Consider the following 56,547-nt stretch of genomic DNA (forward strand, 5'->3'; position numbering starts at 1 on the left):
AAAGTTGTGAGCTGGCTCGGTGTCATGGGTTAGTTGGGCGTAGTAAGTTCCAGCAGTTGCCTGTTCAAATCAGCGAAATGAGGTTCAAAGCGCAGACAAAATCAGTGCAGAATGGCAAAGTTGCTTTGTTAATACCGTGCATGTCTCCGGTGATGGCCGTGGGTATGATCTCTGAGATAGTCTGGTACCAGATATCAAAAAATATAGACAAAAATAAAAAATGGATTTGATGAAGATTAGTAAGGAGCGGTTATGTACTACAACAATGAAGTTATCAGTTACTTGCAAGCCAATAAAATTCTTGCGTTAAAACTCGACCACGCTTTAGCAGGTGTAGGAAAAGCTGTATCAAATCAGATTGAAACGATAGGCGCAGGTGCAACACGCGCGTTGTATTATACTTCCTGCTTTACTGATGAATATCAGGATGTGTGCCAGCAACAGAAAAACGAAGACATTCGATTCAAAAATGGCGTTATTTATCTTCTGCGACATGGCGATGTTGCGTATAACATGCTCAGGTTATATTTCGAAGAAACATTTAGGTACAAAACCTTCGATCAACTAAAGCTTATCAAACAAAAGCTTATGGCTGCTAATATCCATATTGCCGTCAGTTCACTCACAAATGCTGGGTTTGCTTTTGCAACAGCATCATTCGTCGCTGCAGGTATGAATCTACGTTTTGAACTTATTTCACTGGCAGGGCGAAGGGCGGGCGGGGTCGTTGCGGCTGCAGGTATATACGGCATTGTCCAGAAAGCAGCAGAGAGTGCGCACCGTCTTCACATTAATTATCCAGCTTACTACTCAGCGCTATACGCTCAAGAACTGGAAATGATGTACTTCCTGATAGAACCATTGTTTGAGCGGGCTGAGGCGTTTAAAGCACAATGGGGCTCAGACAGTGAAATTGCAGACATCATTACCAGGATGGTTCGATAATGATGAATCTCATTAAAAGATTTTTCAGGCGGATGTTCAGGTCATTGATTTCGTATTATGGCCCGGCTGTACTGACAATAATGTTTGCTTTGGTGCAGGGGGTGTTATTTCCAGATAGCCCGATCTGGCTTATCCCAGTATTCTTTGTGTTTGTGATCGTTATTTTTTATCGATATGTGAAATGGTAATTTTCAAACGCTAGCCCTGGCCTACATCTCAACATTGGCATGATCACCAGTGATGAGTGGGGACGTTATGCCAGGTTGGCACGTAAGAGGATGGGATGGCCATGTTCATTGGAAACGCAATCTTGTGGAATTAACAGACAAGGGCTATGAAGTTGGTGAGCATCATAATAGTTCATTTAACATAATATTCATTATGCGTACTAACGTAAAGCCAGGCAGAATCCAGCGCTTTGTGAACCTGATTGCCCTGGTCGATTTTGGTTGTTTTTTGTTCTTTTCACTGCGGCCGTCGTCCCTTCGTTGAAAACTAACTGCAAATCACCCGGTACCTGCATCGAACTCCGTTTTTGCTAAACTCTATCCTTTACACATTCGGATCCGGAGATGCTATGTTTGACCACGTTAAGTTCGGCGTCAGTGATTTTGAAGCCAGCAAGACATTCTACCTCAATGCACTAGAACCTCTTGGCATCAGGCTGGTTTCTGAAGGTACACCTGATTACGGCGTTGAACTTAGCACGGATGACAAATCATCGCTGTGTCTGTTCCAGTCTGATGAAAAACCCGCACACCTGCATATTGCGTTTGTCGCCGACACTCGCCAACAAGTTGATGCGTTTTACCATCAGGCGCTCGAGGCTGGCGGTAGAGATAATGGCGCACCGGGTTTACGCTCGCATTATCACGCGAATTACTACGCCGCCTTCGTTATTGATCCCGATGGACACAATATTGAGGTCGTCTGCCATCATCCGGCGCCCTGACCTTCTCTCAACGAAATGACGCTGTCAGGTAAGCTGATAGTATTTATCCGGCATCATTTTAGCGGGCACTGGCGTGTCACCATTCATCTGTAACAGGTCGATCTCAATTGCGTTGCAGATTGCATCCAGCGATAAATCATTGTTTTCCATACCGAATGGTTCTTCCAGCTCTTCCGCCAGCGCGTCCAGAGAGATAAATGTGTATGAGATGAGTACGGAGATAAACGGCGTCATGTAATGCAGGTCGCTCACCAGCGCAAACGGCAACATGATGCAAAACAGATACACGGTACGGTGCAGAATTAACGTATACGCAAACGGTATCGGCGTACTGGCGATGCGTTCGCAACCTGCCAGCACCACCGACATATCGTTCAGCCGGTTATTCAGGCTGTGAAAAAGGATGTCCGATAACAGCCCGTCGGCACGGCGCGTAGCCAGCCAGTTTCCCATCAGCAACAGAATGCGGTTCGCCGGTGAATGCGACATCACCACCTGCTGCAGATCCGCTTCTGAAAGATAACGTGCCAGCGTGGCCGATTGCGGCTGGCGGCGCAGTGTCATTCGCAGACAATGGGCGAACGCGATTTGCATGCGCACAAAATCGCTCAGTGCCGGGTCATTCGGCAGCGTATTTTTCACTTCCCTTAGCAGCGAGCGCGAGGCAATCATTAGTTGACCCCAGAGCTGACGGGCTTCGACATAGCGCGAATAACAGGCATTATTGCGAAAACCGAGAAAAATCGCGATGGCCACACCGAGAATACTAAACGGTGCGAGCGTGAACCGGATGCCGAGCGTGGAATACCACGGTAACATCAGGATCACAGCGATGGAGAGCAAAAAGTTAAGCAGCAAACGGGTGGAAATCTTGGCTAACACCGAGCCATGCCAGACGAAAATTTGAGCAAGCCAGTGTTGATGCGGGCGAACAATCATGGATATTTTCGGGAAAGTTGACGACATGTAAATTAAACGTGAATGTCGTCACACTTTCAAGGATCTGCGGTGCAATTTTTGTGATCTGCGCCCTGCTCTCTGCCTGCATCAGCCAGCGGAGAAGAGAAATACATTCTCCGCTTAAATAGCAAAACTACCTTAACACAGCGGCTGAACGGCGTTGCGCATGCCTTTTGTCAGGATGGTATCCAGATCACGCGTCACCTGCTCTGCCAGCCCGGAAACGGTGGTGAGATCCTGTTCCCAGTGAGACGTGACTGACAGCACGCTGTCGACCAGCTGGCGAGTGCTGATCTGACGATCGCGATGTTGCGCCCACAGCCGCTGGTAACGCTCAACCCACTCGGCATCGTCCTGCACCGGGTACGTTTCCCCCTGACGTTCCGCACGGTAAAATGCGATCAACGCCGCCAGCGCAAAAGTCAGTCGTGGCGGCAGTTTGCCGCGAGTTTTTTGCCCGGCCAGCAGTTGCGGCAGAATGCGGGTGCGGAATTTGGTCATCCCGTTCAGGGCAATCGATAACAGCTGATGCTTAATATACGGGTTGCGGAACCGTCCGGTGACCGCACTGGCAAAGGATTCCAGCTCATCGCGAGGCAAATCCAGTACCGGAATAATCTCTTCGTGGATCGCTTTCTCAACAAAGGCGCAGATTTCCGCATCATTCATCGCTTCGCCAACGGTATTCAACCCGGCCTGGAACGCTACAGGCACCAGCGCGGTATGCGCGCCATTGAGGATCGCGACTTTTCGTTCTTTATACGGTTTGATGTCGTCAACGATCAGGATATTCAGCGGATACTGGCTGAGATGCAGTTCCTTCGCCAGTGACTTAGGCCCCTGAATAACAAACAGATAAAAATATTCGGCGGTATCGAGGAAGCTGTCTTTATATCCCAGTCCGGCCTCGATACTGGCCGCTTCATCACGTGGATACCCGGTCACAATGCGGTCAACCAGCGTTGAGCAGAAATGGTTAGCGCTGTCGAGCCACGTCACGAACGTTTGCGGCAGCGCCCATTCCCGGGCATAGCGCAATACCAGTTCACGGAGTGCATCACCATTATAATCAATCAGTTCGCAAGGAATAATCACCCAGCCTTTATCCTGTGCGCCGTTGAAGTGGGTGAAGCGCTCGAACAACAGACGGGTCAGTTTCGCCGGGTAACTCACCGCGGGTGCATCATCAAACGAATCTCCTTCGTGATAGCTGATGCCGGCCTCGGTGGTATTGGAAAAGACAAAGCGCATCTCCGGGTTATGCGCCAGTTTCAGGAATTCCTGATAGTGTGAATAAACGCTGATTTCACGATTGACCGAACGGATCAGCCGGGCTTCGCTGACCGCGTCGCCCTTCTCATTCAGGCCGCGAATGATGGTGGTATACAGGCCATCCTGCGTACTGAGCGATGGCGGGAAATCGCTGTTGATCGGACGAACCACCACCACCCCTGAATTCAGACCGGCATGTTCGTTCAGCAGATCGATCTGCCAGTCGATAAAGGCGCGTAAAAAGTTGCCTTCCCCAAACTGGATGATGCGCTCAGGGTACTGCGCGCCCGGAAAATCACGGCGGTTTAATGTTTTCACTCTGGGTTCCCTCGGTTATTGGTAATACAACCTGTATTATTGGTCTAATAACTTATCAGATTTATAAACCAAGGAACCCTGCTTTGAATCAAATATTATTGTTCCACTGATTAATATCACGCTGGATTTTCATCTCATACATGCGCTTATCCGTTGCCCGGAGCCAGCTTTGCAGGTCACCATACTCAACATGGTCAAACTCAGTAACGCCCCAGGAAAAAGCCAGACGCCAGGGTTTACCGGAGGTACTGTTGTATTCTTCGGTCACTTCGGCCATATGCTGCATGGCGATAAATGCGCCGTCTTCATCGGTATCCAGAAACAAAATGGCAAACTCGTCTCCACCGTGCCGCACCAGCAAGTCGGATTCACGGAAGGTTTTACGCATCAGTTCAGCCAGCGCCCGGAGCGCAGCATCGCCCTGATCGTGACCAAAGTTGTCGTTAATTTCCTTAAACTTATCAAGATCGATCCAGCCAAGCGTGAGCGGCTCTGCACGGCGGTCCGACGAGGCAATGGCATAGTTTGCCAGATGCTCAAACCCGCGGCGGTTCAGTAACCCGGTCAGATCATCGGTCGTGGCCACGCTGAATATCGCAAAATCGTCTTCAACGATCGACGCCAGGTCTTTGAGCATCTCCTGTTCGGCAGGCGCGAAGTTGCGGGTATCATGGTCTATCAGGCAGAACGAACCCACGATGGCGCCGTCAGGCAGCCGTAACGGGTATCCGGCATAAAAGCGAATATGCGGGTTCCCCGTCACCAGTGGATTATCGCTAAAGCGCTCATCAACAGTGGCATCGGGAACAATCAACGGACGCTCGCTGAGGATCGCGTGTCCGCAGAATGAGATATTGCGCGGCAGGGATTTCCAGCTCACGCCTTCGGACGATTTGAACACCAGGGTGGTCTCGTCTACCAGCGTCACCAGCGCCATTGGGACATTAAACAGATGTTTCGCCAGCCGCGTGAGCCGGTCAAAGCGGTGTGGATCGCCCGCGTCCAGCAAGCCGGAGTCACGTAATGCGGCCAGACGCTGGGCTTCATTTTTGGGGATTTCTGGCGTTTTCATGACTTCGCCTCCAGAGGAAAGTCATTAAATTTTAGCGCAACATCGCCAAAAGCCCGGAAAATGCAGACATGATTTTTTGCCAATAAGTGACGGCGTCACCTGTTAGTTAAAATAACATCGGTTCATCTCGCCGGATACTGGTGCGGTTACGCCCCAGCTTCTTCGAGCGGTAGAGATATTCATCCGCTTCCACCAGCAACAGGTTGAACGTCTCGGATACCGGCGTGTTTCCCGGGCTGCGGGTGCCGATACCAATACTGACAGTCAGTCGCAGCGTGTCCTGATGCCAGCGGAACGGATATGCTTCAATGGCACTGCGGATCCTCTCCGCCAGCGCATAACCTTCAGCGGCATCAGTGGTGAGTGTGGCGATAGCAAACTCCTCACCGCCCATTCGCGCCACCAGTCCTTTTTCACCGACCAGGCTTTTCACCTGCTGCGCGAACGAGGCCAGTACATAATCGCCGCACTCATGACCATAGCTGTCGTTGATGCTTTTGAAATAGTCGAGATCCAGCAACATCACCGTCAGGTGACTATCGCTGGTGTGCTCTATCTTTTTCAGCGCTTCATAGAGGCCAGAACGGGAATAAACCCGGGTCAGGAAATCGAAATCAGCGCGCAGCGCGACCTGTTTCATCAGCCGGCTAATGGCGTCAACGCTGGCCGCGACCATCACCGGGCTCATCACCAGCGCGGCGATGCCAAGGCGCGTGGAAAACAGTTGCGGTGTCTGCAACGGCGCTACCACAGAGAGATTAATAATATTGTTGGCCACCAGCAGGATTTCAGCACACCCGGCCACCAGCGTCAGCATGCAGGTTAACGGCAGCGGATAGCGCACCGCGCACCAGATAAGCGCCGGCAGTGGAAAAGCCAGGCTCCCGGCTCCGCCCACCAGTATTGACGCGCTAATCGAGAGGATCAGCGCCGCCACCGGAATCAGTGTACGTAAACGAAAACCGGACAGGTTTTCGGGCCACGTCAGCGTCATGATGCAGGGCAAAAACAGCACACCAGTGGAGAATTGCTCGCTGAACCAGTCCGCAAACAACGGAAGAAAGGTTTGCCTGTCGATACCGACGGATCCGATCGCGCCGAGCAAAGACGATAATATGGCGGCAAGCAGACAATAATAAAATAAATGCAAGGTGCTCAACGGGCCAGGCATATAGTTTGTTCGTCTTTTATCGCGTAATACCAGTTGAGCTACGGTAACGATAAAAACCATATTTGACAGATTAATGACCAGCGATGCCATTCCCCATTGTGTGGTTATTGCATCATATATCAGCATCGCGGCATAACAGATGGCGTAATGGATACCGCGATTGAGAAACGCGTAACGGGCGAAAACCCCGGCCATTACGGCGTTCAGCGGCCAGAACAGGGAGAGTTCCTGCACCATTCGCAGCATCGCGCCAAAGAAATAGAACAGGGTGGTTAAAATAAATACTACCAGCGCATCCCGCACGGGTTGTTCTTCACGAAACAATGTGAAAGACGTCAGTGAAAATGAGCGCATGAATATTTATCCGGTAATTACTTTCGTAATTTGTTTACGGTAACAGATGCAGCCATAATATTATCATGAAAAAAAATTACACGATATTTTGCCCGAAAAATTAACTACCGCGAATTCATTTGTATGACCAGCCAGTGGTGGATCACGGCCACAATATATTGCTGCTGTTCTTCGTTGAGTGCAGTTCCCTGAGGGATCTGATGCCATTTTTGCAGGCAGCCGCGGCAACAAGTGGCTGTTGCGTGCTGCGCGATAAACACCGGATGGCCGCGCATCGGCGTCTGTTTACCGTCATTCTTTGGCTGTGCGGGCGCCAGGCGGCTGGCGATGAAATCGGCGGCATGACGGTCAATGACCTCCGGTCCCTTATCGATGCAATACTGCCGCTCTTTCGGGCCGAGACGAAACCGGGCGCGAAACGTCGATCGCGCCAGGCGGGCAAAAAGAGAATCAAGTGGAATCATAAGCTAGTAAACCGAGCGACCCAGTTGTTGGGTCAGTTTTTCAAGAACGGCGATCCCTGCCAGCGAATTTCCCGCATCATCCAGTTCCGGGCTCCATACCGCAATAGCCATTTCCTGCGGCACAATCGCGACAATGCCACCACCGACACCGGATTTAGCCGGTAACCCCACACGCCAGGCAAATTCCCCGGCATTCTGATACATCCCGCTGGTCGCCATCAGGGCATTGACCTGCCGCGTCTGTAACGGCGTGATCACCGGTGAAGTAAGGTGTGGCGCCCTGCCCCTGTCAGCCAGAAACAGAAAAGTGCGCGCCAGTTCGGCGCAGCTCATTTTCAGGGAACAGTAGTGAAAGTAGTTCTGCAATACTGTCGCCACATCATGATGAAAATTGCCAAACGACTTCATCAGCCAGGCGATGGCAGCATTACGGGCGGAGTGATCGAACTCAGAACGGGCCACAACGGCGTCATAGCTGATCGTGGTTTCGCCGCTGAGTTTACGGACGATTTCCAGCATGCGCTGTCTGGGCGCGCTCAGTCGTCCCTGCAACATATCGCACACCACCAGCGCCCCGGCGTTGATGAACGGATTGCGTGGAATACCCTGCTCCATTTCCAGCTGTAACAGGGAGTTGAACGGCTGTCCGGAAGGATCTTTCCCCACCCGCTGCCAGATTTCCTCTTCCTGATAGTGGTTCATGGCGACAATCAGGCTGAGCACTTTAGAAATCGACTGGATGGAAAAACGTTCGTGCGCATCGCCCGCGGAAAAATGCTGACCGTCGACGGTACTGATGGCCATTCCCAGTTTGTTTCCCGCTACACAGGCCAGCGCCGGAATGTAGTCCGCCACCTTGCCGCGCCCAATCAGCGGCCGGACGTCAGCCAGAATGGCGTCCAGCATAGTGTTATTGATGACCGTAGCCACTTACTGCTCCTTGCCCACAGGCCAGATTCGGCTTGCGAGTATACCAGAGCGAAATGTCTGCCGTCAGGCGGGAAGTCGAAAACGGGTGACGGCCTGTTTCAGCAACTGCGAGCTTTCCTGTAACTTGCCCGATGATTTCGTCGCATAGTCGACCAGTTCACCGGTCTGGCGCGCCACCTGGTTCAGTGTATGAAGCTGACGGGTCATCTGATGGATACTGTCTCCCTGGCTGAGGGTGGCCTGTGAGATCTCATTCAGTAAGCCGCTCAAGTGCCCCACCAGTCCGGTGACTTTTTGCAGGTTATCTTCCAGACGGTTCACCGCCCGCGATCCCTGTTCGATACCGTCCAGCGAGTGGTTAATCAGCTCCTGAATAGTCTGTGTGGACTGACTGCTCTTGCGCGCCAGCAAACCAACCTCTTTAGCCACCACCGCAAACCCGCGCCCCTGATTGCCCGCATGCGCGGCCTCAATCGCGGCGTTGAGTGCCAGAATATTGGTCTGGAAAGCGACGCTGTCGATCATCGCCACGATGCCACGCATTTCTGCGGAGCGGTCGACAATCGCCTGCATGGATTCATTCACCGTCACCATCATCCGGTCACCGCCAGCCGCCACCTGGCGCGCTTCGTCCGCCCGCTGACTGGCGAGCTGCGCATAGCCGGTGTTGCCTTCCACGTGCGATTCCATGCGGGCGATATGTGTGGTGACCTCATCCAGCTCCTGCGATTGTTTGACTGATTGCTGGAACAGTTTTTCGTTGCCTTCCACCAGGTGGTCAATCTGCGTCATCATCGAGCCGGTGGCCTGATTCACGCGGGTCACCAGTTGCTGTAACCCGCGCTGCATGTCACCAATGCTGAGACTCAGTTGATCGATTTCGCGGTTAAAGCGGCTGACGGTGGGCAGCGGGCTGGAGAGATCACCTGCCGCCAGCGTGTTGATATGGGTAATCAACCGGCGCAGCGGGGAAATCACCCAGCGCGACATACCGATCCATACCGCCGCCGCAATCACCACCAGTAAAGCCGGGGCCAGCAAAAACAACGTCTGCAGAGTTGACAAATTACTCATCAACGCCTGCCGACCTGCTTCCGCCTGGGTTTCGCTGGCCTGCTGAAAACGGGCGTAGTTGTCGTTAAAGTCAGACTGAAACGCCTGCACCGGCACGGCAAAAAAGGCATCGATTGACTGGGTTTTCGTCAGCCCGTCCGCCTGTTCTTTAATTGCGCCGTAAAACAGTTGATAGCTGTTGATCAATCCCTCGTCTTTCGGCGGATTCAGTGCCAGCCAGGCCTGCCAGGCGGTTTGCGACTGTACCAGTGCTTTTTGCGCCTCATCCATCAGGCTGTTCCAGCTTCCCACCGAACCGGTTTCTTTATCCTGCATAAAATAGACGCCAGCGCGGTTGAGCAGATCGCTCGCCGCCAGTAGCGACACGCGTGCTTCGTCCACCTTGACCTGCTGAAGATGCGCCTGCTGATTGCGCTGTTCGTTACGTTGCGCATCTTTTAAGGAAAAAGTGAGGAGAAATGAGGAGGTAATCTGCAAAGCAGAGAATAAACCAATGATGCAAAAAATCCCTGCCAGCAGGCCGAACTGCCGTGGAAAAAAGCGCTGTGTGAAACGCTGAAAAGTTTGAGTTAAGTTCATGATTTTCATCTGTTACGACTAGACAGGCGCGAGTCTACGAAATGAAAATGACAGAACCATGACGGGAAAATGACAGGACGCCATACGGCGCCCCGGGATGGCCTAGCGGCGGTCTTTCCACACCGTTTGTACGTTGCAGAATTCCCGCAAACCAAAGTGTGACAATTCGCGACCAAAGCCGCTTTTCTTCACCCCACCGAATGCCACGCGGGCATCGCTGGCGCTGTAGCCGTTGATAAAGACGCCGCCGCACTCCAGCTCGCGGGCAAAACGCTGCGCCTGTGCATCGCTGGCAGTGAAGACCGTCGCAGAAAGCCCGAACTCGCTGTCGTTCGCCAGTTCCAGCGCATGGTCAGCGTCGCGGGCGATAATGATCGCCGCGACCGGGCCAAACATCTCCTGACGAAACGCGGTCATGTCGCGGGTGACGTTACCGAGTACGGTCGGCGCGTAATAGTTACCCTGCCCGGCAATTTTCTCGCCACCCAGCAACAGCGTGGCGCCTTCGGCGAGCGTCTTCTGTACCTGCTGATCCAGCTCATCACGGAGATCAAAACGCGCCATTGGTCCGAGGTAATTCTGCTCTTCTTCCGGTGAGCCCATCTTCAGTTTCGCGGTCGCGGCGACAAATTTCTCCGTGAAAGCATCCGCAATACCCGCCTCGACGATAAAGCGCTTCGCAGCGGCACATACCTGCCCGGTGTTCTGGTAGCGTCCAATAACCGCGGCCTGCACGGCGAGATCCAGATCAGCATCATTCAGAACGATAAACGGATCGGAACCACCCAGCTCGAGTACGCATTTTTTCAGCGCCGCGCCGGATTGCGCGCCAATTGCCTTCCCTGCCCGTACGCTTCCGGTGACGGTCACTGCGGCAATACGCACATCATTAATCGCCTGGCTGACGCCATCGTTAGTCGCATTTACCCAGCCGAAAACGCCCTGCGGGATCCCGGCTTTGGTGAAGATCTCGCCGATGAAAGCCGCGCAGCCCATCACATTTGGCGCGTGTTTCAGTAAATAGCTGTTACCGGCCAGCAGAATTGGCACCGCGCCGCGCACCACCTGCCACAACGGGAAGTTCCACGGCATTACCGCCAGAATCGGCCCCATCGGACGGTATTCGATCACCGCCTGCTGGTTCTCAACCATCGTCGGTTCGGTCGACAGCATCGCCGGACCGTGTTCGGCATACCAGTCAAACAGGCTGGCGGATTTCGCAACTTCGCCACGCGCCTGGGCGATCGGTTTCCCCATTTCACGGGTGATCCGTAACGCCATTTCATCGGCATGTTCGCGCAGCGTCTGACCGACCGCGCGTAACGCGTCGGCACGTTCAGCAATGGTTTTCTGCCGCCACTGGCGATAGCCGTTGTCAGCTTGCGCGATGGCGCTGTCAACCTGGTCGGCGGTGGCCCATGGCAACGACGAGAGCACGTCGCCGGTTGCCGGATTGACGGAAATTGCGTGGGTTGCAGGTGAGCTCATGTTTTCTCTCTCAGTCGATTGCGTTGTGTTCTCATCCTGGCGTACTCTTCCATTTATGAAAACTGAATAATATTAACCATTCTGTTCACGAATCGAGAATACTATGGATCTGACTCAGCTTGAGATGTTCAACGCCGTCGCCCACACGGGCAGCATTACCCTCGCTGCGCAAAAAGTTCACCGGGTGCCCTCTAACCTGACGACCCGTATTCGCCAACTGGAAGCCGACCTTGGCGTTGAGCTGTTTATTCGTGAAAACCAGCGGCTGCGCCTCTCCCCGGCCGGGCACAGTTTCCTGCGCTACAGCCAGCAGATCCTCGCGTTAGTGGATGAAGCCCGGATGGTGGTCGCAGGCGATGAGCCGCAGGGCCTGTTTGCGCTGGGGTCGCTGGAAAGTACGGCGGCGGTTCGCATTCCGGAAACGCTGGCGCGCTATAATCAGCGCTATCCGAAAATTCAGTTTGATCTGGCGACCGGCCCTTCCGGCACCATGATTGACGGCGTGACCGAAGGGACGCTGAGCGCGGCGTTTGTCGATGGCCCGGTCATGCATCCCGGGCTGGAAGGCATTCCGGTTTATCGTGAAGAGATGATGATTGTCACCCCGCACGGTCATGCACCGGTCAAACGGGCCAGCGAAGTGAACGGCGCCAGCATTTACGCGTTTCGCGCCAACTGCTCCTATCGCCGTCATTTTGAGAGTTGGTTTCACGCCGACCGCGCCACACCGGGGCGGATCCATGAAATGGAGTCCTATCACGGTATGCTCGCCTGCGTGATTGCCGGTGCCGGGCTGGCGCTCATTCCCCGCAGTATGCTGGAAAGTATGCCCGGTCATCATCAGGTCGATGCCTGGCCGCTGGCAGAAAAATGGCGCTGGCTGACCACCTGGCTTGTCTGGCGGCGCGGGGCGATGACCCGCCAGCTGGAAGCGTTTATCGAACTGCTGAACGAAGATCGAAGCCAACCTCTCTAGCGCAGCGTAATCACGCCGGTTAAATAGGTCACCGCCTGGCCGCTCATCAATACTCTTGCCCCCTTCAGCTCGCAGCGAATATCGCCTCCACGCGCGGAGACCTGCCGCGCCAGCATTTTCGTTTTGCCGAGCCTTTCGCCCCAGTAAGGAATCAGCATGCTGTGGGTCGAACCGGTCACCGGGTCTTCCGCCACCGACTCTCCCGGGCAGAAGAAACGGCTGACAAAGTCGTACTCTTCATCCGCAGCGCTAATACAGACCATTTTCTCCAGGTGCTGAAGTATCTGCATATCCGGGCGTACGGCCTCCACCTGCTGACGGTCGGCTAAAATCACCAGATAATCTCGCGCCACGCGAATTTCCTGCGCGTCGCGCAGTCCGAGCCCGGCCAGAAGTTCCGCAGGCGGCAGCTCAACAACTGTCGTCTCCCAGGCCGGGAAATCCAGCGTCAGCCAGTCGCCGCTACGCGTTACGCGAAGCTCGCCGACAAAACGGGTGCTAAACACGATCGTCGATGACGGATGATCGAAATATTCAAAAATCACGTGCGAGGCTGCCAGCGTCGCGTGACCACAGAGATTGATTTCGTGCAGCGTGGTAAACCAACGTAGTTCATATCCTTCGTCAGTGCGGACGAAAAACGCCGTCTCTGACTGGTTATGCTGCTGAGCCATTTTTAGCAGCGTTTCGTCCGGCAGCCATTCGGTGAGCGGACAAACCGCCGCCGCGTTACCGCCAAAGCTGTGGTTACTGAACGCGTCGACCAGATAAAAATTAATCTCCTGCATCATTCTGTCCCTTCACTTTTTTGCTTATCGATAACATGACATAAACGTGATTAATGCACACGTTTTATAGAAAAATTAACTTGTTAGCGTCGGCCGACACCCTCAGGCAAAAATGAGACTCAGGTCACAAAATGATTGTATTTCAGGCAGTGATCGTTTTAAGATCGCCCCACTTCTTTCCTCTTTGTAACCTGCCCTCAATTTATGATGACAAATACAGTTTCACGCAAGGTCGGGTGGCTTCGGGTGGTCACGCTGGCGATTGCCGCTTTTATCTTTAACACCACCGAGTTTGTGCCGGTTGGGTTGCTGTCGGATATCGCCAGTAGTTTTCAGATGGAGACGGCGCAGGTGGGCATTATGCTGACCATCTACGCCTGGGTAGTGGCGCTGATGTCACTGCCGTTTATGCTGCTGACGCGTCAGGTGGAGCGGCGAAAACTCCTCATTGCATTGTTCATTTTGTTTATCGCCAGCCATGTGCTGTCGTTTCTGGCGTGGAATTTCCCGGTGCTGGTGATTAGCCGTATCGGCATCGCGTTCGCCCATGCGGTGTTCTGGTCAATAACCGCATCACTGGCGATCCGTATGGCACCCGCCGGGAAACGTGCGCAGGCGCTGAGCCTGATCGCCACTGGCACCGCGCTGGCGATGGTGTTAGGCATTCCGGTCGGTCGTGTGGTCGGGCAGCTTTTTGGCTGGCGCATCACCTTCTTTGCCATTGGTGTGGGCGCGTTTATCACTCTGCTGGCGCTGATCAAACTGTTGCCGACGCTGCCAAGCGAGCATTCAGGATCACTGAAAAGTCTGCCGGTGCTGTTCCGCCGCCCGGCGCTGGTCAGTATCTACATTCTGACAGTGGTGGTGGTGACAGCGCACTACACGGCCTACAGCTACATCGAACCGTTTGTGCAGAACGTCGCGGGTCTGAGTGGTCAGTTTGCCACGGTATTGCTGCTTATCCTCGGCGGTGCCGGGATCATCGGCAGTATTCTGTTTGGCCGGCTGGGCAACAACCATTCTTCTGTGCTGATTAGCAGCGCGATTGCCCTGCTGTTGATCTGCCTGTTGCTGCTGTTACCTGCCGCACAGAACGAAACGTATCTGGCAATGCTCAGCATTTTCTGGGGCATTGCGATCATGATTATTGGGCTGGGCATGCAGGTGAAAGTGCTGGCGCTGGCTCCGGACGCCACCGATGTGGCGATGTCGCTGTTTTCCGGCATTTTCAATATCGGGATTGGCGCGGGCGCGCTGGTTGGCAGTCAGGTCAGCCTGTGGCTGTCGATGTCGTCGATAGGTTATGTCGGTGCGGTGCCGGCACTGGCGGCGCTCATCTGGGCGGTTATTATCTTCCGCCGCTGGCCGGTAGCGATGCTGGAACCCCAGCATCATTCCTGATATGAAGGGCGCAATGCGCCCTTTGTTATGCCTGATAGCTGGTAATAATTTCCAGCACGCCGTTAATAATAAACTGCACGCCCATGCAGACCAGCAGGAAGCCCATCAGCCGGGAAATGGCTTCAATGCCGCCTTTCCCGACCATCCGCATGATGGCGCCGGAACTGCGCAAACTGCCCCACAGGATCAGCGCCACCGCGGCAAAAATCAGTGGCGGCGCAACCAGCACTACCCAGGCGGAAAAATTCACCCCCTCTTTCACGGTGGAAGCGGAACTGATGATCATCGCAATAGTTCCTGGCCCGGCGGTACTCGGCATGGCGAGTGGAACAAAGGCGATATTGGCATCTGGTTCATCGCGCAGCTCTTCGGTCTTGCTCTCCGCTTCCGGGGATTCATGCGCTTTCTGCTGCGGGAAAAGCATACGGAAACCAATGAACGCGACGATCAGGCCGCCGGCAATGCGCAGACCGGGAATTGAAATGCCGAAGGTATTCATCACCAGCTGCCCGGCATAATACGCCACCATCATAATCGCAAAGACATAAATCGATGCCATCATCGACTGGCGGTTACGCTCCGCGCTGTTCATGTTTCCGGCAAGACCGAGAAACAGCGCCACGGTGGTAAGTGGGTTTGCCAGCGGCAACAGAACGACCAGCCCAAGGCCGATCGCTTTTAAAAGTTCCATCATAAGTGACCTGATTCCTGAAAATTAATACTGAATTATATCGGCTTAAGGCAATTTTGTGACCTTTAAAAGGTGTAATAAACCTTACAGCTTATGACGGTAAATCTTAGCAAATGCGGCCAGTTGTAAACGATTTAGCAAATTGTGGCATCGGATAATTCATTCGGTTGACTTATGCTTGCCTGGGCAATAATATCCTTCGCAATTAAACTACTTGCCAGGGCAACCATTGTGAAAAGCACAAGTGATCTGTTTAACGAAATCATTCCACTTGGACGCTTAATCCATATGGTCAACCAGAAAAAAGATCGTTTACTCAACGATTATCTGTCGCCGCTGGACATCACCGCCACTCAGTTCAAAGTGCTGTGCTCCATTCGCTGCCAGGTGTGTATCCCCCCTGTTGAGCTGAAAAAAGTGTTGTCCGTTGATTTAGGCGCCCTGACCAGAATGCTCGATCGGCTGATTAGCAAAGGATGGATCGAGCGCCTGCCTAACCCGAATGATAAGCGTGGAGTGCTGGTGCAACTGACACCAGAAGGCGCCGCAATATGCGAGCAATGCCACCAGCGCGTAGGCCAGGACCTGCACCAGGAATTAATTAAAAACCTAACGGCAGACGAGCTTACTCAACTCGAACTGCTGCTCAAAAAAATTCTGTTATAAGCAGAAAGAGGTCAGACGATGTCCAGACGAAATACCGACGCCATTACCATTCATAGCATTTTGGGCTGGATCGAAGACAACCTGGAATCGCCCCTGTCGCTGGAAAAAGTGTCAGAGCGTTCCGGTTATTCGAAATGGCACCTGCAACGGATGTTTAAAAAAGAGACCGGCCATTCACTTGGTCAATATATTCGTAGTCGTAAGCTGACGGAGATCGCGCAGCAGCTCAAGCAGAGCGACGAGCCGATCCTTTATCTCGCTGAACGCTACGGCTTTGAGTCACAGCAGACGCTGACGCGAACGTTCAAAAACTATTTCGACGTGCCGCCGCACAAGTACCGCGTGACCAACATGCCCGGTGAATCGCGTTATCTCTATCCTATTAATAATTGTAACTGTTAATCGCCTGCATCAGACGTATTGAGGAAATCATGAAACTGTTCGCCTCCGCCGCCCTCGCCTTACTGGCGCTGGCTTCCGGCCAGAGTTTTGCGGAGCAATCCACAACCCATGCCAGTCAACCATCGCGTGAGACAATGATAATGCCGACCGCCCAAAACCAGTCGCCATTTGATTTTAACCATATGGCGGCTGGCAGCGACAAATCCGACGAACTGGGTGTGCCTTATTACAATAAGCGCAACCAGTAATTCGTCTTGCCCCGCCATGCGGGGCTTTTTTTTAACCTCGGATCGCCTTCACCCGACGCCGGAACCGCAGCCCGAACACGTTGATAAACAACCCGGCCATAATCAGCACCGCGCCAACCATCTGCAGCCCTGTCAGTCTTTCGTCTAACAGCACAGCCGCGCTCGCCAGCCCGACCACCGGTACCAGCAACGACAGCGGCGCCACGCGCCAGGTTTCATACCGCCCAAGCAGCGAACCCCAGATGCCATATCCCACAATGGTGGCAATAAACGCCAGATAGACCAGCGACAAAATCGTCGTCATGTCGATCTCCACCAGGCTTTGTAGCATCACCGCCGGGCCATCGAGCAGCAAGGAGGCCAGCATAAACGGCACGATCGGGATCAGCGCGCTCCACACCACCAGCGACATCACCGCCGGACGGCTCTCATGTTGCATGATGATTTTATTGAAGATATTACCACTGGCCCAGCACAGCGCCGCCGCCAGGGTCAGGAAAAAGCCCAGCATAGTGACATCCTGCCCGGTCAGACTGCCTTCAATCAGCACCAGTACGCCAAACACAGCCAGGGTGATCCCGGCGAGTTGTTTGCCCTGCAGGCGTTCGCCAAAAACAAAGGCACCGAGAATAATCGAAAAGAAGGCCTGCGCCTGCAACACCAGTGAGGCAAGCCCGGCGGGCATGCCAAACTTAATGGCGCTGAACAGAAAGGCAAACTGGCCGAAGCTTATCGTCAGCCCATAACCCAGCAGCAACCGGAACGGGATCTTCGGTTTCGCGACAAACAGCAACGCCGGAAACGCCACCAGCAGAAAGCGTAACCCTGCCAGCATCAACGGCGGCATATTGTGTAAACCCACTTTGATGACGACAAAATTGAGCCCCCAAACGACCACCACCAGCAACGCCAGTAGCCCATCTTTTCGCGTCATACCTCGCCCCTGTTTGTTCAATTTATGTAAGCAGAATTAAAGTAACGAAAAAATCAATGCGCTGATAGATCATTAAATCCAGGAGGGTCAAAAAGCACGTGTCGACATGTGTTCAGCTATACAACACCCCGCAAGCCGTGTTACTCCTGATATGACACAACCTCATGACAGAAAAAATACTCGGGCAGGAAAATGATCTCTAACACCCGGCGCTCAACCGCAGCGCTGCTGGCGTCGTCGTTGCTGTTAACCATTGGCCGTGGCGCAACATTACCGTTTATGACCATCTATCTGACGCGGCAGTTTGCGCTCGGCGTCGATCAGATTGGTTACGCGATGACCGTCGCGTTAACCATTGGTGTGGTGTTCAGTCTGGCGTTCGGCATTCTCGCCGATAAGTTTGATAAGAAACGCTACATGCTGATTTCCATCGCCGCATTTATTAGCGGCTTTGTCGCTATTCCGCTGGTGAATAACGTCATTCTGGTGGTGCTCTTTTTCGCCGTCATCAACTGCGCCTATTCCGTTTTTGCAACGGTACTGAAGGCCTATTTTGCCGATACGCTGGAGTCTGCCGCTAAAGCGCGCATTTTCTCGCTCAACTATACCTTTCTGAATATGGGCTGGACTGTCGGGCCGCCGCTCGGCACCTGGCTTGTGATGTACAGCATCAATCTGCCATTCTGGCTGGCCGCCATCTGCGCCGCTTTCCCGATGATGTTTATTCAGTTATGGGTACAACGCGTTGCGGTGACTGCGTCAGAAGACAACGCTGGCGCCTGGTCGCCGTCGGTGCTGCTGCGTGATCGCGCGCTGTTCTGGTTCACCCTCTCCGGGCTGCTGGCCTCATTCGTGGGCGGATCATTCGCCTCCTGCCTGTCGCAGTATGTGCTGGCGGTGGCAAACAGTGATTTTGCCGAAAAAGTGATTGCAGTGATCCTGCCGGTGAACGCGGCGGTGGTGGTCACATTGCAGTACGCCATTGGCCGTAAGCTGACGGCCAGTAATATTCGCCCGCTGATGACCGTCGGTACGCTCTTTTTCCTGCTCGGGCTGGTGGGCTTTATGCTGTCCGGATCCAGTCTGATTTTCTGGGGGATCTCCGCCGCTGTCTTTACCATCGGTGAAGTGATTTATGCGCCCGGTGAATATATGTTGATCGACAACATCGCCCCGCCGGGTCTGAAAGCCAGCTATTTTTCCGCTCAGGCGTTAGGCTGGCTTGGCGCGGCGTTTAACCCGATGATCACCGGCGCGATTCTGACCACGCTGCCGCCGTGGTCGCTGTTTGCCATTCTGATGGCCGCGATTGTGGTGGCATGGATGATGATCCTGCGCGGCATGCGTGTCAGTCCGCACGAAGGGTTGTTCAGCACGGTCTGACGGCTGTCGGGTCGCTGTCGCCTTGCTGTCGGGTTAGGATCGTGTTGCTTTCCCATGCCCTCGCGGACACTCAATGCGGGATTATTCATTTGGAGAAGGTGTTATGAACAGCACTAACCAGGTAAAAGCATTACGTCTGAAAAGAGCATGGTCGCAGGAACAACTGGCCGAAATGACCGACGTCAGCGTGCGAACCATTCAACGCATTGAAAATGGCGAACGTCCAAGCCTTGAAACATTGAGCGCCCTGGCGGCGGTATTTGAAGTCAGCGTGGCGGAACTCTCAATGACGCCCGTCGACGGGGAAGAACCGCTCGATCAGCGCATCAGTGACGCCCGACTGCAGGTTGAGCAGGAATCACATTTCTGGCGGGCGGTACTGACGGCCGTGGTGATCTGTGCGCTGCTGTATGTGCTCAATCGCATGACTGAACCCGGCTACCTTTGGTCAGTATGGGTAATGGCCATCTGGGGCGCGCTGTTAGTGATCCGTGGGCTGCGCCTGTTTATGTTTGCCGGTGCCATTGAGCGCTGGAAGAAAACCCGCTTACAGCGCCTGTTAAGGAAGTGACAGGGTCACGTTACTATCGTCCGTGCGCTTCTCTCTCCTGCATATCGATGGGCGAGAACCGCAAATAAAACAGCGTGAGCAGGCAGATTATCGCGCCTGCACAGAAGGTATACTCTGCGCCCCACAGTTCCCAGATCACACCGGCGCAGACACTGGCGAGCAACAGCCCGACGCCACTGACCATGCTGAAAATACCGAATGCCGTGCCCCGCAGATCCTGGGGCGCGGTTTTCGCGATCATCGCAGCCAGTAGCCCTTGCGACATCCCCATATGTACCCCCCACAGCGCCACACCGAAAATAATGCCGATCCAGTGTGTACTGATCGCCAGCACGATGTCGGCGGCAATCAGCACGATCAGACCCAGTTGCAGTAACCGGGTGTGACTCATGGCATCTGAGAGTTTACCGAACGGATAAGCAGAGAAAAAATAGAGCAGATTCATGGCCACCATCACCAGCGGGATCAATGCCAGAGGAATGCCCGCCTGCTGGGCTCGCAACACCAGAAATGCCTCGCTGAAGCGCGCAAGGGTGAATACAGCGCCAAGGCCAATCACCCACCAACAGTTTTTCCCTAACCGACGCAAATTCTCGCCTTTGATGGGGTTGCTGCGCTTATGCGTCACCGGTGTTGCCGGTTCTTTGAGGCCAAAAAAGAGCAATGCCACCGCCAGCACGCCAGGGATCACCGCCACCCAGAAAATAGTGCGGAAATCATTGTTCCACAGCAGCATTAGCGCGACGGCCAGCAACGGTCCCATAAACGCGCCGATGGTGTCCATCGACTGGCGCAAGCCGTAGGCCGCACCACGGATTTCAGGCGGTGTGACATCCGCGACCAGCGCGTCACGCGGCGCGCCACGGATCCCCTTTCCGACGCGGTCAATCAGCCGTGCACTGAGGATCATTCCTGACGTCGAAGCGATGGCAAACAACGGCTTGCTCAACGCCCCCAGCCCGTAACCGAGCAGCGCCAGCCCTTTACGTTTTCCCAGGTAGTCGCTAATCGCCCCTGAAAAGACTTTAATGATAAGTGCCGTGGCTTCTGCCAGTCCCTCGATAAGTCCAATCAGAATAACGCTGGCGCCAAGCGTGGTGGCCATAAACAGCGGTAGCAGACTGTGGATGATTTCTGACGAGATATCCATCAGCATACTGACGCCACCGACAACCCAGACACCTTTTGGGATACGACTTAATGTTGAGAACCGGGAAAACATGTGGCAACTCCAGCAACACGAAAACCCGCATTAAAGCCTGAAAACGGGGGAATTATCAATAAACAGGCAATACGTGAGCGTATAGTGGCTGAAACGAAGCGCGAACGCGCCTGACGCAGGACTGTCGTTAGCTATGGAATTGTTGTTTTTTAAGCTGGTTGCCACCCCGCTCTTACTGCTTGCCGCCACCCTTGCCGGACGTCGCTGGGGTGAAACCGTCGGCGGGCTTGTCGTTGGATTGCCGCTGACCTCCGGCCCGATCTCGCTGTTTCTGGCGCTCGAACAGGGACCGGCGTTCGCCACGAATGCCACTTCCGGATCGCTGTGCGCCACTGCGGCGCAGGCTTGTTTTGCCGTGGCGTATTGCCGCATGGCACAGGCTGGCTGGGGCAAAGCCCTGCTCGCAGCAACCATCGCTTTCGCACTCACCGCGGGGTTGTTGCAGGGAAGCGCGCTTTCACAAACGGCGCTGTTTATTATCGATATTCTGGTGATGGCGCTCGCGCTGGTTTTCATCCCTAAAACCACCTTCAAAAGCCACAAACTCCGGCCCCCGCGCTGGGATCTGCCGGTCAGAATGCTGCTGATTGCGGCGCTGGTTGTTGCTGTCACACTGCTGGCGCCCTTTGTCGGTGCCGGGGTGAGCGGGATCCTGGCAGCGTTCCCGTTGATGGCGACTATTCTGGCGGTCTTCGCCCAGCGTAACCATGGCCCGCTGGCTGCACAGCAGGTGATGCGCGGAATGGTCGGCGGCTCGTTCAGCTTCGCGGTTTTCTTCTGGTCCCTCAGTTTATTACTTCCCCGTTTCAGCCTGTTGATGGCCTACACCATCGCCGTTGTCCTTGCGCTACTGGTGCAGTCCGTCTCGTTAATCCGCATGCAACGACCTACTCCGAACACGCTGACGCATTGAGGAAAGTAAAAAAAAACCGCCATTGACTGGCGGCAAATGCTTGCATGGATAGATTCGTATTTTACTTTTCGCGCAAACCCACATTTCCATGTGGCGTTCACGCTATCAGCACTACGCTATCATGCGTATCTTCAATGGAGTCTAAACGACGACGGTATTACGTCTCGTCGCTTAATCCCCGGTTTTTCAGCATCGGTTCGATAGCCGGATCGTGACCGCGCCAGGTGCGATACAGCGCTTCCAGATCTTCGCTGTTGCCTCTGGAGAGCACAGCTTCGCGAAAGCGCTGGCCGTTTTCCCGGCTGAGACCACCCTGCTCGACAAACCACTGGTAGCCGTCGTCTGCCAGCATCTGCGTCCACAGATAGGCGTAATAACCCGCCGCATAGCCACCGCCGAAAATATGGGCAAAATAACTACTGCGATAGCGCGGCGGCACCGCGTCGAGCAACAATTTTTCCGCCTGCAACGCCGCCGCTTCAAACTGCACCACATCCGTGGGCAGCGCCTGCGTTTTCAGGCTGTGCCAGTGCATATCCAGCAGCGCTGCGCTCAGCAGTTCCGTCATGTCATAACCTTTGTTGAAGGTCGCCGCGCGGAACACGCTGTCGCGCAACGCGTCAGGCATCGGTTCACCTGTCTGGTAGTGACGGGCGTAATGGGCAAACACCTGCGGTTCGCTGGCCCAGTGTTCATTGATTTGCGACGGAAATTCGACAAAATCTCGCGGCGTACGGGTGCCGGACAACCCCGGATAGCGCTGTTCGGCAAACAACCCGTGCAACGCATGGCCAAACTCGTGAAACATCGTGATGACGTCATCCCAGGAGAGCAACGCGGCGCATCCGGCGGCGGGTTTCTGGTAATTGCAGACGTTATAAATCACCGGGCGCGCGTCGAGCAGCGTCGATTGCTGGACAAAGTTATCCATCCACGCGCCACCAGCTTTTGAATCGCGGGCAAAGAAATCGCCATAAAACAGCGCCAGCCCTTCGCCGTCCACGTCGAAAATTTCCCAGACACGGACGTCAGGGTGATACACGGGAATATCCAGCCGCTCAACAAAGCACAGGCCGAACAACTGTGATGCTGCCCAGAATACACCGTCATGCAGCACCCGGTTGAGTTCGAAATAGGGTTTAATCTGGCTTTCATCGAGAGCGTATTTCGCCCGGCGCACTTGTTCGCTGTAAAACAGCCAGTCCCACGCCTGCACCGTAAAACGGCCCTGCTGCTCGTTGATCACTTTCTGAATGTCAGCCTGTTCCGCCAGCGCGCGGTGACGTGCCGCCGGCACGATTTTTCGCATAAAAGCCAGCGCAGCGTGCGGTGTTTTCGCCATCTGATCAGCAATGCTCCAGCTGGCATAGTCGTCAAAGCCGAGCAGTTCCGCCTGACGGGCGCGAACAGCGACGATCTTCAGCACCAGCTCGCGCGTATCGTTGGCATCCCCTTTCAGGTTGCGCATTTTGCCGGCGTTGAACAGGTTTTCCCGCGTCTGTCTGTCGGTCAGCGCTGCCAGCGCCGGTTGTTGCGTGGTGTTGGTCAGCGTCAGCAGCCAGCGATCGTTCAACCCTTTCGCCTGCGCAGCTTCTTTAGCGGCGGTAATGTCATCATCGGACAGCCCGTCAAGTTGATGACGGTAATCCACCACCAGTCCACCCGCTTTGACGGCGGCCAGCAGTCGCTGACTGAACTGACTGCTGAGTGTGGCGATTTGAGTATTGAGCGCTTTCAGCTCACGTTTCTGCTCTGCCGGCAGCGTCGCCCCGGCCAGTAAAAATTGCTGTCTGACCACCTCTGTCAGGCGTAAGGATTCCGCATCCAGCCCGAGCGAGTCCCGCTGCCGCCAGACCGTTTCGACCCGGCTGAACAGTGCGTCATTGAGGTAAATATCGTTCGCGAGCGCAGCAAGCTCCGCCGAAAAGGCTTCATCGAGTTGCTGGAGGGTGTCATTGGTATTGGCAGACGCCATAGCGAAAAACACCTGCGTCACCCTGGACAGCATCTCACCGCTCTTCTCCAGCGCCTCGAAGGTATTGGCAAACGTCGCAGGCTCCGGGTTACTGGCAATTGCCGCAATCTCGGCCCGTTTGCGGCGCACAGCTTCATCAAAGGCCGGACGGTAATGGCTGTCCTCAATACGGTCAAATGGCGGTGCCTGATACGGCAACAGGCTGGTTTCGAAAAAGGGGTTATTGGCAGGCATTATCTTCTCCCGGAATTTCAGTACATTGCCCAGAGTAGGCGTCGCCTGCGAAAACCGCAATGCTTTCGCCGCTGGTATGCTTTTTCAGCAGTGCCAGATCGTGCTATGGTAGTACGACATAAAAAGCGTTGAGGAACAGTGAGATGATTGTACTGGTAACCGGAGCAACTGCAGGTTTTGGTGAATGCATTACTCGTCGTTTTGTCGCTAACGGGCATAAAGTAATTGCCACGGGCCGTCGTCAGGAGCGTTTGCAGGAATTAAAAGAAGCGCTGGGCGACAACGTGCTGACCGTTCAACTGGACGTGCGCAACCGTGCTGCCATCGAAGAGATGATCGCCGGGCTCCCTGCCGACTGGCGCGATATCGACGTACTGGTGAACAACGCCGGGCTGGCGCTGGGTATGGAGCCTGCGCATAAGGCCAGCGTTGAAGACTGGGAAACGATGATCGACACCAACAACAAAGGGCTGGTCTACATGACCCGCGCCGTGCTGCCGGGCATGGTGGCGCGTAACCGCGGTCACATCATAAATATCGGTTCAACCGCCGGTAGCTGGCCGTACGCCGGCGGTAATGTGTATGGCGCGACGAAAGCGTTCGTTCGCCAGTTCAGCCTGAATCTGCGTACCGATCTGCACGGCACAGCGATCCGCGTGACAGACGTTGAGCCGGGTCTCGTGGGTGGGACCGAATTCTCCAACGTTCGTTTTAAAGGCGATGACGCGAAAGCGGACAAAACCTACGAAAACACTACGGCGCTTTCCGCTGAAGATGTCACGGAAACCGTCTGGTGGGTGGCGACACTGCCGAAACATGTCAACATCAACACGGTCGAAATGATGCCTGTCAGCCAGTCCTTTGCTGGTCTGAACGTCCATCGTTCCTGATAAAAACCCCTGCCCGGCGCCTCGCCGGGTATGGGCGTGATGATGAATTAAGCGTAAAATAGCGCTGTTATTTACCAGAAAGTAGAGCCAATGGCCGTCGAAACGCAACTGAACCCAACACAGCCCGTGAATCAGCAAATCTACCGGATTTTGCGTCGGGATATCGTGCATTGCCTGATCCCGCCGGGAACGCCGCTGTCAGAAAAGGACGTCTCCGTGCGCTTTGACGTGTCGCGCCAGCCGGTGCGGGAAGCGTTTATCAAACTGGCTGAAAACGGCCTGATTCAGATCCGCCCCCAGCGTGGCAGCTACGTTAATAAAATCTCGCTCTCCCAGGTCCGCAACGGCTGTTTTGTCCGTCAGGCTATCGAGCGCGCCGTCGTTCGCCGCGCGGCGGGCATGATTGACGATGCCCAGTGCTATCAACTGGAGAAAAACCTGCAGCAGCAGCGCATTGCCATTGACCGCCATCAGATCAATGATTTTTTCCAGCTCGATGATGAATTTCACCAAACGCTGTCAGCCATTGCCGACTGCCAACTGGCATGGGACACCATCGAGAATATTAAAGCCACCATTGACCGGGTGCGCTACATGAGTCTGGATCACATCTCCTCTCCGGAAATGCTGCTGCGCCAGCATCATGACATTTTCGCCGCGCTGGAAAAGCGCGATGGCGACGCCGTGGAAAATGCCATGGCGTTGCATCTGCATGAAATCAGCGAATCGGTGTTGTTGATTAAGCAGGAAAACAGCGACTGGTTTAGCGAAGAGTAAAAAGCAAAACCCCCTCAGCGAGGGGGTTTTTTATGGCTGACGCTTAGCGGCTGGCGAACTGCGCCACCGTGGCTTTGGCGCCTTTTTCCAGCAGCAACAGATAGGCCGAAGTGACGTTTTTGACAAACGTGCTTTCCAGCGGCAACTCTTTGCCGAAGATAGCCTCAATGCCGAGCAGCGCCTGAACGCGCGTTTCCCCTTCCTGACTCTGTTTCACCGCCTGCTGGATCACCGGCAACAGCGGATCACACACTTCAATGGTATTCCCTTGCTCATCCACACCACCGACGTAACGCATCCAGCCCGCCACGCCGAGCGCCAGTAAATCAAAGCGGCTCTGATGGGCCAGGTGCCAGCGAACGGAATCCAGCATGCGCTGAGGCAGTTTCTGGCTGCCATCCATCGCGATCTGCCAGGTACGGTGACGCAGTGCCGGGTTGCTGTAGCGTTCGATCAGCAGATCCGCATAATGCGCGAGATCCACGCCCTTCACTTTCAGCGTCGGCGCCTGCTCTTTCAGCATCAAAGTATGCGCGGCATGACGGTAGTTTTCGTCTTCCATGCAATCATTGATGTGCTGATATCCCGCCAGATACCCCAGATACGCAAGGAACGAGTGGCTGCCGTTCAGCATACGCAGTTTCATCTCTTCGAACGGGATAACGTCTTTCACCAGCTCAGCACCGGCTTTTTCCCATGCCGGACGCCCCGCCACGAAATTATCTTCAATCACCCACTGACGGAACGGTTCACAGGCCACACCGGCCGGGTCGCGGACACCCGTAATGTGCTCGATTTTGTCCAGCGTGTCGGCGGTCACGGCTGGCACGATGCGGTCAACCATCGTTGACGGGAACGTGACGTTTTTCTCGATCCACGCTGCGAGATCGTTATCAACGGCGCGCGCGTACGCGCAAACCACATTACGCATCACATGACCGTTTTCCGGCATGTTATCGCAGGACATCACGCTGAACGCCGGAAGCCCCGCCGCTTTACGACGCGCCAGCGCTTCCACGACCACGCCCGGCGCCGATTTCGGCTGATGCGGATTTTGCAGGTCAGCGGCAATTAACGGGTGATCGAGCATCAGTTCCCCGGTCGCCGGTGAATGGCAATACCCTTTTTCGGTAATGGTCAGCGAAACGATCGCCACCTGCGGCTCGCACATTGCCGCCAGCACGGTTTCCAGGCCATCAACCTGCGCGTGCAGCGCCTGTTTCACGACACCCACAACGCGCGCGGTCCAGGCATCGGCGGACATTTCTGCCACGGTGTAGAGCTTATCCTGATGATTGAGGTCAGCGATCTGTTGTTCGCCGCCGATCAGGTTCACTTCGGTATAGCCCCAGTCACTGCCATGTTCTGCTGCCAGAATATCTGCATAGACTGCCTGATGCGCGCGATGGAAAGCGCCAAAACCAAGGTGCACAATGCGCGGCACCAGTTTGTTGCGATCGTAGCCAGGAAGTGTTGCCTTAGCCGTCAGTAACGTGTTTTGCATTTTAATACTCACAGTGTAGAAAACGGGTTGCCATACTAGATTAACGAGAGTTTTTGCCCATGTTTTGACTTACGTTAATTTATTGGCAAGTGGTATAACATCATTTCAAAGTTGTGTGACACCAATGCCGTTACGGGTGTGTGCTGCCCTCTCTGCTGCATCCTCCACCAGGCTTAAATCACGGTCGCACACCTCTGGCATCAGGATGGCGGCAATCAGGCCAATCGCTGAATAGCCGATCAGCATGATGGCGATCGGCAGCCATGAGCCGGTCATATTGCAGAAGATCCCTGCCAGCACCGGGCCAAACCCGACGGCGATCAGCCCGCCTGCTTCTTTGGAAATTGCCATCCGCGTAAAGCGGTTCCGCGAACCAAAGATTTCCGCCATGGTGATATTTTCGAGGGCAAAGACACCCAGCACCGCGACGTTATGGATAACGATAATTGACGCCATGATAGTGCCCGGCGCGTAGCTCTTGTCGACGATAATCGCCAGCATTGGCCACGCCAGGAGCATGGCGGAGATATTGACGATGATATAAGGCAGGCGACGGCCAAACTTGTCTGACAACCAGCCCAGCAGCGGAATGGTGATAAACCCAAGTACCGAGCTGAGCATCAATGCATCCGTGGGAATTGCCTTGTCAAACATCAGTTGCTGAACGAGGTACCCGGCGAGAAAAGTCTGGATAAGCCCCGAGTTCCCGGCTTGCCCGAAGCGTAACCCGGTCGCCAGCCAGAACGATTTGCTTTTGAACATCGCGCCCAGCGTACTCTCCTGCGGTTCGCGTTGTGCCAGAGCGACGTCGTTTTCGCTGACCTTTTCAAACACTGGGCTCTCTTTAAGATTCAGCCGTAGCCAGATAGCGAAGATCATCACCACGACGCTTGCGAGAAACGGCACGCGCCAGCCCCACGCCACCAGCGCTTCACGATCGAGCGCAAAAAACATGATTGCCCAGATGGCGGTGGCGCTCAGCGTTCCACAGTTGGTACCCATCGCCACCAGCGACGAGATGATCCCCCGCTTCCCTTTTGGCGCATACTCCGCCAGCATGGTGCCCGCACCGGAGATTTCCGCGCCCGCGCCGAGCCCCTGAATAATGCGCAAAGTAACCAGTAGCACCGGCGCAAAAATCCCTACCTGCGCGTAGGTGGGCAGGACACCGATCAGTGTGGTGCAGATCCCCATCATCGTGATGGTAATGAACAACACTTTTTTGCGGCCAATTCGGTCACCCATCTTACCGAAGACAAATGCACCAATAATGCGGGCGATATATCCCGCGCCATAGGTGCCCATCGCCAGAATCAACGCCATGGCGGCAGATTGTTCAGGAAAAAAGATTTCATGAAATACCAGCGCCGCGCCGAGTGAATAGAGCTGGAAATCCATAAACTCCAGCGCGGTGCCCAGCCAGCCAGATACCGCCGCTTTGATCAGATCCTTTGTGCTTCTCTCATGTGTATTGTGCGTCATAGTCGCCATCTCTTAGGGGTAAGATGCGTACAGCTCAACCGCATGGGTGGTGGTTATTTCGCAAAAGTCAGTAAAACTTTGCAGCAATGTCGTTGGTCCTTTTCAAACGTCTCAATGGCTTCGATAACCTGTGAGGCGTCGTAGCGGTGCGTGACCAGCTTGCCGGGGTCGATAAGCCCCTGACTGAGCCAGTCAATTACCTGTGGGAACTTGTTCGCGTTCAGGCGTGAAGAGAAAATCGACAGCTCTTTGCCGGTGACCTGCTGTTGCACAATCGCCGTCGGTTCGCTGGAGAATCCCATGATCACAATCCGCGCGGCGGGTGACGCCAGGCGGATCGCCTCCGGCAAAATGGTCGGATGGCAGGCCGCATCGACAATCAGTGTCGGCTGGATGCCCTTTTGCTCCAGCCACGTCGGTAACGACTGCTGGCTGTTGTTGAAGATTTCATCCGCGCCGCTGCGTGTTGCCATCGCCAGACGTTCATCGATGCGATCGACGACGATCACTGTTCTGACCTGATAAACACCTTTCAGCACCTGCACCGTCGTCAGCCCCATCGGGCCTGCGCCGTACACCAGCGCCACGTCCTGCGTCATCGGGTTAACCTGCCCGCAAACGTTCGCCGCAATGGTAAACGGCTCAATCATGACCGCATCGTCATCAGCAATGGCTTCCGGGATCGTCCAGGCGTTTTTCGCCGGTACCATCGCGTAATCGCTGAAGCCGCCGTCACGATGTACGCCAAGAACAACCAGTGACGTACAGACGTTCGGCTTGCCAACAGAACAGGGATAGCAATGGCCGCAACTGATTACCGGGTCAACAGACACCCGTTCGCCGATCCGCTGCGGACTGACTCCGTCGCCAGTAGCATCAATCACGCCAAAAAATTCATGACCGATGGTGCGTGGGTATTTAGCAAACGGGTTGTGCCCGCGATAAATATGGCTGTCTGAACCACAAATCCCGGCCAGTTTTACCCTGACCCTGACCTCTCCCGCGCAGGGTTCCGGCAGCGGGAGATCGGCGATATCCAGTTCGTTCGGTTGCTGAATGACGATGCTTTTCACTCTTTTCTCCTTTTTCAGATAAGCGTTGAGGCTTGCTTAACCTCCGGACCTGCCTTTACCGCGTCGCTGCACCACAGTTTGTCGTAGTCGTAACCGGTTAAATCCTCAACGATATGGCGCGTGTTGGCGGTAACGTCTGATTTCAGGCCGTGCGCTTTCAGGCGCTCCACTTCATCAACAAAAATCTTGTGGGTGCGTTTATTCAGGTGGAAAGTCAACGCCTGCCAGAGAGCAATCAACAACAGACCCGCCGTACCGATGAACAGCAACATGGCGATGGTGTTAATGGCTTCCTGCGGCTGCACCTGGCTGCCTTTGACAAAGCCTCCGCTTTGCAACAGCAAACCGACAATGAACGTGGCGATAGCGACGGTGGTTTTCCGCGAAAAGGTCATCACTGCCGCGAACAGCCCTTCACGGCGCTGGCGGGTGATCATTTCATCGATATCAGGAATGAACGGGAAAACGTTCCACGGGGTAAATTCCAGCACGCAGCGCCCGACCTGGTAGATCCCGGCGAGGATCACCAGCAGCACGACTTTGTTGTCTGTCGGGAACTGGTAAACCAGGAAGAAACCACCCAGGCACAGCATCATCACGCTGTAGGCAAAGATGTAGAGGCGTGACGGGCCATATTTGATAATGGCAACCCCTGCCGCGAGCGTAACCGGTAAACCAACGATACTCATCGACAGCAGAGTACCAGCCAGCGACGATGAAACGTTCAGGCAATAGACGCAGAAGAAAACAAAGACCGTGTTATAGACATCTTTTGCGGTGAATGAGAAAAGGTAGATAGCCAGATGTTTCCTGAACGCTCTGACTTTCAGCGTCGAGGCATACTCTTTAAACAGCCCACCAAATGCCGCCAGTTTTTCGCTCATCGTGCGGACGGTGCGCGTGGTTTCCAGCTCTGCTTTCATTTCCGGAGTTAGCTCGCGCTCCCAGGTGACTTTCCAGGAGACCAGTACACAGACCATGAACAGCACCGCAAACACGATCCCGTTGATCAGATAGGCGTTAGCGTTGTGCTCGCCAAAGTAGTTGATGAGCAGCCCTGGAATAAAGGTCGCCAGAAAGGTACCGGAAGCGGAAAGGAACATGCGGCAGGTGGAGAGTTTGGTCCGCGAGTTGAAATCACGGGTCATCTCTGACGGCAGCGTTTCCCACGGGATCAGCACCATCGCGGCGATGATTTCAAATGCCAGATAGACCGCAAGGTAAAAGGCGTAGTTCATCCCTTCGACCCACAGCAAGGCGTAGACCAGCATCAGCGGCGCGCCGATCAACAGAAAGAAACGACGACGGCCGAATTTTTTACCCAGATAGTTTTTATAGAAATGGTCGGTAAAGCTGCCCATAAACAGGCTGACGATCGCATCGACGATACGCGCAATCGCCACAATAGACGCCGCTTCAACCGGAGAAAGACCGACAAAGGTTGTATAAAAATATAATAGCCAGGCGCCAATGACCGTAAATGCGCCACCACCCATAATGTCTGTCAGACCATAACCAATACTAACCGGTATGGTGATTTTTTTGTTTGTACGGGACATAGTTGTTCTACCCCATCGGATAAGAGGTTAAAAGTTAAAATAATGACTGGCGTTATCGTGACAAATATTTTTAATCATCCGGGTTAATATCTCCCGGTCGTCAGGAATTTCACCGTGGGCGACCCAGCCACCAATCAGATTGCATAATATTCTGCGGAAATAGTCATGACGGGTGTAGGAAATAAGACTGCGGGAGTCCGTCAGCATTCCGATAAAATTCATCAACAAACCTTGATCGGCCAGGGTATTTAACTGGTTCTCCATTCCACGACGCGTATCGTTAAACCACCATCCTGATCCAAACTGAATGGGCGATTTCACGCCCTCTTCCGCAGACTGGAAATTGGCGATGGTCGAGGCAACCACATCGTTATAGCTGGCGTTTAAGTTATAAAGAATGGTCTTCGGTAACGCGTTGCGCTTCGCCAGTGCATCCAGAAATTGATTCAGATTCGCCGCCAGATCCGTTTGATCATTAATGGAGTCAAATCCGCTGTTAATACCAACCGCCGATAGCATCCTGCTGTTATTATTGCGAATGGCGCCGAAGTGAATTTGCATGACCCATTTTCGCGCTTTGTAGTGGCGGGCCAGCATCAGGAACAGCGCGCTGGTGAATACATCCTGTTCTGCCGAAGAGAGCGCTTCACCCGCCCGTTTGCGGGTAAACAGACGTTCAGCTTCACCAGGTTCAGCCTCGCGAAAACCCATCGCCAGCGGGCCGTGGTCGGAAATACGACAGCCAGACTCATGAAACCAGTCAATACGTTTTTCAATCGCCTGGCTGAAATCCGCCAGAGATACGATATTCTGCCCGGTCGTCGCGCTTAATTTTTCAATAAACTGAGCAAAACGTTGTGGATCGTTTTCAAATACGTCGTCCGGGCGGAATGTTGGCAGGACTTTCACCGGGAATGACGCGTCATCACGCAACAGACGATGATATTCCAGCGAATCCAGCGGTGAATCAGTGGTACAAATAACTTCCACGTTTGAACGGGTAATTAAGCCGCGCGGTTTAAAATCATCACTGGCTAGCTGACGATTACACGCCGACATGATCTCGCGCCAGTTATTCCGGTTCAGCGTCTGATCGATACCGAAATAAAATTTCAGCTCCAGATGCGTCCAGTGATACAGCGGATTACCAAAACAGGCTTCTACCGTTTCTGCCCACACGCGGAATTTTTCTTCCGCGCTGGCATTCCCGGTAATGAGATCCTCGCTAATACCATTGGCGCGCATTGCACGCCATTTATAATGATCCCCTGCCAGCCAGAGCCGGGTAATATGGTCGAAGGTGTGATTCTCGTAAATCTCTTTCGCATCCAGATGGCAATGAAAATCGATAATCGGCAGGGTTCGCGCGATATCGCAATACAGTTTCACACCTGGTGCGTTGTTAATCATAAAGCTGTCATTGATAAAGCTCATGATCGTCTCCGGTTTACCAGTTCCACAACGTGCCGTCTTCAAGACGGGCTACGGGCAGACAGGCGGGTTCGTAGGGATATTTCGCGGCGAGTTTTTCATCGAATTCAATACCGATGCCCGGCTTGTCACCCGGATGCATATAGCCGTCATCGAAGGTCCAGCTGTGCGGGAATACTTCCAGCATTTGTTCGGAATAGCCCATATATTCCTGGACGCCAAAGTTCGGCACCCACAGGTCGAAATGAAGCGCGGCGGCCATGCAAATCGGCGACAGATCGGAAGGACCATGTGCGCCAGTGCGGACCTGGTAAAGAGAGGCGAAATCAGCAATGCGGCGCATGCCGGTGATGCCGCCCGCATGGGTCAACGTTGTGCGGATGTAGTCAATCAGTTGCTCTTCGATAAGCTGTTTGCAATCCCAGATACTGTTAAATACTTCCCCGACGGCAATCGGCGTTACCGTATGCTGGCGAATCAGGCGGAAGCTTTCCTGGTTTTCCGCTGGTGTCGGATCTTCCATCCAGAACAGGCGATAATCCTCGATGCTCTTGCCAAAGCGGGCCGCCTCAATCGGCGTCAGGCGGTGGTGCATGTCGTGGAGCAAATGTTCGTGGAAACCAAATTTTTCACGCACGGCCTCGAACAGTTTCGGCGTGAAATCGAGGTATTTTTCCGTCGACCACAGTTGTTCGTCCGGCCAGGCGCCTTTAGTTGCCGGTTCGTAGGCCAGCCCTTTTCCTTTCGCCATGCCGTACGTGGTTTTCATGCCCGGAATGCCGCACTGTACGCGGATGGCTTTAAACCCCATCTCCTTGTGGCGCGCGTAATCATCCAGCACGTCGTCAATGGTATGACCGGTGGTGTGGCAGTAAACCATCACGCCGTCACGGGATGCCCCGCCCAGCAACTGGTACAGCGGCATGTTGGCGGCTTTCGCTTTGATGTCCCAGAGCGCCATATCAATCGCCGAGATGGCAGACATGGTGACCGGACCGCGACGCCAGTACGCGCCTTTATAGAAGAACTGCCAGATATCTTCGATGCGCTGTGCGTCGCGGCCAATCAGCTGCGGGCAGAGGTGATCTTTAAGATAGGACGCGACCGACAGCTCGCGTCCGTTCAGGGTGGCATCGCCCAGTCCGACTATGCCGTCCTCGGTGGTGATTTTCAGCGTGACAAAGTTACGCCCCGGACAGGTGACAAAAACATCAGCACCAACGATTTTCATTTTTTACGATCCTTACATCTCAGCGGGTAATGCCGAAACTTTATGTATTTGCCTACTACCATACAAGTATATCGATCACAAAAATGACATCGCCCTGGATTATTTTTCAGATTCTCCGCTGCCCTCTCACCCCTTGTGTGAATGCGCCGTCTGACATTAACTAATGCGTTTTCTGGCCAGAATGTTGTAAACTTTGCACAGGGATTAACCGCATTCATCACCAAAGGAAACCGCAATGAAAACTACGCTTAGCAAACGCCTGTGCCTCGCGGCAATGCTGACGCTGGGTGCCCTCGGGTACACGACTTCCTCTTTTGCCGAAACCAGCAAACTGGTTATTGAATCCGGTGACAGCGCGCTGAGCCGTCAGGAAGCGGCAATGCAAAAAGAGCAGTGGAATGACACCCGCTCGTTACGCCAGAAAGTGAATAAACGTGCTGAAAAAGAGTTTGATAAAGCTGATGTGGCGTTTGATGCCCGCGACAAATGTGAGCAGAGCGCCAACATGAATGCCTACTGGGAGCCCAATACCCTTCGCTGCCTCGATCGTTCAACCGGCCGCGCGATCAACCCATAATCCCGACGGGTGCCGCCTCCCGGCACCCTTTTCACTCGTTGTTACAGTAAGGATTTTTCATGGCTGACGCCTGGACTATCAAGCTACGCCCGCTTGAGCGCGAAGACCTGCGCTTTGTTCATCAACTCGACAACAACGCCAGCGTCATGCGCTACTGGTTTGAAGAGCCGTACGAAGCCTTCGTCGAACTCTCCGACCTGTACGACAAACACATCCATGATCAGAGCGAGCGTCGTTTCGTGGTGGAGTGTAATGGTGAGAAAGCGGGTCTGGTTGAGCTGGTCGAAATCAACCATGTTCACCGCCGCGCCGAATTTCAGATAATCATCTCCCCGGAATACCAGGGCAAAGGACTGGCGTCGAGAGCGGCAAAACTGGCGATGGACTACGGCTTTACTGTTCTGAATCTCTATAAGCTTTATTTAATCGTTGATAAAGAAAACGAGAAAGCCATTCACATCTACCGCAAACTGGGCTTTATGGTGGAGGGAGAACTCATCCATGAGTTCTTTATTAATGGTGAATACCGCAACACCATTCGGATGTGCATTTTCCAGCAGCAGTATCTTTCCGGGCATAAAACCGGGAATACGCTGCTGAAACCCACGGCTCAGTAGTATTCAATATTGTTTTTGATGGTGTAATTCCGCGTTACCGGCGGTTTTACGCTTTCATCAACAATCTGCAATTCACAGTTGACGGGGTTGTCGTGGCGATCGTAGTCGCAGCTTTGCCTGACGTTGCCGATCCGCCGGTCATTCAACGTGCTGATAGCGGTGTAATCCATCTTTTTGCGTTTATCTTTTGACGGCGTGGCAACCACCGACAGATGCTCATCCTTCGCTTCGGTGGTTTTCCCCAGCGGATAACCATCACTGTCGTAACGATAGGTAATGCGCATATCTTCACCGCGCGCGGAAATAACAAAACCATTGTCATCGGTGTCCCACGTCACGCCCGAAGCGGGCAACGCCGCCAGTTGACACTTTCCCTGCAACCGCAACAGCTTTTTCTGCGAGATAGCATCAAGGTAATAGTTGGCATCCAGTACCAGTGACGCGCCGGTGTTGTTTTCCAGATCGTGAAATTCCAGCAGGTCGAAGCACCCTTCTTCCGACATCTTGCCGGTCACGTATTTCGACACTTTCCCTTGCGCGTCCATCAGCGTCTGGCTGAAATCTTTCACCGGGCCGCGCAACGGGTCAAAATCAAACTCGCTGGAAAAGCTCGCCATTTCCGGGGTAAAAGCCGCTGGCGTCGACGAATTATCACATCCCGCTAAAATCAGCGTCACTGGCGCCATCATCAGCAATTTCTTCACGCTTTTTTCCTGTTCGGAGTGTTTTCCCGTCAATAGTAGCAACTAAACCCCGCTTTCGAACAGCCATGACATATGACTTCCACGCTCCACATTGGGATCAGCAAGTTAGCTCTGCTATCCTTTGAAGACTATCCAACACAAGGAGGCGAATATGAAATCTGCAAAATGGTTACTGGCATTATTGATTGCGGCATCCACGCCCGCGCTGGCGGCCCCCGATTCCTGCGAACGCGTAAAAGAGGAAATCGCGCAAAAGATCATTAACAACGGCGTCCCGGAGTCTGGATTCACCCTTGACATCGTCCCGAACGATCAGGCTGATAAGGCAGGCTCGCAGGTGGTTGGTCACTGCGCGAACGACACCTTTAAAATTCTCTACACCCGTACAAATGATGCACAGTAATGCGTGACAACGTCACGAATCTCTATAATAAAAGCGTGAATTAACTGAAGTTGCCGGGCAGACAGAACGCTGCCCGGTGGTTTAGGGTATTACGCGAAAACGCGGTCTACCGCCAGCACGCTGCCGAGGATAGAAACATCGACATAGTGCGACAGGTCGCGCTGTTCGGCGCGTGGCAGGTACGGCAATTCACCGATGAGCGGCGCAGGAAGCTTTTTACTCAGGACTTCTATGATTTCAGCATAATGCGCCAACCCCGGGTTGATGCGATTCGCCACCCAGCCAATCAGCGGCAGACCATCATTGGCAATCGCCTGCGCCGTCAACAACGCATGGTTGATACACCCTTCCTGGATCCCCACCACCAGTATGACAGGGAGTTGTTCCTGCACTACCCACTCTGAGAGCGGACGCAAATCGTTCATCAGGCTGCGCCAGCCGCCGGTGCCTTCCACCACAACGTGATCGACCTGCTGGCTCAGTTGCGCCAGACCGTTCGACAGCAGCGAGTAATTAATTGGGCCACTGTGCGCAACACTGCTTTCCTCTTCACTGAAGGCCAGAGGATTGACCGCCGCATAAGGTAAATCCGGTGTGGATACACTTTGTAGCACCAACGCATCTTTGTTACGCAGCCCGTCTGGCGTCTCTTTACTACCCTTCGCAACCGGTTTGTAGCCTGCAACGCTTTTGCCGCTGGCAGCCAGCGCCTGCAGCAAAGCGCGGGAAACGACAGTTTTCCCGACCGCAGTATCAGTTCCCGTTACAAAGAAACGCTTAAGCATCACTAACTCCACAGTTATGCCGGTAAAATATCAAGAAAGGTAATTATTCAAAGTAATGAAAGTCTACGCGATGCCAGAATGGTACAGATTGAGATAGCGCAATTTTTCTTGAACTACGAAAAATTGTTAACCCTGTAACAGTCGAATCAGTAAAGATCCGTTATAGAGAGCGTCCTTTACCAGTGCGGCCCCGGCCATGGTGCCACGGTTGGAAAATTGCGTGCTTTCCACCGCGATATGCCGACTGTAGGCGGGTAAGGATTGCTGGCGAATACAATCTGTTATCGCCGGGAAGAGAATGTCTGCCGCCTGGTTAAACGGCGAGCCGATCAATATTTTTTGCGGGTTAAACAAATTCACCATGATCGCGAGGATGCGCCCGACGTTAGTGCCGACGCCGCTGATAATGTCTTTTGCCAGCAGATCCCCTTTCAGCGCCGCCTGACACAGCCAGTCTACGCTGAGCGGTTGCTGATGCAGCATAGAACTCATCGACTGGTTCATCCGCACCTGCGCCAGTTCCAGTACGCTTTCTACACTGGCGATAGTTTCCAGACAGCCATGGTTGCCGCAATAACAGCGTTTGCCGTAAGGATCGACCTGCGTATGGCCAATCTCCACCAGGCTGCTGCTACCGGCATGGAGCAGTCGCCCGTCGGTGATCACCCCGGCGCCGACGTTATGGTCGATGACCACCTGAATCACGTCGCGGGCGCCACGCGAGGCGCCAAACAGCGATTCGGCCATGGTCCAGGCGCTGATATCGTGCTGAATGTACACCGGTACGCCGGTGTGCTCAGCCAGCGTTTCGCCAAGCGGCACGTCCTTCACGTCGTCATAAAACGGCATCCGGTAAATAATGCCGTTTTCCGTATCGATAATCCCCGGCAGGGTAATGGCGATCGCGGTCAGACGTTCCAGCATGTGCTGATGGCGGATAAAAAACTGGTCGATGTGAGTAATGATGCGGGTCAGAAACGGGGTGGGATCCTGTAACGGTAGCGGCAACTGTTCTTCCACCACCAGCTTGCTGCTGAGATCGCGCAGCGCCAGATGGATTTCGCCACGGTTAATACGCAGCGACAGATAATGCCACGCTTCTGTCTCTACCATCAGCCCGACGGCGGGTCGGCCACGGCTGCCTGGCTCCTGGATTTCCGTCTCCTGCACCAGATGCGCTTCAAGCATTTCGCGAACAATCTTGGTGATGCTGGCCGGAGCCAGTTGCGCGAGCCGGGAGAGATCAATGCGCGAAACCGGACCGAGCTGATCAATCAGGCGATACACCGCTCCTGCGTTCGTCTGCTTTATTTGATCAATATGCCCTGGCTGACTATCGGCTACCACCACTGTCTTCCTTATTTTCGCGCTTCGAAATAAACTTTGGGCTATGGTGAAGCACTTCAATAGCGGTCGTCAAATATTTACTTAGCCGTGTGATTTACTGCACATTTTTAACCCTGATTCAGCAGAATTATTAAGTATTCGCCACATGAATGAGATGCTCTTTGAACCGTTCCGTCGCCTGGCTGAGTTCGCGATGTTTCGACCACACCAGCCACATTTCCGACACGGCTTCTTCTTCGGTGATCGGTAACCAGCACATTTCATGCAATTGCACCCGCTTAAACGACGCCGGTAAAATCGACACCCCAAGCCCCGCGGCGACCAGACCGATGATTGTCATCGCCTCGCCCACCTCCTGTGTAATCACCGGCGTCAGGCCGAAACGCCGCATCAGACCAAGAATGTCGTCATACAGACCGGTTCCCACATGCGGATCGAAAAAGACAAACGGTTCTTTCGCCAGATCGTAAAGGCTGACTGATGATTGCTGCGCCAGCGGATGTACGCGCGGGATCATCGCCAGCAGCGGTTCACGCAAGATCATCTGCCACGCCAGCGTGTCCGGCAGTTGCGTATTGCGCATCAGCCCCAGATCCAGCGTTCCTTCATTCAGTGGCGCTATCTGTTCGCGGGTGTTGATCTCGCGTGTCTGCAAATGCACATCCGGGTAACGCTGGCGAAACATCGACAACGTATCAGACACCGCTTTAATAAATGGCGCCGATGACGTAAACCCGATGCGCAGTTCCCCTGTCTCACCCTGATGAAGCCGTTCCGCGCGCGAGGCGGCATCTTCGACCATGCTCAGGATCTGCCGGCTGTCCGCCAGAAACTGTTTGCCGGCCGCTGTCAGGCTCACGCTGCGGTTGGTACGGGCAAACAGGCGTGCGCCGATCTGCTGTTCAAGCGCCTGAATTTGTTGGCTCAAGGGTGGCTGAGAGATGTTCAGCCGCGCCGCGGCGCGTCCGAAATGCAACTCTTCGGCGACAGCAATAAAATAGCGGAGGTGACGCAGTTCGATATTCATATATAAGAAGTATCATTTGAGATTATTAATATATTAGACAGAATATTTACAATTTCCTACTCTGGTGTTGCGTCTTTCTGACGTGTGATGAACCGCTCGTTTTTGCAAGGATCTACTGTGAGTCGTACTACTACCGTTGATACCGCCCCGGCTGGCGATATCAACGAAGCACCAGCATCTCAGCCAACGGAATTTATCCGGCGAGGAACGCCCCAGTTTATGCGCGTTACCCTCGCCCTTTTCTCTGCCGGTCTGGCGACCTTTGCCCTGCTCTATTGCGTGCAACCCATTCTGCCGATTCTGTCGCATGAATTTGGTATCTCGCCTGCCAGCACCAGTATTTCACTGTCGATTTCCACCGCGATGCTGGCGATAGGCCTGCTGTTTACCGGCCCGCTCTCCGATGCGATTGGCCGCAAACCAGTGATGGTCACCGCGCTGCTGCTGGCCTCCTGCTGTACATTGCTTTCCACGATGATGACCAGCTGGCATGGCATTCTGATCATGCGTGCGCTGATTGGCCTGTCGTTGAGCGGCGTGGCGGCGGTCGGCATGACCTACCTGAGCGAAGAGATCCACCCCAGTTTTGTGGCGTTCTCGATGGGGCTGTACATCAGCGGCAACTCTATTGGCGGAATGAGCGGACGTCTGCTGACCGGGGTGTTTACCGATTTTCTCGGCTGGCGTATCGCAATGGCCGTCATCGGCTGCTTCGCCCTCGCCTCTGCGCTGATGTTCTGGCGGATCCTGCCCGAATCGCGCCATTTCAGGCCCACGTCACTGCGGCCAAAAACGTTGTTTATCAACTTCCGTCTGCACTGGCGCGATCGCGGTTTACCGCTGTTGTTCCTTGAAGGTTTTCTGCTGATGGGGGCGTTCGTTACGCTGTTTAACTACATCGGTTATCGTCTGATGATGTCACCGTGGTCACTGAGCCAGGCGGTGGTGGGTTTACTGTCTGTTGCTTATCTCACTGGCACATGGAGTTCGCCAAAAGCCGGTGCGATGACCACGCGATACGGGCGCGGCCCGGTGATGCTGTTCGGTATCGCCGTGATGCTCACCGGTTTGCTGGTGACGCTGTTTTCCTCCCTGTGGCTGATTTTTGCGGGCATGCTGCTGTTTTCTGCCGGTTTCTTTGCCGCACACTCGGTCGCCAGCAGCTGGATTGGTCCACGCGCCCGCCGTGCCCGCGGACAAGCGTCGTCGCTGTATCTGTTCAGCTACTATCTGGGCTCCAGCATCGCCGGGACCCTCGGCGGGGTTTTCTGGCATAACTACGGCTGGAATGGCGTCGGCGGGTTTATCGCGTCGATGCTGGTTGTGGCGCTACTAGTGGGAGCATCGTTGCACAGGCGGTTGCATTAACATTTATGGGAATATGAAGCACTGGCGAAAGGTTCCGTTCACTTCCAGTGCATTACTTCTCTGGAACCATACCGCCCGTTACCTCTGAAATCCGCGCCGGGAGCCTGCTCCCGGCGTTGTACAAACGGTTACACGCCGATACCAAACACTCACGGAAAGCCTTTAAACACAGGGATATAGTTTCTTCAACGGCCCCGCAGTGGGGTTGAAATGAAGAAACTAATTTCGAGGGTATCAGAATGAATAAAGTATTAGCTCTGGTTGTTGCCGCTGCTATGGGTCTGTCTTCCGCTGCATTCGCGGCTGACACTGCAACCTCTACTGCGGCGCCGGCAGCACCTGCTGCAACAGCCTCTACCACCACTCAGGCTGCTCCGGCAAAAACGATGCATCATAAAAAACACAAAAAAGCAGCACCGGCTCAGAAAGCCCAGGCTGCTAAAAAGCACCACAAAAAAGCGGCAAAAGCTGAAGCAACCAAACCGGTAGAACAGAAAGCTCAGGCTGCTAAGAAACACAAAAAACACGTGAAACACGAAGCCACTAAACTGGCTGCCAAACCAGCTGCATAATCTCGTCTGGTCGTACATTCCTGTGTAAATAAATCGGCGCTGGTTCAGCGCCGTTTTTTTCTGGAGAGCAATGATGTTGCGGCGCTATCGATTTGAGCTCATCCTTATTCTGCTGATTATTTGCGCGCTTATTGCGACGAGATTTTTCTTATCCTGAATGTAGCACGCTGATTTTACTCCCCCTTTTCTGCTGTCCCGTCTATAGTTGTTTCATTGGGTTCACTTTTAATAATTCTAATTGCCCCATCAGAGTGAGATATGCGTAAATTCGTAGTACCTGTTCTGGGATCGTTTTGCTTGTTTTGTACTTTCGCCCACGCCGACAGCCCGGATGATGACAGCATCAGTGCGAGCGAAGTGAAAACACTCTTTTTCGGGCAGGACGACAGGATACGCGTCACCAATCCCACCGACGCCCCCTGGGACGCCATCGGTCAACTGGAAACCGAAAGCGGGAATCTCTGCACCGCAACACTTATCTCGCCACGTCTGGCACTCACCGCCGGTCATTGCCTGTTGACGCCGCCCGACGCAACGCCGGATAAAGCCGTCGCACTGCGTTTTGTGTCGCAAAAAGGCGTCTGGCGCTATGAAATTCACGGTATTGAAGGACGCGTTGAACCCTCGCTGGGCCGCCGTCTGAAGGCCGATGGCGACGGCTGGATTGTGCCGTCATCCGCCGCGCCGTGGGATTATGGGCTGATTATTCTGAACTATGCGCCGTCCGGCATCACGCCGTTGCCGCTGTTTGAGGGCAACAGAGCAGCGCTTATCGCTGCGCTGAAAGCCAGCAACCGCCAGGTGACACAGTCCGGTTATCCGCTCGATCATATTGACGATCTTTACAGCCATCAGGACTGCATCGTCACCGGTTGGGCGCAGACCTCCGTAATGTCGCACCAGTGCGATACGCTCCCCGGCGACAGCGGCTCTCCGCTTCTGCTGAAAACCGATGCAGGCTGGCAGGTGATTGGCGTACAAAGCTCGGCGCCCGCGGCGAAAGATCGCTGGCGCGCCGACAACCGCGCCATCTCCGTCACTGGTTTTCATGACAAACTGGAAGCGCTGGCAAAAGAATCGCCTTAATACTGGCGCTGCTGGCGTAACTGCAACAGCGAGGCAATGGGCACCGGCTCGCTGAAGTAAAACCCCTGCAACAGATCACACCCCGCCAGGCGCAGCAACGTGAGCTGTTTTTCGGTCTCCACGCCTTCGGCAATGACAGTCATTCCGAGCGCACTGGCGACGCGGATTGCGCCGCACACCAGCGCCTCCGCCTGCTCATCATCCGCCACCAGACCCGCCAGCGATTTGTCGATTTTGACGGTATCAAAGCTAAAACGCCGCAGATAACCGAGGCTCGAATAGCCGGTACCGAAATCATCGAGCGCTACGGTGGTGCCAAGGTTTTTAAGATTGAGGATTGCCGTGCGGGCACGCTCGGGGCTTTCCAGTACGTAAGTTTCCGTGACTTCGAGTTGCAGGCGAGAAGCAGGAAAACGGCAGGCGCCCAGAACCCCTGCCACCTTCTCTTCAAATCCGGGATCGCGAAACTGCGCCGGGGAGATATTCACCGACAGCCGGAGATCTTCCAGCGGCTGCAAATCCTGACAGGCGCGGCGTAAAACGAATTGCCCCAGCGAATAAATCAACCCGCCGGTTTCAGCGATACTAATGAACTCATCCGGCTTCAGTTCACCTTTTGGCCGCCTTGGCCAGCGCACCAGCGCCTCGACGATAATCATCGTTTGCGTGTGAGCATCAACGATCGGCTGATACCAGACGTCAAATTCGTCGTTTTCCAGCCCCAGGCGAATGTCGTTTTCGATCATCAACTGGTATTCCCGGGCGCTATTCAGCTCGGCGTCATAATGGGTGATCCGCCCTTTTCCGGTGATCTTGGAGTGGTACATCGCGATATCGGCGCGGCGAAACAGTTCATTCCGCAGACAGTCCGCAGGCGAACCGCTGGCAATACCAATGCTGGCGCCGATATGAATGGTGCGTTCACCCAGTCGGACGGGCGAGTTAAGACATTCCAGCACCCGCCCGGCAAAAGCCGACGCCTGCACCTCGGACTCTTCACCTTCGAGGGTCATGGCAAACTCGTCACCCCCCAGCCGCGCCAGCATGCCGCCCGGCGGGACAATCGCCTGTAGCGTGTGGGCGATGCGAATAATCAGCTCATCGCCCACATCATGACCGTGCACATCGTTGACGTCTTTAAATCCATCGAGATCGATAAAAACGGCGGTTTTGATTTCGTTATTACCCGGGTTCTGCGCATCTTCCAGCCGTTCGATCAGCGCGCGGCGGTTGGGTAAATGACTGAGCCAGTCCGTCAGGGCGATATCCCGCGCGTACTTTTCATTGCGCGCCAGCTTAAACAGCCCCACACCGCTGAAGAGGATAAACAACATAATCAACCCGGCGGCCAGCAGTGCGATGCGGAGGATATCGCCGGAAGCCGCTTCTGCCGCCTCCGCACCCGGCAGCCGTGGATGCCAGTTAAGATAACCCACGACCGCGCCGCTGGCAGTGCGCAGTGGTACGCTGAAGCCACTGGTTTTTGCCGCGGTCATGTTGAGATTATTAATCTGAAAGGTATTTCCCAGCTCTTTAAGAATGGCGGCATTAATATGGCGGGTAATCACCAGATAGCGGCGCGTGCTGTCATAAACTTCCAGCCGACCGGTCATCGGGCGAATCAGACCGATCCCGATAATAGCGACACCCGCGCCTGTCCTGGTGATCCCGGCATAGATATTTTTTCCACTTTGCAGTGCCTCGCCGTGAAGATGAATAATAGACTGCAGGCCATCCCCTAAAAAACGCATGCTGGTCTGTGTAAATGGTTCGCTGTGAAACGATCCCCACAGCAATTTGAAATTCTGGTCGAGAACAAAAGTACCGTCATACAAATTGTTGACTTTATAACCCGCACCCCAGGTTTCATATAACCAGGCTGCGTCCAGAGCCGGAGGATATACTTTGTGCACGGCATCGTTCCAGATGGCATTATCGATTACCAGAGAAAGTACGCGATTAACGGAAGTCTGAATCGCCCCTTCGACGGCAAGCGTCGTGCGGTGTTTATCTATTTCGTTAGCTTTGGAACTGATGAGATGGAGAGAAAGATAAAGCAACGCAACAATAGAAACGACAAGACCTGTCCCGGCCATAAAAATCATTATAAAAAGCGTCCGTGCGGTAGGAATATTGCGCCACTTTAACGGATTGACCATTCACTACCCTCATACAGACAGAGGCCGGGAAAAAATTTCCCGTTCTTTCCGTTAAGCGTAATACAGCCATTAAATTTCGCTGCCCGTAAATACAGACAGCGATCACATCAGGCGAGTTTTATCATTACCATGCCGAGGATCAGCAGGATGACGCCAGCCCAACCTTTGCCGTTCAGACGCTGACCAAACAGCACCCAACCCGCCGCCAGCGTCGCGGCGATACCAAAACCGCCCCACAGGGCATAGGCTACGGAAAGATCTATCCCCTTTACCGCCTGTGACAACGCGCTGAACGCCGCCAGCACGGCGGCCAGCGACAGGATGCCGTAGGTTTTACGTCGAAAACCGTCTGAAAACTTTAAAAACACATTAGCCACAATTTCCAGCACAATGGCCAGCGCCAGCCAGGCGCCGTGGAACCACTCAAACTGTTGCATGAGTTGGCTCCTTCTTCAGCACGACCGTTTTGCGGGTGCCAGATTTAATCAGTACAATTCCCACGACCAGGGTCAACAGACCGGCCATTTTCATCATCGACAGGGTTTCATCAAATAACAATACGCTGAACAGGGTGATCAGCAAAATACCAATCCCTTCCCACAAGGCATAGGCCACACCGAGGGCGATTTTTTTCACTGCAAACGCCAGGAAAATATAAGAAAGGGTGATCATTATCAGCATTAAAATAAAACCGGTACGGTCATCACTGATGCTTGCCCATTTCATAGACAAAGTGCCCGTAATTTCGGCAACGATAGCTAATGCCAACAAAATCCAGTAAAACATCTTTTTTTCTCCTGCTAGAGAATATATTCCTTGACGGCTAGCGACTTAGCGCGAACCGATAAAAATCAAATACGATTTAGCCAGACGTGAAACGTCAGCTCAGGCAGAAAAAAAGACTATAGCGCGGTGCGCCAGTGCTGCTCACCCAGGGAATGAGTAAAAGAAGAGGAAAGCGTAACAGAGTGGGTAAAAAATAACGTCCTGAACATATTGTCCATAAAATTACAATTATCCGCGGTGTTGCTTCTCGTCATTGCGGATGAAAATTGTCCTCAGTAGTTAAACACGCTAAATTTGTAGCATAACGCCACATTTTACTCAAAACCTTTTCATTTCTTTACTGAATATATTTAGTTGTATTACCTCCTGACGGCGATGCGTCAGGAGGTAATGACTATTTTTGCAGACGGTCGACGCGCAGGATCGGCGGCGTCATTTTTTTATCCAGACTGCCGTTGATGCTTAACAACTGGTCGGGCTGCACCTCCCGCCCATCGAACACCGCAGCGGGAATAATGGCTTCAATACGGTCGGTTTTATCGCGGAAAACGTAGCGATCGTCGCCCAGATGCTTGATCAGATTGCCGCGCAGCGAAATCGTCGCGCCGTCATGCATCGTTTTCGCAAATTTAACGGTCATGACGTGTTCATCTTCGGTGCCACGGTAGCCGTCCTCTATCTTATGGGGTGGAGGTGGCGCCGCATCGCTTTTTAAGCCCCCTGCTTCTTCTGCCGCATAGCCGTTTTGCATCATGAGAAAACAGTATCCCAACAGTAATAGTTTTTTCACGTATTCCTCCACGTTGTCCGTTGCCTTGACTTATTAAGCCTGGTTGCTATTTTTAAATTTTACAAACGTAAATGCACATAATTGTCTCTTTCAGAATAGTATTGCCGATGGTAAATAACCTTTATAAATAACGGATCAGCGAGATATTTATGTATGAAACAACAAGATAAGGAAGATCCTCGTGTTGAGGAAAGCCCCAGCGCTCTGAACTTTGAATATAATATTAATCGCTTTGGTGTGCTTTTTTTACTCGCAATCATTATTGCTGCCTTAGCAGGACTTTTTTCTAATGGGCTGCTTAGTTCTGCCAGCAAACAAAATACCCCTCATACGTTCGATGTTAATTATGATCGTTTCGCAAGATTAATGAGTGAATCAGAAATAAATATTACCATTCAGGATCTTCATGCTGACCGCTATATGGTCAGTATTGGCAATTCGCTACTGGATAATTATCAGTTGGGCGATATTCGACCTGAGCCGGACAAAATGTACAGTCATGGCGGCACACTGTATTTAATGTACAACGCCGCGGACTTTCCGCCTCCGCTTTCGCTGTGGATTTCCATTACTCCACGAAAACCGGGTAACGTCACCAGTACAGTTAAGGTCAATAGCGAAGCCGAAATAACCTACCGTCAGTTTGTCTATCCCTAGGAGATGCTATGGAAATGGTATTCAGAGCGATAGCAATATATCTTATCCTGTTGATTGTATTCAAAATAGCAGGAAGAAGAACGCTGTTGCAAATGACCAGTTTCGACCTGATTTTATTATTGATCATCAGTGAAGCAACACAGCAAGCACTGCTCAGTACCGATTATTCCGTAACGGGGGCGATGCTCACCATTGTGACATTAATTGTGGTCGATATCCTGTTCGGTTTTATGAAGAAGCGTTTTTCTCGCGCTGAACAGTTACTGGATGGCGCACCGGTTATCCTGATTGAAAATGGCATTCCTGTCGACAGCAAGATAAAAAAAGTTAACGTCTCCACGGATGATATTATGCTGGTGGCCAGACAGAATCATGGAATTTATCAGATCGAGAAAATTAAATTTGCCATCCTTGAGCGTAACGGACAAATATCGATTATTCCGGCAGACGGTTAACCGCCTGCCGGTCATTATTATTTATCACGCTCTGGTTGTTTATCCCCTGACTCCGGCGCGTTGGCCGGATCGTCTTTTTCTTTTTCAATCATTAGCAGCTTGTTCATATTACCTCCAGACCTGATATCTAGCTGATGATATTTAAGCGTAGGAACATTATGCGGGATTAACAAGCATTGCGCCGAAGCCGATTAAAAAATGCCGCCTGATTCAATACATTCCATTATTAAGATTCATCTTAAAATTGAACAGGCGGTTGGCTGCCATACTCTTTCCACTGAAAAAATATCGAGGTCTGTATGTCTGTTGTTGTGATTACTGGTGGCAGTGCGGGCGCAGGAAAAGCCACTGCCCTGCGTTTTGCCGATGCCGGATACGATATTGCTGTTATCGCCAGGGGCGATGCGGGGCTGGAAGCCACGCGTGTCGCCTGTGAACGTCGCGGCGTCAGGGTGCAGGTCTTCAGCGTTGACGTTGCTGATGCCGACGCGGTAATGCAGGCGGCGCGTGAGACGGAAGAAAACCTCGGCGAGATCGCGGTCTGGGTCAACAATGCCATGTGTGCCGTTCTCTCGCCTTTTGCAACGATGAGCCACGACGAGTTTCGCCGGGTGACAGAAGTGACCTATTTTGGCTTCGTCAACGGCACCCGGGCGGCGCTTGAAGTGATGGCCCGGCGTAATCGTGGCGTGATTATTCAGGTCGGTTCTGCGCTTGCGTACCGCTCCATTCCACTTCAGTCGGCTTACTGTGGCGCAAAAGCGGCAATCCGCGGTTTTACCGATGCGGTGCGCACAGAACTGATGCATGAGAAAAGCGGCATTCAGATAACCATGGTGCAGTTGCCGGGCATGAACACGCCGCAGTTCGCCTGGGCGCGAAATAAAATGGGATTCGCGATGCAGCCGGTGCCGCCAGTCTATCAGCCCGAGGTCGCCGCCGAGGCGATTTATTCCGTTACCCGGCGCCCGGTTCGTGAACTGTGGGTGGGTAAAAGCACGTTACAGTCGATCGTCGGCCAGTTTCTGTTCCCGCGTTTTCTCGATCGTCTGATGGTGAAGAAAGCCTGGGCGGGTCAACTCACCGGAGAGCCGCATTTCACTGCGCAGGATGACAACCTGTTCACCCCACTACAGGAGCATCACCACACCCACGGGCGCTTCGGTGAGGGTGCCAGAAACCAGGCGCTGAACGTCTCTTCCGACCTGCCAGGCAAAGCCCTCTCCTGCGCGGCGGTGGTCACCGGCGTGCTGGTGCTGGCACGGTTGCTGCAGCGAAAACGTTAGTCGCGTGGTTGGCTGAACCACCGGTAGCCATAGCCGCCAAGTTCAACGCCCGCTTCAGCGTCGGGTGCTGAATAGCGTTTGTCTTCGAGACAGGCCTCCCAGTAGCCGTCCGCCAACTGTTCGAGGGTGACACTGGCGGGCCGATCGCTGAAATTCGCCAGCGTCAGCACTCTTTTGGTTTCGCTTTGATAGAGAATGACCAGTACGGACGCCTGCTCAACGCGGACAATGGTAAACGGCGCATTGCCGATTTCCGGCAGTACCGCCCGCGCGTTAACCATATCGATAATCCGGTGCAGCAGCGAGTTTCGGCTCAGCAGTGACTTTTCAACATTAACCTGTTGATAGCGCCACGGACCGGACGAAATGGGAGCACGAATCATTTTTTCCGGGGCCGCGCGGGAAAACCCGGCCGCCTCGCGGGATGACCACTGCATCGGCGTTCGTACCGCATAGCGCTCTTCAAGCCGGAGATCGTCTCCCATGCCAATTTCGTCGCCGTAGCGCATCACCGGCACACCAGGCAGCGACAGCAATATCGCATGTGCCACAGCGAGGTGCTGAAGATTCCCCGACAGCATCGGCGCCAGCCGCCGGCGGATGCCGCGCTGATACACATACATCGTCTTATCCGGCGCGAACGCGTTGAGCACCGCTTTCTTGTCGGCCTCGCTAATGCCTTCCAGATCCAGCTCATCATGATTACGCAGCCAGTTGGCGAAGCAGCACCCGTCGGGTGGCATGATCATTTTATCCAGCGCGTCGATCATCGGACGCGCGCTTTTCCGCGCCAGACTGACGTAGAAATATTTGTTCAGCCAAAAATTGAGCGCAATATGCAGGCGATCGCCATCGCCAAAATAGTGCCGGTACTCTTTCACCGGTACGTCCACTTCACCAAGGATAATCGCCTGGGGATTGTTGCTGGCAATGAGCTGGCGCAGATGATTGAGGATCCAGTATCCCTCTTTTTCATTCCCTTTCCCGGCCTGCTTTGTGAGGTGCGACGCGGCATCCAGCCGGAACCCCGACACACCGAGTTTAAGCCAGAACAGCACGATGTTGTCGATCTCTTCAACCACCGCCGGTAAGGCCAGATTCAGATCCGGCTCGTGATGGTAAAACATATGCCGGTAATACTTTTTTGCCTCGTCGTCCCAGCTCCAGACGCTTTTCTCTACGCCGGGAAACATCGGCGGATCGTCGTTGGGATCGGGCTCATCAGCCCAGAGATAATAGTCTCTGTAGGGTGAGTGTTTATCGCGCCTCGCCTGCTGAAACCAAGGGTGCTGCGACGAGGTATGCTGGATCACCAGCTCAATGATGACGCGCAATCCCAGCGCCTTCGCCTGGCTGACAAACTCGATAAACGCTGAGATCGGGCCAAAACGCGGATCCGGCTGCAGATGATCCGTCACGTCATAACCTTCATCCAGGAATGGTGTCTGGTAAAAAGGCGTTATCCAGACGGTGGTCGCGCCGAGGCGGCGAATGTATTGCAGCTTTTCGGTGATCCCTTCGATGTCACCACATCCGTCACCGTTTGAATCATAAAAAAGCGAAGTGTCTATCTGATAAATCACCGCCTGGCTGTACCAGCTTTTTTTTGCTTTCATTTTGTGATTGCGCCTTTCTGATCATTTACGTATGCAGGCCGGCCAGCGTCATCAACCAACGCAACAACGAACTGACCGCCAGCAAGGCCAGGACGCTTCCCAGCCATATCAGCACCATCCACCCGGCTCTGACTGCTATTTTTCGTACCATTAATGATACCCTTCATCGCTTTGCACTTTGCCGCGAAAGACGTAGTAGCTCCAGGCGGTGTACACCAGGATCACCGGGACAATCAGCAACGTGCCGACCAGCATAAAGAGCTGGCTGGCGAGCGGTGCCGCAGCCTGCCAGATCGTAATATTCGGTGGAATAATGTGAGGCCATACGCTGATACCCAGCCCGCTGAAGCCAAGAAAAACGAGCCCTAATGTCAGGACAAACGGCCAGGCGTGGCTGCTGGCGCGCCGTGTCTGCCGCCACAACCACAGGCTGAAGACGATGACCAGCGCCGGTACCGGCATAAAGTAAAAGAGATTTGGCAATGAAAACCAGCGTTCAGCAATTTTGGGCAGCGTCAGCGGCGTCCACAGGCTGACAATCGCAATGGCGACCAGCAACGCCAACAGGAAACTGCGCGACAGTGAGCGCATCTGCGACTGCAGCGCGTTACTGCTTTTGAGGATCAACCATGTCGAACCCAACAGGCTGTACGCCACCATCAGCCCGATGCCACAGAACAGATTAAAGGGCGTGATCCAGTCCAGCGCGCTCCCCGCGAACTGACGGCCAACGACCGGGAAACCGTGAATAATGGCGCCCACCGCAACACCCTGACTGAACGTCGCCAGCATCGAACCGCCCATAAAAGAATAGTCCCAGAACGACCGGTGTTCTTCCGTCGCTTTGAAACGAAACTCAAACGCCACACCACGAAAGATCAACCCAATCAGCATCGCAGTCAAAGGGATGGTCAGCGCATCGATGATCACTGCGTAGGCCAGCGGAAAAGCACCAAACAGCCCGGCGCCGCCGAGCACCAGCCAGGTTTCGTTACCATCCCACACCGGCGCCACACTGTTCACCATCGCGTCCCGTTCCTCTTTACCACGGACAAACAGGAACAGAATGCCAATACCCAGATCGAACCCGTCCATGATGATGTACATCAGCGTGGCAAAGACAATGATCGCAAACCAAATCACCGCAACATCGATACCCATCAGAATTTCTCCTCTGGTGGTAATTTTTCCGCCGCAGAGAGTGGGCGTGCCGGTGTGCCCTCGGTATGCAGAGTCAGATCCTGCTCCGGTTTCGGGCCTTTCTTGATAAGCCGAATCAGGTATAAATAGCCAACGCCGAACACTGCAAAATAGACCACAATAAAGGCGATCAGGCTGATGCTCATCTGCAAAGTGCTGTGCGCGGAGACGGCATCACGGGTGCGCAACAGGCCATACACCACCCATGGCTGGCGCCCGACTTCGGTGGTTATCCACCCGGCCAGAATGGCTACCAGCCCCATCGGTCCCATGCCCAGCGCGAACCACAAAAAGGGGCGCGACTGGTAAAGACGTTTTTTGTAGCGTAACCAGAGTCCCGCCAGCCCCATCGCAATCATTAACAGACCAGTGCCGACCATGACGCGGAACGACCAGAAAACGATAGTGGAGTTGGGTCTGTTTTCGGCAGGGAAATCTTTCAGGGCAGGCACTTGTTTATCGAGACTATGGGTGAGGATCAGGCTACCCAGCCCGGGGATCGCCAGTGGGTAACGGGTCCGTTCTTCTTCCATGTCAGGCAGGCCAAACAGCAGCAGCGGCGTCGCCTCTCCCGGTTTATTTTCCCAGTGCCCTTCTATGGCAGCGATTTTGGCGGGCTGATGTTCAAGCGTATTCAGCCCGTGCATATCGCCAATCACGGCCTGTACTGGAGCGACCAGCAACGCCATCCACAGCGCCATGGAAAACATTTTTCGCACTGCCGGGGTGTCATTGCCCCGCAACAGATGCCATGCGGCTGACGCGCCGACAAACAATGCGCTACTGAGAAACGCGGCAGTAGACATATGAATCAGCCGCCAGGGGAACGACGGGTTAAAGATGATCGACATCCAGCTGTCCGGCACCACCTGTCCGTCGGCAATATGGAACCCTTGCGGGGTGTGCATCCAGCTGTTTGAGGCGAGGATCCAGAAGGTGGACATCAGCGTGCCCAGCGCAACCATGCAGGTGGCGAAAAAATGCAGTCCAGGCCCGACCTTATTCCAGCCAAACAGCATGACGCCAAGAAACCCTGCCTCCAGGAAGAAGGCAGTGAGTACCTCGTAGGTCAGCAATGGTCCGGTAATGCTCCCTGCAAACTGCGAAAAGCCGCTCCAGTTGGTCCCGAACTGATAAGCCATCACCAGACCAGACACCACCCCCATCCCGAAATTGACGGCAAAAATGCTGAGCCAGAAATGATAAAGCGACCGCCAGAGCGCGTTACGAGTTTTCAGCCACATCCCTTCAAGCACCACCAGATAACTGGCGAGTCCGATGGTCAGGGCGGGGAAAATGATATGAAAGGAGACCGTAAACGCAAATTGTAGTCTGGCAAGATGAAAGGCATCTAACTCAGCCATTATTATCTCCTGAATTTACCCGGACGATTTATTTTTTGGCTTCAACGCCTTCTGCTTCTGAACGCAGGATAAATTGCTCCGTGACTTCAGGAAGATGCTGCAATAACCAGTCGGCCATATTGCGTTCTTCTGCAAGAATAGTCTGAATTGCCGGGATGGAGGCGGTATCCCCTGCTTTTTCAGCGGCGATCAGCAGCGCGGTATAACAGGCAATTTCAAATTGCTCAAAGACATACCCGCTAATAGCGCCTTTGACAATTTCGTCTGACGGAAACATGCCACCAATAGATTGCCCCAGCGCCGCCAGCTTGCTCATTGAATCTTTAATTACGGAGCGGGAAATACCGTTCTGATCAATAATACCCTCGAGAACAGTCAACTGGCGTTTTGTTTCAAAAAGATGCTGTTCAATTCTGGCTTTTAAATCCGGATAATTGTCTATCCGACTTGCCATTGATTCAAGCATTGATTCTGCTTGTTTTTCCATTGCATGGGCGTCACGTAACCAGTCGTGATAATTTTCTATATGCGTCATCATTTTTCCTCGCGATATTTATCAGCTATTCAGATTTGGGATTTTCATCCTCTGCAGCCTGATCGGCTCTTGCGGCGCTATAACCAGATAAATGTCCAACAATATTTGCATAAATACTGATGATAATTACCCACAGCACGCTGTCTTTCCACCAGATAACGGATGGTATGGCAAGGGCGCACCATGTAACAGCGGCTGCGAGATGACATCGTTTAATAATGCGTGGCGCCAGACTCATTCCTGTTAGCCCTTAATAATTAACGCGATTATGCCGTTTTTTGCGCGCCCTGATTGACTTTCCCTACTGCAATATCAGTAAGTTTCAAATCGGCGCTTTTTTCCTCTTCCAGCGTTTCCGCCAGAAGTTTTACCGCTTTCCGGTAGCCGAGCTGTTCCGCCAGGGTACAAAGCGTACCGTAAGCGGCAATTTCGTAGTGCTCGACTTTCTGGGCCGCGGCAATTAACGCAGCATCACGTACTTCATTTTTTTCCGTGGATTCAATGACTTCATTGGCTTCTTCGATAAGCCCTTCCATAGCAATACATTTCATTCGCTTAATACGAACATTGGCTTCTTGCTCGACAAGCTGATCGATGCGCTCAATTTGCCCCTGGGTTTCTTCAAGGTGGCTGCTGAATGCAGTTTTCAATTGTTCACTGGAGGCTTCTCTTGCCAGTTTGGAAAGGGCACGGGTGAGTTGCTTCTCTGCACTATAAGTATCAGATAATAGATGGATAAAGATATCTTCTATGCTCTGAATTTTCATGCTGTATACTCCTGTATTATTTCCGGAAGCTGCGAGCCCGGAGACCCGCAGCGTGCTCATTTCATTCACAATTGCAATGAAATATTAGTCGTGAAAATTATTTGTCGCCAGATTTACGACCGCCACCATGGCTGCTTTGGCCGCCTTTTTTCCCGGCTTCGGATGCACGTTCAGGGTCATTTTTAAAATTCCCACCGCTGTGCTGTCCGCCTTTACGTCCTGCTTCAGACGCTTTTTCTCGATCTTCTGCGAAATTACCTGAACCGCCTCTATGCTCTGCCATAACGTTACCTTTTTACATTGTTGAAAAAGTAATGACATGCGTTTGCATATCATCGCCGTGGATATTTAACACTAGTCACTACCACCGTATAGTCAAATATAAAAAATCATATTGCGCTACAATAAACGAGACGGCAAAATATGAATAAAACCTTAAAAATAATGAGGTAACAGAGCATCTCTCTTTATGAAAAAATTATTTTCAAGGTTTCTCCTCTAATTATTCTTATTTATCCCACGAACGGCGAAACAGCGTCTATTCTTAAAACTCACGTGTTCAAGGAGGCCAATTATGAGTGACAACGCAAACCACTCGCAGCACTATCCCCGCCCACCCTTTGTTAAACAGCCACAGAATCCGCCGGGACTGGCATCGGAAATGAAACCGATCCCCGATCATGGTGAAACCAGCTACAAAGGGTCTGGACGGCTTCTCGGTAAAAAGGCGCTGATCACCGGTGGTGATTCCGGGATAGGACGCGCTGTGGCTATCGCGTTTGCCCGTGAAGGCGCCGACGTCGCCATCAACTACCTGCCCGAAGAAGAGAGCGATGCGGAAACCGTCATTGAACTCATCAAGGCGGAGGGCGGCAAAGCGATCCCCATCCCGGGGGATATTCGTGATGAGGCCTTTTGTGGTTCTCTGGTGGAAAAAGCAGTCCAGCAACTGGGCGGGCTGGATATTCTGGTGAATAACGCAGGTCGTCAGCAGTATTGCGAATCCATTGAAGATCTGACGACGGAGGCGTTTGACGCGACCTTTAAGACCAACGTTTATGCGACGTTCTGGATCACCAAAGCAGCGCTGCGACACCTGAAAGCCAACGCGGTGATTATTAACACTTCCTCCGTGCAGGCGTTTAAACCCAGCGCTATTCTTCTCGATTACGCTCAGACCAAAGCCTGTCTGGTGGCCTTCACCAAAGCGCTGGCCAAACAGCTCGGGCCGAAAGGCATTCGGGTGAATGCCGTCGCACCGGGGCCTTACTGGACCGTGTTGCAGTCCAGCGGTGGTCAGCCTGAGGAAAAAGTGCAGCAGTTTGGCGCAGACGCGCCATTGGGTCGCCCGGGGCAACCGGTAGAGATCGCACCGCTGTACGTTACCCTCGCCTCCGACGCCTGCTCTTACGCGTCCGGCCAGGTGTGGTGTTCCGACGGTGGGACCGGCACGCTGTAAACCACAACGGCAGGGAAACCTGCCGTTTGTTTTATTGCCAAATTAAATTTCCCCAAACTTCAATATCTTTGGTTGCAGACCCGATAAGCCGCTTGATTCGTTCCGTTAATTCGCAATACTGTATATAAATACAGTATGCAGTAAGGATCACCATCATGCGAACAGCCAGCCAGTCTGAAACCGGAGACAGTAATGCGTTACCGCTCTTTCTTGAGCGCGTCCCCTGCGGTTTTCCGAGCCCTGCGCAGGATTACGTCGAAAGCAGTTTTGATCTGAATAAGTTCGTCATCAGACACCCGTCGGCTACCTATTTCATCCGCGCCACAGGCGATTCAATGATTGACGCCGGGATCCACGATGGTGATTTGCTAATCGTCGATCGCGCGCTCACCGCCGTGGATGGCGATATCGTCATTGCCGCTGTCGAAGGTGAATTCACCGTTAAAGAGTTGCGCACCCGTCCGCGGCTACAGCTGATGCCGCGTAACCCGCTTTTCTCCCCCATCATCATTCACTGTGAAGAGACGCTGGAAATTTTTGGCGTCGTCACTTTTACGCTAAAAGCGAACCGCTGATGTTTGCCCTGGTCGATGTGAACAGCTTTTATGCCTCCTGCGAACGGGTTTTTCGCCCGGATCTCAAAGGCAAGCCCATTGCTGTGGTTTCCAATAACGACGGCTGCCTGATTTCCCTTTCGCCGGAAGCCAGACAACTTGGGCTGAAAATGGGGCAACCCTACTTTAAGCTCAAAAATGATCTGCAGCGCCTTGGCGTCAGCGTGTTCAGCTCTAACTATGAACTGTACGCTGACATGAGCCACCGCGTGATGCTGACGCTGGACGCAATGGCGCCGTCCATGGAAATTTACTCTATCGATGAAGCGTTTCTGGATGTCTCCGGCATTGAAAACTGCCTCAGTCTGGAGACATTTGGCCGCCAGGTGCGGGAGACTGTCTATAAGCACACCGGGTTGTACGTCGGCGTCGGCATTGCGCAAACGAAAACACTGGCCAAACTGGCAAATTATGCCGCCAAACGGTGGCAACAACAGACCGGC

General features: G+C 53.5%; 62 protein-coding genes (1 of these 62 cut by a window edge). 26 read left to right on the plus strand and 36 right to left on the minus strand.

The window, feature by feature from the left end; all coding sequences use genetic code 11:
* Positions 1-252 precede the first annotated feature (252 nt).
* The 3 genes from QMG90_RS11200 to QMG90_RS11205 all read left to right on the plus strand — a co-directional run bounded on the left by QMG90_RS11200 (position 253) and on the right by QMG90_RS11205 (position 1,897).
* On the plus strand, positions 253-945 hold the full coding sequence (locus QMG90_RS11200; protein WP_283279688.1) for a hypothetical protein: 693 nt from the start codon (positions 253-255) through the stop codon (positions 943-945).
* Complete coding sequence (locus QMG90_RS22470) at positions 945-1,133, plus strand: hypothetical protein (protein ID WP_346733121.1); 189 nt, start codon at positions 945-947, stop codon at positions 1,131-1,133. The genes QMG90_RS11200 and QMG90_RS22470 overlap by 1 nt, the downstream gene beginning before the upstream one ends.
* Before the next feature lie 389 nt (positions 1,134-1,522).
* A complete protein-coding gene (locus tag QMG90_RS11205) occupies positions 1,523-1,897 on the plus strand; it encodes a VOC family protein (RefSeq protein WP_283279689.1) in 375 nt (124 codons plus the stop codon).
* 24 nt (positions 1,898-1,921) lie between these two features.
* On the opposite strand, the gene QMG90_RS11210 is transcribed toward QMG90_RS11205, so the two are convergent.
* The 8 genes from QMG90_RS11210 to sad form a co-directional block, all read right to left on the minus strand.
* Entirely contained in the window at positions 1,922-2,836 is a 915-nt protein-coding gene (locus tag QMG90_RS11210) for a bestrophin family protein (protein ID WP_283279690.1), read from the minus strand.
* 159 nt (positions 2,837-2,995) lie between these two features.
* On the minus strand, positions 2,996-4,447 hold the full coding sequence (locus tag QMG90_RS11215) for a tagaturonate reductase (RefSeq protein ID WP_283279691.1): 1,452 nt from the start codon (positions 4,445-4,447) through the stop codon (positions 2,996-2,998).
* A gap of 88 nt (positions 4,448-4,535) precedes the next feature.
* Positions 4,536-5,519 carry a sensor domain-containing diguanylate cyclase gene (locus QMG90_RS11220; RefSeq protein WP_283279692.1) on the minus strand — a complete coding sequence of 328 codons (984 nt, stop codon included), beginning with the start codon at positions 5,517-5,519 and terminating at the stop codon, positions 4,536-4,538.
* 106 nt (positions 5,520-5,625) lie between these two features.
* The gene (locus QMG90_RS11225; RefSeq protein WP_283279693.1) at positions 5,626-7,044 is read right to left on the minus strand and encodes a GGDEF domain-containing protein; all 1,419 of its coding nucleotides are present in this window, start codon (positions 7,042-7,044) and stop codon (positions 5,626-5,628) included.
* 104 nt (positions 7,045-7,148) lie between these two features.
* Entirely contained in the window at positions 7,149-7,508 is a 360-nt protein-coding gene (locus tag QMG90_RS11230) for a DUF4186 domain-containing protein (protein ID WP_283279694.1), read from the minus strand.
* Between the two features lie 3 nt (positions 7,509-7,511).
* Complete coding sequence (gene glsB / locus QMG90_RS11235; protein WP_430381690.1) at positions 7,512-8,414, minus strand: glutaminase B; 903 nt, start codon at positions 8,412-8,414, stop codon at positions 7,512-7,514.
* A gap of 87 nt (positions 8,415-8,501) precedes the next feature.
* The gene (locus QMG90_RS11240) at positions 8,502-10,091 is read right to left on the minus strand and encodes a methyl-accepting chemotaxis protein (protein ID WP_283279697.1); all 1,590 of its coding nucleotides are present in this window, start codon (positions 10,089-10,091) and stop codon (positions 8,502-8,504) included.
* A 102-nt stretch (positions 10,092-10,193) separates the two neighbouring features.
* Positions 10,194-11,579: a succinate-semialdehyde dehydrogenase gene (gene sad / locus QMG90_RS11245; RefSeq protein WP_283279698.1), complete on the minus strand. Its 1,386-nt coding sequence runs from the start codon at positions 11,577-11,579 to the stop codon at positions 10,194-10,196.
* Positions 11,580-11,682: 103 nt separating this feature from the next.
* On the opposite strand from sad, the gene ptrR reads away from it, so the two are divergent.
* A complete protein-coding gene (gene ptrR / locus QMG90_RS11250) occupies positions 11,683-12,555 on the plus strand; it encodes a putrescine utilization regulator PtrR (protein WP_283279700.1) in 873 nt (290 codons plus the stop codon).
* Here the strand turns inward: ptrR and QMG90_RS11255 are convergent.
* Positions 12,552-13,343, minus strand: a complete 792-nt coding sequence (locus QMG90_RS11255; RefSeq protein ID WP_283283942.1) for a PhzF family phenazine biosynthesis protein — start codon at positions 13,341-13,343, stop codon at positions 12,552-12,554. The genes ptrR and QMG90_RS11255 overlap by 4 nt on opposite strands.
* 204 nt (positions 13,344-13,547) lie before the next feature.
* On the opposite strand from QMG90_RS11255, the gene QMG90_RS11260 reads away from it, so the two are divergent.
* Positions 13,548-14,744 (plus strand): sugar transporter, encoded by a 1,197-nt coding sequence (locus QMG90_RS11260; RefSeq protein WP_283279702.1) that lies wholly within the window; start codon positions 13,548-13,550, stop codon positions 14,742-14,744.
* Between the two features lie 25 nt (positions 14,745-14,769).
* Here QMG90_RS11260 and QMG90_RS11265 read toward each other — a convergent pair whose 3' ends face one another.
* Complete coding sequence (locus QMG90_RS11265) at positions 14,770-15,438, minus strand: MarC family NAAT transporter (protein ID WP_283279703.1); 669 nt, start codon at positions 15,436-15,438, stop codon at positions 14,770-14,772.
* Between the two features lie 228 nt (positions 15,439-15,666).
* Here QMG90_RS11265 and marR point away from each other — a divergent pair, with 228 nt between their 5' ends.
* Genes marR through marB form a run of 3 tightly spaced genes read left to right on the plus strand, consistent with a single transcriptional unit; the run spans position 15,667 to position 16,751 of the window.
* On the plus strand, positions 15,667-16,101 hold the full coding sequence (gene marR / locus QMG90_RS11270) for a multiple antibiotic resistance transcriptional regulator MarR (RefSeq protein ID WP_283283943.1): 435 nt from the start codon (positions 15,667-15,669) through the stop codon (positions 16,099-16,101).
* An 18-nt stretch (positions 16,102-16,119) separates the two neighbouring features.
* Positions 16,120-16,503, plus strand: a complete 384-nt coding sequence (marA, locus tag QMG90_RS11275) for an MDR efflux pump AcrAB transcriptional activator MarA (RefSeq protein WP_283279705.1) — start codon at positions 16,120-16,122, stop codon at positions 16,501-16,503.
* 29 nt (positions 16,504-16,532) lie between these two features.
* A complete protein-coding gene (marB, locus tag QMG90_RS11280; protein WP_283279707.1) occupies positions 16,533-16,751 on the plus strand; it encodes a multiple antibiotic resistance protein MarB in 219 nt (72 codons plus the stop codon).
* Between the two features lie 31 nt (positions 16,752-16,782).
* On the opposite strand, the gene eamA is transcribed toward marB, so the two are convergent.
* Complete coding sequence (gene eamA, locus QMG90_RS11285) at positions 16,783-17,685, minus strand: O-acetylserine/cysteine exporter (RefSeq protein ID WP_283279708.1); 903 nt, start codon at positions 17,683-17,685, stop codon at positions 16,783-16,785.
* Between the two features lie 192 nt (positions 17,686-17,877).
* On the opposite strand from eamA, the gene ydeE reads away from it, so the two are divergent.
* Entirely contained in the window at positions 17,878-19,068 is a 1,191-nt protein-coding gene (ydeE, locus tag QMG90_RS11290; protein ID WP_283279709.1) for an efflux MFS transporter YdeE, read from the plus strand.
* Between the two features lie 103 nt (positions 19,069-19,171).
* A complete protein-coding gene (locus QMG90_RS11295; protein WP_283279710.1) occupies positions 19,172-19,639 on the plus strand; it encodes a helix-turn-helix domain-containing protein in 468 nt (155 codons plus the stop codon).
* Between the two features lie 13 nt (positions 19,640-19,652).
* Here the strand turns inward: QMG90_RS11295 and QMG90_RS11300 are convergent, their stop codons facing one another.
* Positions 19,653-20,861 carry an MFS transporter gene (locus QMG90_RS11300; RefSeq protein ID WP_283279711.1) on the minus strand — a complete coding sequence of 403 codons (1,209 nt, stop codon included), beginning with the start codon at positions 20,859-20,861 and terminating at the stop codon, positions 19,653-19,655.
* Positions 20,862-20,994: 133 nt separating this feature from the next.
* On the opposite strand from QMG90_RS11300, the gene QMG90_RS11305 reads away from it, so the two are divergent.
* Positions 20,995-21,774, plus strand: a complete 780-nt coding sequence (locus QMG90_RS11305) for a hypothetical protein (protein WP_283279712.1) — start codon at positions 20,995-20,997, stop codon at positions 21,772-21,774.
* Positions 21,775-21,931: 157 nt separating this feature from the next.
* On the opposite strand, the gene dcp is transcribed toward QMG90_RS11305, so the two are convergent.
* Positions 21,932-23,983, minus strand: coding sequence for a peptidyl-dipeptidase Dcp (gene dcp, locus QMG90_RS11310; protein WP_283279713.1), 2,052 nt, complete (start codon positions 23,981-23,983; stop codon positions 21,932-21,934).
* Between the two features lie 143 nt (positions 23,984-24,126).
* Between dcp and ydfG the strand changes: the two genes are divergently transcribed.
* Both ydfG and QMG90_RS11320 read left to right on the plus strand, forming a co-directional pair.
* A complete protein-coding gene (gene ydfG, locus QMG90_RS11315) occupies positions 24,127-24,873 on the plus strand; it encodes a bifunctional NADP-dependent 3-hydroxy acid dehydrogenase/3-hydroxypropionate dehydrogenase YdfG (RefSeq protein WP_283279715.1) in 747 nt (248 codons plus the stop codon).
* Positions 24,874-24,963: 90 nt separating this feature from the next.
* Complete coding sequence (locus tag QMG90_RS11320; RefSeq protein ID WP_283279716.1) at positions 24,964-25,650, plus strand: GntR family transcriptional regulator; 687 nt, start codon at positions 24,964-24,966, stop codon at positions 25,648-25,650.
* Between the two features lie 43 nt (positions 25,651-25,693).
* Here the strand turns inward: QMG90_RS11320 and QMG90_RS11325 are convergent, their stop codons facing one another.
* From QMG90_RS11325 to manD, 6 genes are all read right to left on the minus strand, one after another.
* A complete protein-coding gene (locus tag QMG90_RS11325) occupies positions 25,694-27,154 on the minus strand; it encodes a mannitol dehydrogenase family protein (RefSeq protein ID WP_283279718.1) in 1,461 nt (486 codons plus the stop codon).
* Between the two features lie 105 nt (positions 27,155-27,259).
* Positions 27,260-28,636: an MFS transporter gene (locus QMG90_RS11330; RefSeq protein WP_283279719.1), complete on the minus strand. Its 1,377-nt coding sequence runs from the start codon at positions 28,634-28,636 to the stop codon at positions 27,260-27,262.
* A 53-nt stretch (positions 28,637-28,689) separates the two neighbouring features.
* Entirely contained in the window at positions 28,690-29,709 is a 1,020-nt protein-coding gene (locus QMG90_RS11335) for a Zn-dependent oxidoreductase (protein ID WP_283279720.1), read from the minus strand.
* Between the two features lie 14 nt (positions 29,710-29,723).
* Positions 29,724-31,268: an MFS transporter gene (locus QMG90_RS11340; RefSeq protein WP_283279722.1), complete on the minus strand. Its 1,545-nt coding sequence runs from the start codon at positions 31,266-31,268 to the stop codon at positions 29,724-29,726.
* A 27-nt stretch (positions 31,269-31,295) separates the two neighbouring features.
* Positions 31,296-32,702, minus strand: coding sequence for a glucuronate isomerase (uxaC, locus tag QMG90_RS11345; protein ID WP_283279723.1), 1,407 nt, complete (start codon positions 32,700-32,702; stop codon positions 31,296-31,298).
* Between the two features lie 13 nt (positions 32,703-32,715).
* A complete protein-coding gene (gene manD / locus QMG90_RS11350) occupies positions 32,716-33,930 on the minus strand; it encodes a D-mannonate dehydratase ManD (RefSeq protein ID WP_283279725.1) in 1,215 nt (404 codons plus the stop codon).
* Between the two features lie 235 nt (positions 33,931-34,165).
* On the opposite strand from manD, the gene QMG90_RS11355 reads away from it, so the two are divergent.
* Entirely contained in the window at positions 34,166-34,507 is a 342-nt protein-coding gene (locus tag QMG90_RS11355; RefSeq protein WP_283279727.1) for a DUF1283 family protein, read from the plus strand.
* Positions 34,508-34,566: 59 nt separating this feature from the next.
* Positions 34,567-35,124 (plus strand): spermidine N1-acetyltransferase, encoded by a 558-nt coding sequence (speG, locus tag QMG90_RS11360; RefSeq protein WP_283279728.1) that lies wholly within the window; start codon positions 34,567-34,569, stop codon positions 35,122-35,124.
* Here the strand turns inward: speG and QMG90_RS11365 are convergent.
* Complete coding sequence (locus QMG90_RS11365) at positions 35,118-35,828, minus strand: YnfC family lipoprotein (RefSeq protein WP_283279730.1); 711 nt, start codon at positions 35,826-35,828, stop codon at positions 35,118-35,120. The genes speG and QMG90_RS11365 overlap by 7 nt on opposite strands.
* A 151-nt stretch (positions 35,829-35,979) precedes the next feature.
* Between QMG90_RS11365 and QMG90_RS11370 the strand changes: the two genes are divergently transcribed.
* Positions 35,980-36,231, plus strand: a complete 252-nt coding sequence (locus QMG90_RS11370; RefSeq protein WP_283279731.1) for a DUF1161 domain-containing protein — start codon at positions 35,980-35,982, stop codon at positions 36,229-36,231.
* A gap of 89 nt (positions 36,232-36,320) precedes the next feature.
* Here the strand turns inward: QMG90_RS11370 and bioD are convergent, their stop codons facing one another.
* The 3 genes from bioD to QMG90_RS11385 all read right to left on the minus strand — a co-directional run bounded on the left by bioD (position 36,321) and on the right by QMG90_RS11385 (position 39,390).
* On the minus strand, positions 36,321-37,016 hold the full coding sequence (bioD, locus tag QMG90_RS11375) for a dethiobiotin synthase (RefSeq protein ID WP_283279732.1): 696 nt from the start codon (positions 37,014-37,016) through the stop codon (positions 36,321-36,323).
* Between the two features lie 126 nt (positions 37,017-37,142).
* Positions 37,143-38,363, minus strand: coding sequence for a sugar metabolism global transcriptional regulator Mlc (gene mlc, locus QMG90_RS11380; RefSeq protein ID WP_283279734.1), 1,221 nt, complete (start codon positions 38,361-38,363; stop codon positions 37,143-37,145).
* 130 nt (positions 38,364-38,493) lie between these two features.
* Entirely contained in the window at positions 38,494-39,390 is an 897-nt protein-coding gene (locus tag QMG90_RS11385; protein ID WP_283279736.1) for a LysR family transcriptional regulator, read from the minus strand.
* Positions 39,391-39,507: 117 nt separating this feature from the next.
* Between QMG90_RS11385 and QMG90_RS11390 the strand changes: the two genes are divergently transcribed.
* The 4 genes from QMG90_RS11390 to QMG90_RS11400 all read left to right on the plus strand — a co-directional run bounded on the left by QMG90_RS11390 (position 39,508) and on the right by QMG90_RS11400 (position 42,416).
* Positions 39,508-40,758, plus strand: a complete 1,251-nt coding sequence (locus tag QMG90_RS11390) for an MFS transporter (RefSeq protein WP_283279737.1) — start codon at positions 39,508-39,510, stop codon at positions 40,756-40,758.
* Between the two features lie 239 nt (positions 40,759-40,997).
* Positions 40,998-41,330, plus strand: coding sequence for an acid resistance repetitive basic protein Asr (asr, locus tag QMG90_RS11395; protein WP_283279738.1), 333 nt, complete (start codon positions 40,998-41,000; stop codon positions 41,328-41,330).
* A 73-nt stretch (positions 41,331-41,403) separates the two neighbouring features.
* Positions 41,404-41,487: a small membrane protein YdgU gene (gene ydgU / locus QMG90_RS22605; RefSeq protein ID WP_472926876.1), complete on the plus strand. Its 84-nt coding sequence runs from the start codon at positions 41,404-41,406 to the stop codon at positions 41,485-41,487.
* Positions 41,488-41,588: 101 nt separating this feature from the next.
* Positions 41,589-42,416, plus strand: coding sequence for a trypsin-like serine peptidase (locus QMG90_RS11400; protein ID WP_283279739.1), 828 nt, complete (start codon positions 41,589-41,591; stop codon positions 42,414-42,416).
* On the opposite strand, the gene QMG90_RS11405 is transcribed toward QMG90_RS11400, so the two are convergent.
* From QMG90_RS11405 to QMG90_RS11420, 5 genes are all read right to left on the minus strand, one after another.
* Positions 42,413-44,575, minus strand: coding sequence for a putative bifunctional diguanylate cyclase/phosphodiesterase (locus tag QMG90_RS11405; protein ID WP_283279740.1), 2,163 nt, complete (start codon positions 44,573-44,575; stop codon positions 42,413-42,415). The two genes, QMG90_RS11400 and QMG90_RS11405, sit on opposite strands and share 4 nt — an antisense overlap.
* A gap of 107 nt (positions 44,576-44,682) precedes the next feature.
* Positions 44,683-45,012: a multidrug/spermidine efflux SMR transporter subunit MdtI gene (gene mdtI / locus QMG90_RS11410; protein ID WP_283279742.1), complete on the minus strand. Its 330-nt coding sequence runs from the start codon at positions 45,010-45,012 to the stop codon at positions 44,683-44,685.
* The gene (mdtJ, locus tag QMG90_RS11415; RefSeq protein WP_283279744.1) at positions 44,999-45,361 is read right to left on the minus strand and encodes a multidrug/spermidine efflux SMR transporter subunit MdtJ; all 363 of its coding nucleotides are present in this window, start codon (positions 45,359-45,361) and stop codon (positions 44,999-45,001) included. The genes mdtI and mdtJ overlap by 14 nt, the downstream gene beginning before the upstream one ends.
* 116 nt (positions 45,362-45,477) lie before the next feature.
* On the minus strand, positions 45,478-45,615 hold the full coding sequence (locus tag QMG90_RS22535; protein WP_419097383.1) for a protein YdgV: 138 nt from the start codon (positions 45,613-45,615) through the stop codon (positions 45,478-45,480).
* A 140-nt stretch (positions 45,616-45,755) separates the two neighbouring features.
* Positions 45,756-46,115, minus strand: coding sequence for a YdeI family stress tolerance OB fold protein (locus tag QMG90_RS11420; RefSeq protein ID WP_283283944.1), 360 nt, complete (start codon positions 46,113-46,115; stop codon positions 45,756-45,758).
* Positions 46,116-46,304: 189 nt separating this feature from the next.
* Here QMG90_RS11420 and QMG90_RS11425 point away from each other — a divergent pair, with 189 nt between their 5' ends.
* From QMG90_RS11425 to QMG90_RS11435, 3 genes are all read left to right on the plus strand, one after another.
* Complete coding sequence (locus tag QMG90_RS11425; RefSeq protein ID WP_283279745.1) at positions 46,305-46,808, plus strand: hypothetical protein; 504 nt, start codon at positions 46,305-46,307, stop codon at positions 46,806-46,808.
* Between the two features lie 8 nt (positions 46,809-46,816).
* On the plus strand, positions 46,817-47,263 hold the full coding sequence (locus QMG90_RS11430) for a DUF421 domain-containing protein (RefSeq protein ID WP_283279746.1): 447 nt from the start codon (positions 46,817-46,819) through the stop codon (positions 47,261-47,263).
* Between the two features lie 299 nt (positions 47,264-47,562).
* Positions 47,563-48,549, plus strand: a complete 987-nt coding sequence (locus tag QMG90_RS11435) for an SDR family oxidoreductase (protein WP_283279747.1) — start codon at positions 47,563-47,565, stop codon at positions 48,547-48,549.
* On the opposite strand, the gene QMG90_RS11440 is transcribed toward QMG90_RS11435, so the two are convergent.
* From QMG90_RS11440 to QMG90_RS11475, 8 genes are all read right to left on the minus strand, one after another.
* Positions 48,546-50,165 carry an alpha-amylase family protein gene (locus QMG90_RS11440; protein ID WP_283279748.1) on the minus strand — a complete coding sequence of 540 codons (1,620 nt, stop codon included), beginning with the start codon at positions 50,163-50,165 and terminating at the stop codon, positions 48,546-48,548. The two genes, QMG90_RS11435 and QMG90_RS11440, sit on opposite strands and share 4 nt — an antisense overlap.
* Before the next feature lie 25 nt (positions 50,166-50,190).
* Positions 50,191-50,316: a DUF2474 family protein gene (locus QMG90_RS11445; protein ID WP_283279751.1), complete on the minus strand. Its 126-nt coding sequence runs from the start codon at positions 50,314-50,316 to the stop codon at positions 50,191-50,193.
* Entirely contained in the window at positions 50,316-51,326 is a 1,011-nt protein-coding gene (gene cydB / locus QMG90_RS11450) for a cytochrome d ubiquinol oxidase subunit II (RefSeq protein WP_283279752.1), read from the minus strand. Before cydB ends, QMG90_RS11445 begins: the two co-directional genes overlap by 1 nt.
* Positions 51,326-52,729, minus strand: a complete 1,404-nt coding sequence (locus tag QMG90_RS11455; protein WP_283279753.1) for a cytochrome ubiquinol oxidase subunit I — start codon at positions 52,727-52,729, stop codon at positions 51,326-51,328. The genes cydB and QMG90_RS11455 overlap by 1 nt, the downstream gene beginning before the upstream one ends.
* Positions 52,730-52,757: 28 nt before the next feature.
* Positions 52,758-53,264, minus strand: coding sequence for a ferritin-like domain-containing protein (locus QMG90_RS11460; protein WP_283283945.1), 507 nt, complete (start codon positions 53,262-53,264; stop codon positions 52,758-52,760).
* A 25-nt stretch (positions 53,265-53,289) separates the two neighbouring features.
* Positions 53,290-53,502, minus strand: coding sequence for a hypothetical protein (locus QMG90_RS11465; RefSeq protein WP_283279754.1), 213 nt, complete (start codon positions 53,500-53,502; stop codon positions 53,290-53,292).
* A gap of 28 nt (positions 53,503-53,530) precedes the next feature.
* A complete protein-coding gene (locus tag QMG90_RS11470) occupies positions 53,531-54,031 on the minus strand; it encodes a YciE/YciF ferroxidase family protein (protein WP_283279755.1) in 501 nt (166 codons plus the stop codon).
* Between the two features lie 97 nt (positions 54,032-54,128).
* Entirely contained in the window at positions 54,129-54,314 is a 186-nt protein-coding gene (locus QMG90_RS11475) for a con-10 family general stress protein (protein ID WP_038154090.1), read from the minus strand.
* A 291-nt stretch (positions 54,315-54,605) separates the two neighbouring features.
* On the opposite strand from QMG90_RS11475, the gene QMG90_RS11480 reads away from it, so the two are divergent.
* The 3 genes from QMG90_RS11480 to umuC form a co-directional block, all read left to right on the plus strand.
* Positions 54,606-55,490, plus strand: coding sequence for an SDR family oxidoreductase (locus QMG90_RS11480; RefSeq protein ID WP_283279756.1), 885 nt, complete (start codon positions 54,606-54,608; stop codon positions 55,488-55,490).
* A gap of 155 nt (positions 55,491-55,645) precedes the next feature.
* On the plus strand, positions 55,646-56,065 hold the full coding sequence (gene umuD / locus QMG90_RS11485; protein ID WP_283279757.1) for a translesion error-prone DNA polymerase V autoproteolytic subunit: 420 nt from the start codon (positions 55,646-55,648) through the stop codon (positions 56,063-56,065).
* A protein-coding gene (gene umuC, locus QMG90_RS11490) for a translesion error-prone DNA polymerase V subunit UmuC (protein WP_283279758.1) crosses the window boundary here: on the plus strand, positions 56,065-56,547 show its start. The gene runs 783 nt beyond the window's last position; only the first 483 of its 1,266 coding nucleotides appear in the window; the start codon lies at positions 56,065-56,067; the stop codon falls past the right edge of the window. Before umuD ends, umuC begins: the two co-directional genes overlap by 1 nt.

Source organism: Trabulsiella odontotermitis, from assembly GCF_030053895.1.
Lineage (GTDB): Bacteria > Pseudomonadota > Gammaproteobacteria > Enterobacterales > Enterobacteriaceae > Trabulsiella > Trabulsiella odontotermitis_C.

Coding starts and splice junctions, on each gene's coding strand:
- QMG90_RS11430 (WP_283279746.1), top strand. CDS start 46,817: ATGGAAATGGTATTCAGAGCGATAGCAATATATCTTATCCTGTTGATT.
- QMG90_RS11210 (WP_283279690.1), bottom strand. CDS start 2,836: ATGATTGTTCGCCCGCATCAACACTGGCTTGCTCAAATTTTCGTCTGG.
- QMG90_RS11355 (WP_283279727.1), top strand. CDS start 34,166: ATGAAAACTACGCTTAGCAAACGCCTGTGCCTCGCGGCAATGCTGACG.
- QMG90_RS11265 (WP_283279703.1), bottom strand. CDS start 15,438: ATGATGGAACTTTTAAAAGCGATCGGCCTTGGGCTGGTCGTTCTGTTG.
- glsB (WP_430381690.1), bottom strand. CDS start 8,414: ATGCTGGACGCCATTCTGGCTGACGTCCGGCCGCTGATTGGGCGCGGC.
- mdtJ (WP_283279744.1), bottom strand. CDS start 45,361: ATGTTTTACTGGATTTTGTTGGCATTAGCTATCGTTGCCGAAATTACG.
- QMG90_RS11400 (WP_283279739.1), top strand. CDS start 41,589: ATGCGTAAATTCGTAGTACCTGTTCTGGGATCGTTTTGCTTGTTTTGT.
- QMG90_RS11470 (WP_283279755.1), bottom strand. CDS start 54,031: ATGAAAATTCAGAGCATAGAAGATATCTTTATCCATCTATTATCTGAT.
- QMG90_RS11320 (WP_283279716.1), top strand. CDS start 24,964: ATGGCCGTCGAAACGCAACTGAACCCAACACAGCCCGTGAATCAGCAA.
- cydB (WP_283279752.1), bottom strand. CDS start 51,326: ATGGGTATCGATGTTGCGGTGATTTGGTTTGCGATCATTGTCTTTGCC.
- QMG90_RS11435 (WP_283279747.1), top strand. CDS start 47,563: ATGTCTGTTGTTGTGATTACTGGTGGCAGTGCGGGCGCAGGAAAAGCC.
- dcp (WP_283279713.1), bottom strand. CDS start 23,983: ATGCCTGCCAATAACCCCTTTTTCGAAACCAGCCTGTTGCCGTATCAG.
- ydfG (WP_283279715.1), top strand. CDS start 24,127: ATGATTGTACTGGTAACCGGAGCAACTGCAGGTTTTGGTGAATGCATT.
- manD (WP_283279725.1), bottom strand. CDS start 33,930: ATGAAAATCGTTGGTGCTGATGTTTTTGTCACCTGTCCGGGGCGTAAC.
- QMG90_RS11445 (WP_283279751.1), bottom strand. CDS start 50,316: ATGGTACGAAAAATAGCAGTCAGAGCCGGGTGGATGGTGCTGATATGG.
- QMG90_RS11220 (WP_283279692.1), bottom strand. CDS start 5,519: ATGAAAACGCCAGAAATCCCCAAAAATGAAGCCCAGCGTCTGGCCGCA.
- QMG90_RS11480 (WP_283279756.1), top strand. CDS start 54,606: ATGAGTGACAACGCAAACCACTCGCAGCACTATCCCCGCCCACCCTTT.
- QMG90_RS11260 (WP_283279702.1), top strand. CDS start 13,548: ATGATGACAAATACAGTTTCACGCAAGGTCGGGTGGCTTCGGGTGGTC.
- QMG90_RS11240 (WP_283279697.1), bottom strand. CDS start 10,091: ATGAACTTAACTCAAACTTTTCAGCGTTTCACACAGCGCTTTTTTCCA.
- QMG90_RS11255 (WP_283283942.1), bottom strand. CDS start 13,343: ATGCAGGAGATTAATTTTTATCTGGTCGACGCGTTCAGTAACCACAGC.
- QMG90_RS11300 (WP_283279711.1), bottom strand. CDS start 20,861: ATGTTTTCCCGGTTCTCAACATTAAGTCGTATCCCAAAAGGTGTCTGG.
- QMG90_RS11405 (WP_283279740.1), bottom strand. CDS start 44,575: ATGGTCAATCCGTTAAAGTGGCGCAATATTCCTACCGCACGGACGCTT.
- QMG90_RS11475 (WP_038154090.1), bottom strand. CDS start 54,314: ATGGCAGAGCATAGAGGCGGTTCAGGTAATTTCGCAGAAGATCGAGAA.
- QMG90_RS11230 (WP_283279694.1), bottom strand. CDS start 7,508: ATGATTCCACTTGATTCTCTTTTTGCCCGCCTGGCGCGATCGACGTTT.
- QMG90_RS22535 (WP_419097383.1), bottom strand. CDS start 45,615: ATGACGAGAAGCAACACCGCGGATAATTGTAATTTTATGGACAATATG.
- bioD (WP_283279732.1), bottom strand. CDS start 37,016: ATGCTTAAGCGTTTCTTTGTAACGGGAACTGATACTGCGGTCGGGAAA.
- QMG90_RS11465 (WP_283279754.1), bottom strand. CDS start 53,502: ATGAGTCTGGCGCCACGCATTATTAAACGATGTCATCTCGCAGCCGCT.
- uxaC (WP_283279723.1), bottom strand. CDS start 32,702: ATGAGCTTTATCAATGACAGCTTTATGATTAACAACGCACCAGGTGTG.
- QMG90_RS11420 (WP_283283944.1), bottom strand. CDS start 46,115: ATGATGCAAAACGGCTATGCGGCAGAAGAAGCAGGGGGCTTAAAAAGC.
- QMG90_RS11455 (WP_283279753.1), bottom strand. CDS start 52,729: ATGGCTGAGTTAGATGCCTTTCATCTTGCCAGACTACAATTTGCGTTT.
- umuD (WP_283279757.1), top strand. CDS start 55,646: ATGCGAACAGCCAGCCAGTCTGAAACCGGAGACAGTAATGCGTTACCG.
- QMG90_RS11305 (WP_283279712.1), top strand. CDS start 20,995: ATGGAATTGTTGTTTTTTAAGCTGGTTGCCACCCCGCTCTTACTGCTT.
- QMG90_RS11295 (WP_283279710.1), top strand. CDS start 19,172: ATGAACAGCACTAACCAGGTAAAAGCATTACGTCTGAAAAGAGCATGG.
- ptrR (WP_283279700.1), top strand. CDS start 11,683: ATGGATCTGACTCAGCTTGAGATGTTCAACGCCGTCGCCCACACGGGC.
- QMG90_RS11425 (WP_283279745.1), top strand. CDS start 46,305: ATGAAACAACAAGATAAGGAAGATCCTCGTGTTGAGGAAAGCCCCAGC.
- QMG90_RS11205 (WP_283279689.1), top strand. CDS start 1,523: ATGTTTGACCACGTTAAGTTCGGCGTCAGTGATTTTGAAGCCAGCAAG.
- QMG90_RS11200 (WP_283279688.1), top strand. CDS start 253: ATGTACTACAACAATGAAGTTATCAGTTACTTGCAAGCCAATAAAATT.
- QMG90_RS11325 (WP_283279718.1), bottom strand. CDS start 27,154: ATGCAAAACACGTTACTGACGGCTAAGGCAACACTTCCTGGCTACGAT.
- QMG90_RS11370 (WP_283279731.1), top strand. CDS start 35,980: ATGAAATCTGCAAAATGGTTACTGGCATTATTGATTGCGGCATCCACG.
- QMG90_RS11225 (WP_283279693.1), bottom strand. CDS start 7,044: ATGCGCTCATTTTCACTGACGTCTTTCACATTGTTTCGTGAAGAACAA.
- QMG90_RS11440 (WP_283279748.1), bottom strand. CDS start 50,165: ATGAAAGCAAAAAAAAGCTGGTACAGCCAGGCGGTGATTTATCAGATA.
- QMG90_RS11385 (WP_283279736.1), bottom strand. CDS start 39,390: ATGAATATCGAACTGCGTCACCTCCGCTATTTTATTGCTGTCGCCGAA.
- eamA (WP_283279708.1), bottom strand. CDS start 17,685: ATGACGCGAAAAGATGGGCTACTGGCGTTGCTGGTGGTGGTCGTTTGG.
- ydgU (WP_472926876.1), top strand. CDS start 41,404: ATGTTGCGGCGCTATCGATTTGAGCTCATCCTTATTCTGCTGATTATT.
- ydeE (WP_283279709.1), top strand. CDS start 17,878: ATGATCTCTAACACCCGGCGCTCAACCGCAGCGCTGCTGGCGTCGTCG.
- QMG90_RS11340 (WP_283279722.1), bottom strand. CDS start 31,268: ATGTCCCGTACAAACAAAAAAATCACCATACCGGTTAGTATTGGTTAT.
- sad (WP_283279698.1), bottom strand. CDS start 11,579: ATGAGCTCACCTGCAACCCACGCAATTTCCGTCAATCCGGCAACCGGC.
- marB (WP_283279707.1), top strand. CDS start 16,533: ATGAAACTGTTCGCCTCCGCCGCCCTCGCCTTACTGGCGCTGGCTTCC.
- asr (WP_283279738.1), top strand. CDS start 40,998: ATGAATAAAGTATTAGCTCTGGTTGTTGCCGCTGCTATGGGTCTGTCT.
- speG (WP_283279728.1), top strand. CDS start 34,567: ATGGCTGACGCCTGGACTATCAAGCTACGCCCGCTTGAGCGCGAAGAC.
- QMG90_RS22470 (WP_346733121.1), top strand. CDS start 945: ATGATGAATCTCATTAAAAGATTTTTCAGGCGGATGTTCAGGTCATTG.
- QMG90_RS11460 (WP_283283945.1), bottom strand. CDS start 53,264: ATGACGCATATAGAAAATTATCACGACTGGTTACGTGACGCCCATGCA.
- QMG90_RS11330 (WP_283279719.1), bottom strand. CDS start 28,636: ATGACGCACAATACACATGAGAGAAGCACAAAGGATCTGATCAAAGCG.
- mdtI (WP_283279742.1), bottom strand. CDS start 45,012: ATGCAACAGTTTGAGTGGTTCCACGGCGCCTGGCTGGCGCTGGCCATT.
- marA (WP_283279705.1), top strand. CDS start 16,120: ATGTCCAGACGAAATACCGACGCCATTACCATTCATAGCATTTTGGGC.